Annotated in this window: 54 protein-coding genes, 1 pseudogene and 1 riboswitch (2 of these 56 running past the window's edge); of the genes and pseudogenes, 40 read left to right on the forward strand and 15 right to left on the reverse strand. The window is 71.4% G+C overall.

Annotation, left to right across the window (positions count from 1 at the left end):
- The 6 genes from OG580_RS26030 to ftsH all read left to right on the forward strand — a co-directional run.
- A protein-coding gene (locus OG580_RS26030) for a hypothetical protein (RefSeq protein ID WP_267048131.1) crosses the window boundary here: on the forward strand, positions 1–1,137 show its 3' portion. It extends 339 nt beyond the left edge of the window; only the last 1,137 of its 1,476 coding nucleotides appear in the window; the start codon falls outside the window, past its left edge; its stop codon occupies positions 1,135–1,137.
- A 434-nt stretch (positions 1,138–1,571) separates the two neighbouring features.
- Positions 1,572–2,918 carry an ammonium transporter gene (locus OG580_RS26035; RefSeq protein ID WP_267046077.1) on the forward strand — a complete coding sequence of 449 codons (1,347 nt, stop codon included), beginning with the start codon at positions 1,572–1,574 and terminating at the stop codon, positions 2,916–2,918.
- Complete coding sequence (locus tag OG580_RS26040) at positions 2,915–3,253, forward strand: P-II family nitrogen regulator (RefSeq protein WP_004924863.1); 339 nt, start codon at positions 2,915–2,917, stop codon at positions 3,251–3,253. Before OG580_RS26035 ends, OG580_RS26040 begins: the two co-directional genes overlap by 4 nt.
- 20 nt (positions 3,254–3,273) lie before the next feature.
- Positions 3,274–5,793 carry a [protein-PII] uridylyltransferase gene (locus OG580_RS26045; RefSeq protein WP_267046078.1) on the forward strand — a complete coding sequence of 840 codons (2,520 nt, stop codon included), beginning with the start codon at positions 3,274–3,276 and terminating at the stop codon, positions 5,791–5,793.
- Between the two features lie 167 nt (positions 5,794–5,960).
- The gene (ffh, locus tag OG580_RS26050) at positions 5,961–7,514 is read left to right on the forward strand and encodes a signal recognition particle protein (RefSeq protein ID WP_267046079.1); all 1,554 of its coding nucleotides are present in this window, start codon (positions 5,961–5,963) and stop codon (positions 7,512–7,514) included.
- 143 nt (positions 7,515–7,657) lie between these two features.
- The gene (ftsH, locus tag OG580_RS26055) at positions 7,658–9,583 is read left to right on the forward strand and encodes an ATP-dependent zinc metalloprotease FtsH (protein ID WP_267046080.1); all 1,926 of its coding nucleotides are present in this window, start codon (positions 7,658–7,660) and stop codon (positions 9,581–9,583) included.
- Between the two features lie 55 nt (positions 9,584–9,638).
- On the opposite strand, the gene OG580_RS26060 is transcribed toward ftsH, so the two are convergent.
- The gene (locus OG580_RS26060; RefSeq protein ID WP_267046081.1) at positions 9,639–10,379 is read right to left on the reverse strand and encodes a methyltransferase domain-containing protein; all 741 of its coding nucleotides are present in this window, start codon (positions 10,377–10,379) and stop codon (positions 9,639–9,641) included.
- 401 nt (positions 10,380–10,780) lie between these two features.
- On the opposite strand from OG580_RS26060, the gene OG580_RS26065 reads away from it, so the two are divergent.
- The 17 genes and pseudogenes from OG580_RS26065 (at position 10,781) to OG580_RS26145 (ending at position 23,630) form a co-directional block, all read left to right on the forward strand.
- Positions 10,781–11,374 (forward strand): hypothetical protein, encoded by a 594-nt coding sequence (locus OG580_RS26065; RefSeq protein WP_267046082.1) that lies wholly within the window; start codon positions 10,781–10,783, stop codon positions 11,372–11,374.
- A 155-nt stretch (positions 11,375–11,529) separates the two neighbouring features.
- Positions 11,530–11,973 carry a 30S ribosomal protein S16 gene (gene rpsP, locus OG580_RS26070; RefSeq protein WP_267046083.1) on the forward strand — a complete coding sequence of 148 codons (444 nt, stop codon included), beginning with the start codon at positions 11,530–11,532 and terminating at the stop codon, positions 11,971–11,973.
- Between the two features lie 2 nt (positions 11,974–11,975).
- Positions 11,976–12,215, forward strand: coding sequence for an RNA-binding protein (locus OG580_RS26075; protein ID WP_030206382.1), 240 nt, complete (start codon positions 11,976–11,978; stop codon positions 12,213–12,215).
- 118 nt (positions 12,216–12,333) lie between these two features.
- On the forward strand, positions 12,334–12,927 hold the full coding sequence (rimM, locus tag OG580_RS26080) for a ribosome maturation factor RimM (RefSeq protein ID WP_267046084.1): 594 nt from the start codon (positions 12,334–12,336) through the stop codon (positions 12,925–12,927).
- Positions 12,924–13,745 carry a tRNA (guanosine(37)-N1)-methyltransferase TrmD gene (gene trmD, locus OG580_RS26085; RefSeq protein ID WP_267046085.1) on the forward strand — a complete coding sequence of 274 codons (822 nt, stop codon included), beginning with the start codon at positions 12,924–12,926 and terminating at the stop codon, positions 13,743–13,745. The genes rimM and trmD overlap by 4 nt, the downstream gene beginning before the upstream one ends.
- A gap of 127 nt (positions 13,746–13,872) precedes the next feature.
- Positions 13,873–14,223: a 50S ribosomal protein L19 gene (rplS, locus tag OG580_RS26090; protein WP_015036473.1), complete on the forward strand. Its 351-nt coding sequence runs from the start codon at positions 13,873–13,875 to the stop codon at positions 14,221–14,223.
- A 68-nt stretch (positions 14,224–14,291) separates the two neighbouring features.
- The gene (gene lepB, locus OG580_RS26095; RefSeq protein WP_267046086.1) at positions 14,292–15,044 is read left to right on the forward strand and encodes a signal peptidase I; all 753 of its coding nucleotides are present in this window, start codon (positions 14,292–14,294) and stop codon (positions 15,042–15,044) included.
- Complete coding sequence (gene lepB, locus OG580_RS26100; protein ID WP_267046087.1) at positions 15,037–15,975, forward strand: signal peptidase I; 939 nt, start codon at positions 15,037–15,039, stop codon at positions 15,973–15,975. Before lepB (OG580_RS26095) ends, lepB (OG580_RS26100) begins: the two co-directional genes overlap by 8 nt.
- Positions 15,976–15,985: 10 nt before the next feature.
- A complete protein-coding gene (gene lepB / locus OG580_RS26105) occupies positions 15,986–16,888 on the forward strand; it encodes a signal peptidase I (RefSeq protein WP_267048132.1) in 903 nt (300 codons plus the stop codon).
- Between the two features lie 53 nt (positions 16,889–16,941).
- Positions 16,942–17,808 carry a signal peptidase I gene (gene lepB, locus OG580_RS26110; RefSeq protein ID WP_267046088.1) on the forward strand — a complete coding sequence of 289 codons (867 nt, stop codon included), beginning with the start codon at positions 16,942–16,944 and terminating at the stop codon, positions 17,806–17,808.
- Positions 17,805–18,302, forward strand: coding sequence for an NUDIX hydrolase (locus OG580_RS26115; protein ID WP_267046089.1), 498 nt, complete (start codon positions 17,805–17,807; stop codon positions 18,300–18,302). The genes lepB (OG580_RS26110) and OG580_RS26115 overlap by 4 nt, the downstream gene beginning before the upstream one ends.
- A gap of 55 nt (positions 18,303–18,357) precedes the next feature.
- Positions 18,358–18,666, forward strand: a complete 309-nt coding sequence (locus OG580_RS26120; protein WP_005311352.1) for a DUF2469 domain-containing protein — start codon at positions 18,358–18,360, stop codon at positions 18,664–18,666.
- 132 nt (positions 18,667–18,798) lie between these two features.
- Positions 18,799–19,163 (forward strand): annotated as a pseudogene (locus tag OG580_RS26125) (YraN family protein).
- Entirely contained in the window at positions 19,163–20,776 is a 1,614-nt protein-coding gene (locus tag OG580_RS26130) for a YifB family Mg chelatase-like AAA ATPase (RefSeq protein WP_267046090.1), read from the forward strand. Before OG580_RS26125 ends, OG580_RS26130 begins: the two are co-directional and overlap by 1 nt.
- Positions 20,773–21,933 (forward strand): DNA-processing protein DprA, encoded by a 1,161-nt coding sequence (gene dprA, locus OG580_RS26135; protein ID WP_267046091.1) that lies wholly within the window; start codon positions 20,773–20,775, stop codon positions 21,931–21,933. Before OG580_RS26130 ends, dprA begins: the two co-directional genes overlap by 4 nt.
- Positions 21,934–22,172: 239 nt before the next feature.
- Entirely contained in the window at positions 22,173–23,009 is an 837-nt protein-coding gene (gene whiG / locus OG580_RS26140) for an RNA polymerase sigma factor WhiG (protein ID WP_267046092.1), read from the forward strand.
- A gap of 54 nt (positions 23,010–23,063) precedes the next feature.
- Positions 23,064–23,630, forward strand: a complete 567-nt coding sequence (locus tag OG580_RS26145; protein WP_267048133.1) for a TetR/AcrR family transcriptional regulator — start codon at positions 23,064–23,066, stop codon at positions 23,628–23,630.
- Here OG580_RS26145 and OG580_RS26150 read toward each other — a convergent pair.
- A complete protein-coding gene (locus OG580_RS26150) occupies positions 23,611–24,162 on the reverse strand; it encodes a M23 family metallopeptidase (RefSeq protein WP_267046093.1) in 552 nt (183 codons plus the stop codon). The genes OG580_RS26145 and OG580_RS26150 overlap by 20 nt on opposite strands.
- Positions 24,163–24,417: 255 nt before the next feature.
- On the opposite strand from OG580_RS26150, the gene rpsB reads away from it, so the two are divergent.
- The 9 genes from rpsB (at position 24,418) to OG580_RS26195 (ending at position 34,310) form a co-directional block, all read left to right on the forward strand.
- The gene (gene rpsB / locus OG580_RS26155) at positions 24,418–25,341 is read left to right on the forward strand and encodes a 30S ribosomal protein S2 (RefSeq protein WP_267046094.1); all 924 of its coding nucleotides are present in this window, start codon (positions 24,418–24,420) and stop codon (positions 25,339–25,341) included.
- Positions 25,342–25,444: 103 nt separating this feature from the next.
- Positions 25,445–26,281, forward strand: a complete 837-nt coding sequence (gene tsf, locus OG580_RS26160; protein WP_267046095.1) for a translation elongation factor Ts — start codon at positions 25,445–25,447, stop codon at positions 26,279–26,281.
- 163 nt (positions 26,282–26,444) lie between these two features.
- Positions 26,445–27,209: a UMP kinase gene (gene pyrH, locus OG580_RS26165; RefSeq protein ID WP_024755673.1), complete on the forward strand. Its 765-nt coding sequence runs from the start codon at positions 26,445–26,447 to the stop codon at positions 27,207–27,209.
- A 98-nt stretch (positions 27,210–27,307) separates the two neighbouring features.
- The gene (frr, locus tag OG580_RS26170) at positions 27,308–27,865 is read left to right on the forward strand and encodes a ribosome recycling factor (protein ID WP_267046096.1); all 558 of its coding nucleotides are present in this window, start codon (positions 27,308–27,310) and stop codon (positions 27,863–27,865) included.
- The gene (locus OG580_RS26175; protein ID WP_267046097.1) at positions 27,865–28,968 is read left to right on the forward strand and encodes a phosphatidate cytidylyltransferase; all 1,104 of its coding nucleotides are present in this window, start codon (positions 27,865–27,867) and stop codon (positions 28,966–28,968) included. The genes frr and OG580_RS26175 overlap by 1 nt, the downstream gene beginning before the upstream one ends.
- Before the next feature lie 208 nt (positions 28,969–29,176).
- Positions 29,177–30,289, forward strand: coding sequence for a 23S rRNA (adenine(2503)-C(2))-methyltransferase RlmN (rlmN, locus tag OG580_RS26180; RefSeq protein WP_267046098.1), 1,113 nt, complete (start codon positions 29,177–29,179; stop codon positions 30,287–30,289).
- A gap of 29 nt (positions 30,290–30,318) precedes the next feature.
- A riboswitch (TPP riboswitch) is annotated at positions 30,319–30,428 on the forward strand.
- A gap of 77 nt (positions 30,429–30,505) precedes the next feature.
- Entirely contained in the window at positions 30,506–31,624 is a 1,119-nt protein-coding gene (locus tag OG580_RS26185) for a thiamine ABC transporter substrate binding subunit (RefSeq protein WP_267046099.1), read from the forward strand.
- A 47-nt stretch (positions 31,625–31,671) separates the two neighbouring features.
- Entirely contained in the window at positions 31,672–33,285 is a 1,614-nt protein-coding gene (locus OG580_RS26190) for an iron ABC transporter permease (RefSeq protein WP_267046100.1), read from the forward strand.
- Entirely contained in the window at positions 33,285–34,310 is a 1,026-nt protein-coding gene (locus OG580_RS26195) for an ABC transporter ATP-binding protein (RefSeq protein ID WP_267046101.1), read from the forward strand. Before OG580_RS26190 ends, OG580_RS26195 begins: the two co-directional genes overlap by 1 nt.
- Positions 34,311–34,387: 77 nt before the next feature.
- On the opposite strand, the gene OG580_RS26200 is transcribed toward OG580_RS26195, so the two are convergent.
- The 5 genes from OG580_RS26200 to OG580_RS26220 all read right to left on the reverse strand — a co-directional run bounded on the left by OG580_RS26200 (position 34,388) and on the right by OG580_RS26220 (position 39,607).
- Positions 34,388–35,527, reverse strand: a complete 1,140-nt coding sequence (locus OG580_RS26200; RefSeq protein WP_267046102.1) for an LOG family protein — start codon at positions 35,525–35,527, stop codon at positions 34,388–34,390.
- Between the two features lie 52 nt (positions 35,528–35,579).
- Positions 35,580–36,731 carry a hypothetical protein gene (locus OG580_RS26205; RefSeq protein WP_267046103.1) on the reverse strand — a complete coding sequence of 384 codons (1,152 nt, stop codon included), beginning with the start codon at positions 36,729–36,731 and terminating at the stop codon, positions 35,580–35,582.
- Positions 36,713–37,441, reverse strand: a complete 729-nt coding sequence (locus OG580_RS26210; protein WP_267046104.1) for an ABC transporter ATP-binding protein — start codon at positions 37,439–37,441, stop codon at positions 36,713–36,715. The genes OG580_RS26205 and OG580_RS26210 overlap by 19 nt, the downstream gene beginning before the upstream one ends.
- A 310-nt stretch (positions 37,442–37,751) precedes the next feature.
- A complete protein-coding gene (locus tag OG580_RS26215; protein ID WP_267046105.1) occupies positions 37,752–39,131 on the reverse strand; it encodes an aspartate aminotransferase family protein in 1,380 nt (459 codons plus the stop codon).
- Positions 39,116–39,607 (reverse strand): Lrp/AsnC family transcriptional regulator, encoded by a 492-nt coding sequence (locus OG580_RS26220; protein WP_267046106.1) that lies wholly within the window; start codon positions 39,605–39,607, stop codon positions 39,116–39,118. The genes OG580_RS26215 and OG580_RS26220 overlap by 16 nt, the downstream gene beginning before the upstream one ends.
- A 206-nt stretch (positions 39,608–39,813) precedes the next feature.
- Between OG580_RS26220 and OG580_RS26225 the strand changes: the two genes are divergently transcribed.
- The 3 genes from OG580_RS26225 (at position 39,814) to OG580_RS26235 (ending at position 43,220) form a co-directional block, all read left to right on the forward strand.
- Positions 39,814–41,250, forward strand: a complete 1,437-nt coding sequence (locus OG580_RS26225; RefSeq protein ID WP_267046107.1) for a gamma-aminobutyraldehyde dehydrogenase — start codon at positions 39,814–39,816, stop codon at positions 41,248–41,250.
- 145 nt (positions 41,251–41,395) lie between these two features.
- Entirely contained in the window at positions 41,396–42,559 is a 1,164-nt protein-coding gene (locus OG580_RS26230) for a PotD/PotF family extracellular solute-binding protein (protein WP_267046108.1), read from the forward strand.
- 121 nt (positions 42,560–42,680) lie between these two features.
- Complete coding sequence (locus tag OG580_RS26235; protein ID WP_267046109.1) at positions 42,681–43,220, forward strand: hypothetical protein; 540 nt, start codon at positions 42,681–42,683, stop codon at positions 43,218–43,220.
- Here OG580_RS26235 and OG580_RS26240 read toward each other — a convergent pair.
- Positions 43,165–43,878: an IclR family transcriptional regulator gene (locus OG580_RS26240; protein WP_267046110.1), complete on the reverse strand. Its 714-nt coding sequence runs from the start codon at positions 43,876–43,878 to the stop codon at positions 43,165–43,167. The genes OG580_RS26235 and OG580_RS26240 overlap by 56 nt on opposite strands.
- A gap of 73 nt (positions 43,879–43,951) precedes the next feature.
- Between OG580_RS26240 and OG580_RS26245 the strand changes: the two genes are divergently transcribed.
- Positions 43,952–44,602, forward strand: coding sequence for a nitroreductase family protein (locus OG580_RS26245; protein WP_267046111.1), 651 nt, complete (start codon positions 43,952–43,954; stop codon positions 44,600–44,602).
- Between the two features lie 18 nt (positions 44,603–44,620).
- Here the strand turns inward: OG580_RS26245 and OG580_RS26250 are convergent, their stop codons facing one another.
- The 6 genes from OG580_RS26250 to OG580_RS26275 all read right to left on the reverse strand — a co-directional run bounded on the left by OG580_RS26250 (position 44,621) and on the right by OG580_RS26275 (position 50,317).
- Positions 44,621–45,796, reverse strand: coding sequence for a serine hydrolase (locus OG580_RS26250; protein WP_267046112.1), 1,176 nt, complete (start codon positions 45,794–45,796; stop codon positions 44,621–44,623).
- A gap of 161 nt (positions 45,797–45,957) precedes the next feature.
- Positions 45,958–46,629, reverse strand: a complete 672-nt coding sequence (locus tag OG580_RS26255; RefSeq protein ID WP_267046113.1) for a response regulator transcription factor — start codon at positions 46,627–46,629, stop codon at positions 45,958–45,960.
- Positions 46,626–47,681: a sensor histidine kinase gene (locus OG580_RS26260; RefSeq protein ID WP_267048134.1), complete on the reverse strand. Its 1,056-nt coding sequence runs from the start codon at positions 47,679–47,681 to the stop codon at positions 46,626–46,628. Before OG580_RS26260 ends, OG580_RS26255 begins: the two co-directional genes overlap by 4 nt.
- A gap of 119 nt (positions 47,682–47,800) precedes the next feature.
- Complete coding sequence (locus OG580_RS26265) at positions 47,801–48,580, reverse strand: SAM-dependent methyltransferase (RefSeq protein WP_267046114.1); 780 nt, start codon at positions 48,578–48,580, stop codon at positions 47,801–47,803.
- On the reverse strand, positions 48,577–49,266 hold the full coding sequence (locus OG580_RS26270; RefSeq protein WP_267046115.1) for a glycerophosphodiester phosphodiesterase: 690 nt from the start codon (positions 49,264–49,266) through the stop codon (positions 48,577–48,579). Before OG580_RS26270 ends, OG580_RS26265 begins: the two co-directional genes overlap by 4 nt.
- A 19-nt stretch (positions 49,267–49,285) precedes the next feature.
- Positions 49,286–50,317, reverse strand: a complete 1,032-nt coding sequence (locus OG580_RS26275) for an adenosine deaminase (protein WP_267046116.1) — start codon at positions 50,315–50,317, stop codon at positions 49,286–49,288.
- A gap of 75 nt (positions 50,318–50,392) precedes the next feature.
- Here OG580_RS26275 and OG580_RS26280 point away from each other — a divergent pair, with 75 nt between their 5' ends.
- Positions 50,393–51,079, forward strand: a complete 687-nt coding sequence (locus OG580_RS26280; RefSeq protein WP_267046117.1) for a DUF4190 domain-containing protein — start codon at positions 50,393–50,395, stop codon at positions 51,077–51,079.
- A gap of 52 nt (positions 51,080–51,131) precedes the next feature.
- Here the strand turns inward: OG580_RS26280 and OG580_RS26285 are convergent, their stop codons facing one another.
- Positions 51,132–51,680, reverse strand: a complete 549-nt coding sequence (locus OG580_RS26285) for an NADAR family protein (protein WP_267046118.1) — start codon at positions 51,678–51,680, stop codon at positions 51,132–51,134.
- A gap of 175 nt (positions 51,681–51,855) precedes the next feature.
- On the opposite strand from OG580_RS26285, the gene OG580_RS26290 reads away from it, so the two are divergent.
- The 3 genes from OG580_RS26290 to OG580_RS26300 all read left to right on the forward strand — a co-directional run.
- Positions 51,856–53,370, forward strand: coding sequence for a gamma-aminobutyraldehyde dehydrogenase (locus OG580_RS26290; protein ID WP_267046119.1), 1,515 nt, complete (start codon positions 51,856–51,858; stop codon positions 53,368–53,370).
- A 75-nt stretch (positions 53,371–53,445) separates the two neighbouring features.
- Positions 53,446–54,693, forward strand: a complete 1,248-nt coding sequence (locus OG580_RS26295; RefSeq protein ID WP_267046120.1) for a PotD/PotF family extracellular solute-binding protein — start codon at positions 53,446–53,448, stop codon at positions 54,691–54,693.
- Between the two features lie 44 nt (positions 54,694–54,737).
- On the forward strand, positions 54,738–55,659 hold the 5' portion of the coding sequence (locus OG580_RS26300) for an ABC transporter ATP-binding protein (protein ID WP_267046121.1). The gene runs 236 nt beyond the window's last position; the window shows 922 of its 1,158 coding nt (coding positions 1–922); it begins with the start codon at positions 54,738–54,740; its stop codon lies off the right edge, out of view.

The following is a 55,659-nucleotide window of genomic DNA, read 5'->3' on the forward strand; positions in this document are numbered from 1 at the left end:
GTCGCGCTGCTCAGCGAGTTCTCCCGCAGCGACCTCATGCTCGCCCGGCGCGGCTTCCTCGGCTCCTCGCTCTCCCTCGCCGCGGGACCCGCCCTCATCGAGCCGATGCAGCGCTGGCTGGTGCCCACCCCCGTCACCGACATCGAGCGCCCCGAGTCCCTCGCCGACAGCCGCCGTCCCAACCGGCTCTCCGAGATCGAGCTCGACCTCCTCGAATCCACCACCGCCATGTTCCGCAAGTGGGACGCCCAGTGCGGCGGGGGGCTGCGCCGCAAGGCCGTCGTCGGCCAGCTCCACGAGGTCACCGACCTCCTCCAGGAGCCCCAGCCGACCGCCACCGCCAAGCGCCTCTTCACCTGCGCCGCCGAACTCGCCGAACTCGCCGGGTGGATGAGCTACGACGTGGGCCTCCAGCCCACCGCCCAGAAGTACTTCGTGCTCGCCCTGCACGCGGCCAAGGAGGCCGGGGACAAGCCCCTCGGCTCGTACATCCTCTCCTCCATGAGCCGCCAGATGATCCACCTCGGCAGACCCGACGACGCCCTGGAACTCATCCACCTCGCCCAGTACGGCAGTCGCGACTGCGCCACCCCCCGCACCCAGGCCATGCTGTATGCGATGGAGGCCCGCGCCTACGCCAACATGGGCCAGCCCTCCAAGTGCAAGCGGGCCGTGCGGATGGCCGAGGACACCTTCGCCGACGTCGGCCTCGACGGCGAGCCCGAGCCCGACTGGATCGGCTTCTTCTCCGAGGCCGAACTCAACGGCGAGAACTCCCACTCCTACCGCGACCTCGCCTACGTCGCCGGGCGCTCCCCGACCTACGCCTCCCTCGCCGAACCCGTCATGGAGCGGGCCGTCGAGCTCTTCGAGAAGGACCCCGACCACCAGCGGTCGTACGCCCTCAACCTGATCGGCATGGCCACCGTGCACCTCCTCAAGCGCGAGCCCGAGCAGTCCGTCGTCCTCGCCGAGAAGGCCCTCGGCGTCGCCCGGAGCATCCGCTCCGAGCGGGTCAACACCCGGCTCCGCAAGACCGTCGACCACGCCGCCCGCGGCTTCGGCGACGTCGCCGAGGTCGTCCAGCTCACCGACCGGCTGACCCAGCTCCTGCCCGAGGCCGCCGAAGCGGTCTGACCCCTCCCACGGCCCCTCCCGCGGCTCCGCCCGCCCCTGTGGGCCCCTCCCGACCCCGGCCGCGCCGGACGTCCCGTACTGCCCGACTCGGCTCCCCCGCCGCAAGGTCACACGGACGCCCGGCGCGGCCGGTTCCCCTTTGCGCCTAAACCGGCGCCGCTCTCGCGGATGTGGCTGATCGCCGTCGTGGCTCGTCAATCGATGGTTGCGGTCTTCGAGGGGCGATCTCGGGAGAGGGGTCCGTTACATGCCCGTGACCCAGGCGTTCACGGCCGCGTAACACGCCCCACCCCTTCGTCACCGGTGCGAAACATCGTGCGGCATCGGCGGAAACCGTGCTGCGCGAATCTCTGGCCCATAACCGGCCACCCTCACGGCCGCCGCTCTCTCCGGCCCCGCCCCGCACAGGCCGCCCCGACGACGAGGAGACGCCGATGGCACCAGCCATCACGACCCTGGCAGCAGACGCCCCCGAGCTGTCCGCCGCCAACACCGGGTTCATGCTCATCTGCTCCGCCCTGGTCATGCTGATGACCCCGGCACTCGCCTTCTTCTACGGAGGCATGGTCCGCGTCAAGTCCACCCTCAACATGCTGATGATGAGCTTCATCAGCCTCGGGATCGTCACGATCCTCTGGGTGCTCTTCGGCTTCAGCCTCGCCTTCGGAACCGACTCCGGTTCGATCATCGGCTGGTCCTCCGAGTACGTCGGCCTCAGCGGCATCGGCATCACCGAGCTCTGGGACGGCTACACCATCCCGGTGTACGTCTTCGCCGTCTTCCAGCTGATGTTCGCGATCATCACCCCCGCGCTGATCAGCGGCGCCCTCGCCGACCGCGTCAAGTTCACCGCCTGGGCGCTCTTCATCACCCTCTGGGTCACGATCGTCTACTTCCCCGTCGCCCACTGGGTCTGGGGCTCCGGCGGCTGGCTCTTCGAGATGGGTGTCATCGACTTCGCCGGCGGCACCGCCGTCCACATCAACGCCGGCGCCGCGGCCCTCGGCGTGATCCTCGTCATCGGCAAGCGCGTCGGCTTCAAGAAGGACCCGATGCGCCCGCACAGCCTCCCGCTGGTCATGCTGGGTGCCGGTCTCCTCTGGTTCGGCTGGTTCGGCTTCAACGCCGGTTCCTGGCTCGGCAACGACGACGGCGTCGGCGCCGTGATGTTCGTCAACACCCAGGTCGCCACCGCCGCCGCCATGCTCGCCTGGCTCGCGTACGAGAAGATCCGCCACGGCTCCTTCACCACCCTCGGCGCCGCCTCCGGCGCCGTCGCCGGCCTCGTCGCCATCACCCCGTCCGGCGGTGCCGTCAGCCCGCTCGGCGCGATCGCCGTCGGCGCCGTCGCCGGCCTGCTCTGCGCGATGGCCGTCGGCCTCAAGTACCGCTTCGGCTACGACGACTCCCTCGACGTCGTCGGCGTCCACCTCGTCGGCGGTGTCGCCGGTTCCCTGCTCGTCGGATTCTTCGCCACCGGTGGCGTCCAGTCCGACGCCAAGGGCCTCTTCTACGGCGGCGGCCTCGACCAGCTCGGCAAGCAGGCCATCGGCGTCTTCGCCGTCCTCGCCTACTCTCTGATCGCCTCCGCGATCCTCGCCCTGATCATCGACAAGACGATGGGGATGCGGGTCAGCGAGGACGACGAGGTCTCCGGCATCGACCAGGTCGAGCACGCCGAGACCGCGTACGACTTCAGCGGAGCCGGTGGCGGCGCGTCCTCGCGCTCCACCGCCGTCACCGCCCCGGCCGTCACGGAGAACAAGAAGGTGGACGCATGAAGCTCATCACCGCGGTCGTCAAGCCGCACCGGCTCGACGAGATCAAGGAGGCCCTCCAGGCCTTCGGTGTCCACGGCCTCACCGTCACCGAGGCCAGCGGATACGGACGCCAGCGCGGCCACACCGAGGTCTACCGGGGAGCCGAGTACACCGTCGACCTCGTCCCCAAGATCCGCATCGAGGTCCTCGTCGAGGACGATGACGCCGAACAGCTCATCGACGTCGTCGTGAAGGCCGCCCGAACCGGCAAGATCGGAGACGGCAAGGTGTGGAGCGTGCCGGTCGAGACCGCCGTACGGGTCCGCACCGGCGAACGCGGTCCGGACGCACTGTAAGCACACGAAGGAGCCGCCGGGTGACGAGCCTCGAAGCGCGTACGCAGAACGAAGATTCGGGACCCGGCGGTTATGCGGCGGCCCGGCTGCTCCTCCTCCACGAGAAGGAGCGGTCCGGGCCGCCGCGCCGTGCCGCCCTCGCCCGGCTCACCGACGACTGGCTCGCCGCGCTCTTCGCGGCCGCCACCCCGCCCCGCGGGACCGCCCTCGTCGCCGTCGGCGGCTACGGGCGCGCGGAACTCTCCCCCCGCAGCGACCTCGACCTCCTCCTGCTCCACGACGGTACGGCCGACAAGGCCGCCGTCGCCGCCCTCGCCGACCGGATCTGGTACCCCGTCTGGGACCTGGGCATGGCCCTCGACCACTCGGTCCGCACCCCCGCCGAGGCCCGCACCACCGCCGGCGAGGACCTCAAGGTCCAGCTCGGCCTCCTCGACGCCCGGCACGTCGCCGGAGACGCCGGCCTCGTCGCCGCCCTGCGCACCACCGTCCTCGCCGACTGGCGCAACCAGGCACCCCAGCGCCTCCCCGAACTCGACGAACTCTGCCGCGAGCGCGCCGAACGCATGGGGGAGCTCCAGTTCCTCCTCGAACCCGATCTCAAGGAGGCCAGAGGCGGACTCCGCGACGCCCAGGTCCTCCGCGCGGTCGCCGCCTCCTGGCTCGCCGACGCCCCCCGCGAAGGCCTCGACGCCGCCCGCCGCCGCCTCCTCGATGCCCGTGACGCCCTGCACCTCGCCACCGGCCGGGCCACCGACCGGCTCGCCCTCCAGGAGCAGGACGCGGTCGCCCGCGAGCTCGGCCTCCTCGACGCCGACACCCTGCTCCGCGAGGTGTACGAGGCCGCCCGGGTCATCTCGTACGCCACCGACGTCACCTGGCGCGAGGTCAACCGCGTCCTCAAGGCCCGCTCGGCCCGACCCCGGCTGCGCTCCCTCCTCGGCGGCCGGAACGGCGGCGCCAAGGCGGCCGGCCGAGCGCTCGGCGGCCGGACCGGCGGCGCCCGGGTGGGCGGCGTGAAACCGCCCGTCGAACGCACCCCGCTCGCCGAAGGCGTCGTCGAGATGGACGGCGAGGTCGTCCTCGCCCTCGCCGCCAAACCCGAACGCGACCCCGTCCTCCCCCTGCGGGCCGCCGCGGCCGCCGCCCAGTCCGGCCTGCCGATCTCCCTGCACGCCGTACGCCGCCTCGCGGCCGCCGCCAAACCCCTGCCCGTACCGTGGCCCGCCGAGGCCCGCGAGGAACTCGTCACGCTCCTCGGCGCGGGGGAGGCGACCGTGCCCGTCTGGGAGGCGCTGGAGGCCGAAGGGCTCGTCACCCGGCTGCTCCCCGACTGGGAGCGGGTCCGCTGCCGCCCCCAGCGCAACCCCGTCCACACCTGGACCGTCGACCGGCACCTCGTCGAGACCGCCGTACGCGCCTCCTCCCTCACCCGCCGCGTCGGCCGCCCCGACCTCCTCCTGGTCGCCGCCCTCCTCCACGACATCGGCAAGGGCTGGCCCGGCGACCACTCCGTCGCCGGCGAGACCATCGCCCGCGACCTCGCCACCCGCATCGGCTTCGACCGCACCGACGTCGGCGTCATCGCCACCGCCGTCCGCCACCACCTGCTCCTCGTCGAGACCGCCACCCGGCGCGACCTCGACGACCCCGCCACCGTCCAGTCCGTCGCCGCCGCCGTCGGCACCCTCGGCACCCTGGAACTGCTGCACGCCCTCACCGAGGCCGACGCGCTCGCCACCGGCCCCGCCGCCTGGTCCTCCTGGCGCGCCTCGCTCGTCGCCGACCTGGTCAAACGAGTCGCGGGCGTCCTCGCGGGCGAACCCCTGCCCGACCCCGAGGCCGCCGCGCCCAGCGCCGAACAGGAACGCCTCGCCATCGAGGCCCTGCGCACCGGCGAACCCGTCCTCGCCCTCCGCACCCGGACCGAGCAGCCGCCCGCCCCCGACGCCGACACTCCCGAACCCGTCGGCGTCGAACTCCTCATCGCCCTGCCCGACCAGCCCGGCGTCCTCCCCGCCGTCGCCGGCGTCCTCGCCCTCCACCGGCTCACCGTCCGCGCCGCCGACCTCCGCGCCGTGGACCTCCCCACCGGGATCGGCGCCGGCTCCGGCGCGGTCCTCGTACTCGACTGGCGAGTCGCCGCCGAGTACGGCTCCCTGCCCGAGGCCGCCCGGCTCCGCGCCGACCTCGTCCGCGCACTCGACGGCTCCCTCGACATCCCCGCCCGCCTCGCCGAACGCGAAGCGGCCTACCCGCGCCGACGCGGCCTCACCGCCCCACCGCCCCGCGTCACCGTCGCCGCCGCCGACTCCCGCCTCGCCACCGTCATCGAGGTCCGCGCCCAGGACGCCCCCGGCCTCCTCCACCGCATCGGCCGCGCACTGGAGGGCGCCGAGGTCCGCGTCCGCAGCGCCCACGTCTCCACCCTGGGCGCGAACGCCGTCGACACCCTGTACGTGACCCGCCCGGACGGCTCCCTCCTCCCGGACGAGGAGGCGGTGGACCTGGCCAGGGCGCTGGAGTCGGCCCTGCGGTGACCCGCTGACCCGACGTACCCCCGAACCCGCCCCCGACCCGCCCTCCGGCCCTTTCTGCGACCCGCCCCCGCCCACCGGATCCGGTGGGCGGGGGCACATCCTTCGAGCGGCCCGATACCCTGGAGGGCAATCCGACCGCCCCCGACACCTGAGGACCCGCGACCGCCGTGTTCGATACCCTCTCCGACCGCCTTGCAGCGACCTTCAAGAACCTCCGCGGCAAGGGCCGTCTGTCCGAGGCGGACATCGACGCCACCGCGCGCGAGATCCGTATCGCGCTGCTCGAAGCGGATGTCGCCCTGCCGGTCGTCCGGTCCTTCATCAAGCAGGTCAAGGAGCGCGCCCTCGGGATCGAGGTCTCCCAGGCCCTGAACCCGGCCCAGCAGGTCATCAAGATCGTCAACGAGGAGCTCGTCGCCATCCTCGGCGGCGAGACCCGGCGTCTGCGGTTCGCGAAGACCGCGCCGACCGTGATCATGCTCGCCGGTCTCCAGGGTGCCGGTAAGACCACCCTCGCCGGAAAGCTCGGCGTCTGGCTCAAGGGCCAGGGCCACTCCCCGCTGCTCGTCGCCTGCGACCTCCAGCGCCCCAACGCCGTCAACCAGCTCTCCGTCGTCGCCGACCGCGCGGGCGTGGCCTTCTACGGCCCGCAGCCGGGCAACGGCGTCGGTGACCCGGTCCAGGTCGCGAAGGACTCGATCGAGTACGCGCGGACCAAGATGTTCGACGTCGTCATCGTCGACACCGCCGGCCGCCTCGGCATCGACCAGGAGCTGATGCAGCAGGCCGCGGACATCCGCGACGCGGTCTCGCCCGACGAGGTCCTCTTCGTCGTCGACGCGATGATCGGTCAGGACGCGGTCAACACCGCCGAGGCCTTCCGCGACGGCGTCGGCTTCGACGGCGTCGTGCTCTCCAAGCTCGACGGCGACGCCCGCGGTGGTGCCGCGCTCTCCATCGCGCACGTCACCGGCAAGCAGATCATGTTCGCCTCCAACGGCGAGAAGCTCGACGACTTCGACGCGTTCCACCCGGACCGCATGGCGTCGCGCATCCTCGGCATGGGCGACATGCTCTCCCTCATCGAGAAGGCCCAGCAGACCTTCGACGAGGAAGAGGCCGCCAAGATGGCCTCGAAGCTCGCGTCGAAGAAGGGCCAGGACTTCACGCTCGACGACTTCCTCGCCCAGATGGAGCAGGTCCGCAAGATGGGCTCCATCTCGAAGCTGCTCGGGATGCTGCCCGGCATGGGCCAGATGAAGGAGCAGATCGCCAACATCGACGAGCGGGACGTCGACCGCACGGCCGCCATCATCAAGTCGATGACCCCGGCCGAGCGCCACGACCCGACCATCATCAACGGCTCCCGCCGCGCCCGTATCGCCAAGGGTTCGGGCGTCGAGGTCAGCGCCGTGAAGGGCCTGGTCGAGCGGTTCTTCGAGGCCCGCAAGATGATGTCCCGCATGGCGCAGGGCGGCGGCATGCCGGGGATGCCCGGCATGCCCGGCATGGGTGGCGGCCCCGGCCGGCAGAAGAAGCAGATCAAGCAGGCCAAGGGCAAGCGCAAGAGCGGCAACCCGATGAAGCGGAAGGCCGAGGAGCAGGCCGAGGCCGAGCGCCGCGAGCAGGCGCAGCAGGGCGGCGCCTTCGGCCTCCCGGCGGCGGGCCAGAGCCCGCAGGACTTCGAGCTCCCGGACGAGTTCAAGAAGTTCATGGGCTGATCAGGCCGTGAGAGCGAGGGGCCCGGGGCGGTGTGAAACCGCCCCGGGCCCCTTTTCACTCCTCCGGACCGCCCGCGATGCCGGGTTCCTCCCGTCCTTCGATACTGGGGCCACTGCCGCCCCGAGGAGAGCCGGAGAGCCACGTGGCCAACCCCGTACCCCCGCGCGACCGGACCGACCAGCCCTGGCGCTCGGAAGGGGCCCCGCCGCCCCCGCCGCAGAAGAGGAAGATGCCGGGCGGCTGGGGTGGCCTCATCCTCACCGCGCTCGCCGTGTACCTGATCGCCAACATCGTCCTGTCGCTCTTCAACGAGGGCGACGGACCGACCGTCTCGTACACCGAGTTCAGCAAGCAGGTCGCCGCCGGGAACGTCACCAAGATCTACTCGAAGGGCGACGCGATCCAGGGCCAGCTGAAGGACAAGCAGCCCGAACCCGACGGCAAGGGCGACTACACCAAGTTCACGACCCAGCGGCCCGCCTTCGCCGACGACGACCTCTGGGCTCAGCTGACCAAGCAGAACGTCACCGTCACCGCCGAGCCGGTCGTCCAGGAACGCAGCTTCCTCTCCAACCTCCTCATCTCGCTCGCGCCGATGCTGCTGCTCGTCGTGTTGTGGGTGGTCATCGCCCGCCGGATGAGCTCGGGCATGGGTGGCGCGGGCGGCGGCATGCTCGGCCGGAAGGCCCCGCCCAAGCCCGTCGAGGTGGAGGGCGGCAGGCGCACCACGTTCGCGGACGTCGCCGGCATCGACGAGGTCGAGGGCGAACTCAACGACGTCGTCGACTTCCTGAAGAACCCCGACGCCTACCGCGAGATGGGCGCCAAGATGCCCCGCGGCGTCCTCCTCGCCGGCCCTCCCGGCACCGGCAAGACCCTGCTCGCCCGCGCCGTCGCCGGCGAGGCCGGGGTGCCCTTCTTCTCCGCCTCCGCCTCCGAGTTCATCGAGATGATCGTGGGCGTGGGCGCCTCCCGGGTGCGGGAGCTCTTCGCCGAGGCCCGCAAGGTCGCCCCGGCGATCATCTTCATCGACGAGATCGACACCATCGGCCGCGCCAGGGGCGGCGGCTCGGGCATGGGCGGTCACGACGAGCGCGAGCAGACCCTCAACCAGATCCTCACCGAGATGGACGGCTTCACCGGCTCCGAGGGCGTCATCGTCCTCGCCGCCACCAACCGCGCCGACGTCCTCGACCCCGCCCTCACCCGGCCGGGCCGCTTCGACCGGATCGTCCACGTCAACCCGCCCGACCGGGGCGGACGCGAGGCCATCCTGAAGATCCACACCCGGGCGATCCCGCTCGCCAAGGACGTCGACCTGTCGCACGTGGCCCGTACGACCCCGGGCATGACCGGCGCCGAACTCGCCAACCTCGCCAACGAGGCCGCCCTCCTCGCGGTCAAGCGCGAGCAGACGGCCGTCACCCAGTCCGACCTCTCCGACGCCCTGGAGAAGGTCCAGCTGGGCGCCGAACGGCCCCTGGTGATGCCGGAGGAGGAGCGGCGCCGCACCGCGTACCACGAGAGCGGGCACGCCCTGCTCGGCATGCTCCAGCCCGGCGCCGACCCGGTCCGCAAGATCACCATCGTGCCGCGCGGCCGGGCGCTCGGCGTCACCCTGTCGACCCCCGACGTCGACAAGTACGCCTACACGGAGGAGTACCTGCGCGGCCGGATCATCGGCGCGCTCGGCGGCATGGCGGCCGAGCAGGTCGTCTTCGGCGTGGTCACCACCGGCGCCGAGAGCGACCTGGAGCAGGTCACCGGCATCGCCCGGGGCATGGCCGGCCGCTGGGGCATGAGCGAGCTCGTCGGCCGCCTCACCGCCATCCCGAGCGACGCCCAGCAGGCGTACGGCCTCTCGGCCGCCCCCGCGACGCTCGACACGGTCGACGCCGAGATGCGCCGGATCGTCGACGAGTGCTACGAGAGGGCGGTGCGTCAACTCCGTGACCACCGCGGTCAGCTGGACGCCCTGGCCGCCGCCCTCCTGGCGAACGAGACGCTGGAGGAGGCCGCGGCCTACAGCGCGGCCGGCATCGTCCGCCCCGGCCAGGAGGACTTCTGACCGGAGCGCCGGCGGCGGGGTTCTCGCAACCGCACGGCACCCCGCCACCGGGTGCCTACGGCACCAGGGCGAGCACGTACCGGAAGACGTTCGGCATCCACACCGTCCCGTCCGCCCGTACGTACGGGGCGAGCGCCTCCTCGATCTCCTTCTCCACCTGAGAGGGGTCGGTCGCCCGGACGGCCTCGTCGAACGCGCCCGTCGACAGCAGGCCGCGCACGGCGCTCGCCCCGTCCGCGTACCCGAAGGGGCACGCCACCCGCCCCGAACCGTCCGGCCGCAGCCCCGCCGCGGTCACCAGACCGTCCAGGTCGGTCCGCGACGACGGACCCCGGTCCGCGAGCCGGTCGGCGACCCGCAGCACCGGTTGCGTGGCGCACCGCTCCGGAGGCCCCCACCCCGCGAGGACGACCACCGCACCCGACTGCGCCGTACGGGTGAGCGCCGTGAGCTCCGGGAGGAGTCCGTCCGTCGCGTGGAAGGCGGTGATCACGTCGTACGGGCCGCCCTCCGGAACCCGGTCCGCGATCACCCGGTCCGTGATCACGACGTCCTCCGGGAGTCGCTCCCTGGCCAGCTCCACGCGCGCGTGGTCCCGGTCCACGCCGGCCACCCGCGCGCCCCGCGCCGCCGCCATCAGCAGCGCCAGGCCGGAGCCCGAGCCGAGGCCGAGCAGCCGGGACCGCGCTCCCACACCGACGCGGTCGTACACCGCCTCGTACAGCGGGACGAGCATGCGTTCCTGGATCTCGGCCCAGTCACGCGCGGGGTGGTGCGGGACGAGCGTAGGTGTCATGGAAAGAGCCCCAATCCGTGCCTGGACGACAGCCCCCCGTAGTCAGGGAACTGCGCAACCCCGGCCGCGTCCAGTGCTCGCACCGCACCGATTCGCGCGGGGGGAGGGGCGGTGCGCGCCTGCGTACGCCGACCCGGTAATCTCCCTGCAACACTCACCGGTCCCGTCCCGGTGCCGCCCCGGAAGGTTTCGGGAGCCCCTCACGGGGGCGTGCGCACCACGGGTACACGCCGGGGCGTATGCGCTACTACGCACCAGCTTGACGTCTCCTGCGCGGCTTCTCCGCAGATCGGCGCACTGGCCCTCGTCAGGACGCATCAACGGCAACTGACGGGTACGTGCAAAATATTTGGGTTGCCCCGGAATGGAACCCGGGGGCACATCGGCTCGTTGTACACGACGTGAGCACGACACCACCTGTTCTCGCCGCAGAGCTGGCACAGGCGTGGGCCGACATTCAGCGGCACCACCCCGAGCTGCCCGATCTTGCCGCGCCCGAGTCCCTGATCGGAGAGTCCTCGTCCGCCTGCGGCGCCGAGCTCTCCTTCGAGCGACTGCTCCATGAGGCAGTCCACGGCATCGCCGCCGCCCGGGGGGTCCGCGACACCTCCCGCGCCGGCCGCTATCACAACCGCAGATTCCTCGCGATCGCCGAGGAGATGGGGCTCGACCACCCCGAGGAACCACACGCCAGCAGCGGTTTCTCCCTGGTCACGCTCAACCCGGAGGCGCGGCGGCGGTACCGCCCCACCATCGAGCGGCTCCAGCGGGCCCTCAAGGCGCACATGGTCGCCACCGCGGCCGACACGAAGCGCTCCTTCCGGGGACCGGCCGCCCGGCACGGCTCCTCCGGCGGCGGTGTCCGCGTCAAGGCCGTCTGCGACTGTGGGCGGAACGTCCGCGTGGTGCCGTCCGTACTGGCCCAGGCCCCGATCGTCTGCGGCGGCTGCGGCAAGCCCTTCCGCATCCCGGAGACGGTGGGCGCCGCCGGCTGACCCGGCGGCGTGTGGCACAATGGACAGCTGTACTCGACAGTCGCATAGGACCCCTCTCTCCTCCGGCTGACGCGTCCATCGGGCATCCGAGTACCGCAACCCCACGTGGCATCTCAAAGTGCCCAACCACGTCAAGACCAGGAGACACCACTCCAGTGGCAGTCAAGATCAAGCTCAAGCGCCTCGGCAAGATTCGCCAGCCGCACTACCGCATCGTCGTCGCCGACTCCCGCACCCGTCGGGACGGTCGCGCGATCGAGGAGATCGGCCTCTACCACCCGACGTACAACCCGTCGCGTATCGAGGTCGACTCCGAGCGTGCGCAGTACTGGCTGTCCGTCGGCGCCCAGCCGACCGAGCCCGTCCTCGCCATCCTGAAGCTCACGGGCGACTGGCAGAAGGCCAAGGGCCTCCCGGCCCCCGAGAAGGCGCTGCTCGTCCCCGCCACCAAGGAGGCGAAGCGCGCCTCGTTCGACGAGTTCGCGAAGACCCTCGAGGCCGGCGACGACAAGGGTGAGGCCATCACCCCGAAGGCCAAGAAGGCCGACAAGAAGGCTGACGAGGCCGAGGCCGCGTCGACCGAGTCGACCGAGGCCTGAGCATGCTCGAGGAGGCTCTCGAGCACCTCGTGAAGGGCATCGTCGACAACCCCGACGATGTGCAGGTCGCCTCGCGCAACCTGCGCCGTGGCCGCGTGCTGGAGGTCCGGGTTCACCCCGAAGACCTCGGCAAGGTGATCGGCCGTAACGGCCGCACCGCGCGTGCGCTGCGTACCGTTGTGGGCGCCATCGGCGGCCGTGGGATCCGAGTCGACCTCGTCGACGTGGACCAGGTCCGCTGAACAAGTCGGCCACATCGGTTGAATGATGTGCCGGCACGGGCCGGGGAGGGCTTACGAGCCCACCCCGGCCCGTTGTCGTTTATGTCGTACGAGCTGTGTGACAGGAGAGTGTGGAGCAGTGCAGTTGGTAGTCGCGCGGATCGGCCGCGCCCACGGCATCAAGGGCGAGGTCACCGTCGAGGTGCGCACGGACGAGCCCGAACTGCGGCTCGGCCCCGGAGCCGTACTGCTGACCGACCCGGCCGCCGCCGGGCCGCTGACCATCGAGACCGGCCGTGTTCACAGCGGCCGTCTGTTGCTGCGCTTCGAGGGCGTCCGTGACCGCACCGGCGCCGAGGCCCTGCGCAACATCCTCCTCATCGCCGAGATCGATCCCGAGGAACTGCCGGAGGAGGAGGACGAGTACTACGACCACCAGCTCATGGACCTCGACGTCGTCCTCGCCGACGGCACGGAGATCGGCCGGATCACCGAGATCTCCCATCTGCCGTCCCAGGACCTCTTCATCGTCGAGCGGCCCGACGGCACCGAGCTGATGATCCCCTTCGTCTCGGCGATCGTCACCGAGATCGACCTGGAGGAGCAGCGGGCCGTCATCGACCCGCCGCCCGGTCTGATCGACGACCGCGCCGAGATCGCCTCCTCCCGCGAGGAGTCCGAGGAAGGGTCCGGCGAGGAGTCCGGCGAGGAGTCCGGGAAGGAAGAGGCATGAGGCTCGACGTCGTCACGATCTTCCCCGAGTACCTCGAACCGCTGAACGTCTCGCTCGTGGGCAAGGCGCGCGTGCGAGGGCAGCTCGACGTCCACGTCCACCACCTGCGCGACTGGACCTACGACCGGCACAACACGGTCGACGACACCCCGTACGGCGGCGGCCCCGGCATGGTCATGAAGACCGAGCCCTGGGGCGACGCGCTCGACCAGACGCTCACCGACGGCTACGAGGCCGGCGCCCACGGCCCGGTCCTCGTCGTCCCGACCCCCAGCGGCCGGCCCTTCACCCAGGAACTGGCCGTCGAGCTCTCCGAGCGGCCCTGGCTGATCTTCACGCCGGCCCGTTACGAGGGCATCGACCGCCGCGTCATCGACGAGTACGCGACCCGGATGCCCGTCTACGAGGTCTCCATCGGCGACTACGTGCTCGCCGGCGGAGAGGCCGCCGTCCTCGTCGTCACCGAGGCCGTCGCCCGTCTCCTGCCCGGTGTCCTCGGCAACGCCGAGTCCCACCGCGACGACTCCTTCGCCCCCGGCGCCATGGCCAACCTCCTGGAGGGGCCCGTCTACACGAAGCCCCCCGAGTGGCGCGGCCGGGGCATCCCCGACGTCCTGCTCAGCGGGCACCACGGCAAGATCGCCCGCTGGCGACGGGACGAGGCGTTCCGGCGCACCGCCGTCAACCGGCCCGATCTCATCGAGCGCTGCGATCCGTCCGCCTTCGACAAGAAGGACCGCGAGATCCTCTCCATGATGGGGTGGGCGCCCGAGCCCGGCGGCCGATTTTGGCGCAGGCTCCCCGACGTGGAAGAATAGGCCGCTGTCGTACGTCCGGCGCGCGCCCCTGCCACAGGGGGACCGACGCCCGCCAGAGACGCACGACATCCCGATCATCCGAACGTACCGCTGATGACCTGTGGCGTCAGCGAGGAAAGAGACCTCCATGGCCTCCCTGCTCGACCAGGTCAACGCGGGTTCGCTCCGCTCCGACCTCCCCGCCTTCCGCCCCGGCGACACGGTGAACGTCCACGTGCGCGTCATCGAAGGCAACCGCTCCCGTATCCAGCAGTTCAAGGGCGTCGTCATCCGCCGCCAGGGCTCGGGCGTCAGCGAGACCTTCACGGTCCGCAAGGTCTCGTTCTCCGTCGGCGTCGAGCGCACCTTCCCGGTGAACAGCCCGATCTTCGAGAAGATCGAGCTCGTCACCCGCGGTGACGTCCGTCGCGCCAAGCTCTACTACCTCCGTGAGCTGCGCGGCAAGGCTGCCAAGATCAAGGAGAAGCGCGACCGCTGAGCCCCGGCTCACCGCTCACGCGACGCTTGAGGTCCACTCACAGACGGGCCGGATAGGCTCTGTCCCCGATGGACACCGAAGCACAGCACACGGAGCGCGACCCCTCCACCGATACGGAGGACGGGTCGCGCTCCGCGCGCGTTTCCTGGCGGCGTACGGGATTCGTGGGCGCCGCCTGCGTTCTCTTCCTGCTGCTCCTGAGCCACTTCGTGGTGCAGCCGTTCCTGATCCCGAGCAGCTCGATGGAGCCGACGCTCCAGGTCGGTGACCGGATCCTCGTCAACAAGCTGGCGTACCGTTTCGGCGGTGAGCCGCGCCGGGGCGACGTCGTCGTCTTCGACGGCACCGGCTCCTTCGTACGCGAGGACCTCGGCGGCAATCCGATCGGCGGGATCCTCCACGACGCGGCGGCCGCCCTCGGCTTCGCCGAACCCGACGAGACCGACTTCGTGAAGCGGGTCGTCGGCGTCGGCGGCGACCGGGTCGTCTGCTGCGACAAGGACGGACGGCTCACCGTCAACGGCGTCCCCGTCCAGGAGCGGTACGTGATGTTCGGCGACCAGCCGTCCAGCGTCCCCTTCGACATCGTCGTCCCCCCGGACCGGCTCTGGGTGATGGGCGACCACCGGAGTCAGTCCAGCGACTCCCGGGACCACCTCGGCAGCCCCGGCGGTGGCATGGTCCCCGTCGACAAGGTCGTCGGGCGCGCCGACTGGATCGCCTGGCCCTTCGGCCGCTGGTCCACCGTGTCAGGGACGGACGCCTTCGACGCCGTACCGGTCCCGCCGACGGGCGGGCACCCCACGGGCCCCCGTGGGTAGCCGCGGCCGTCCGGCCGGCGGATCCGCCCAGGGGCCCGGCGCCGCGCCCCTGCCGGGACGGGCCGAGCGGCGCAGGCTCGCCCGTAAGGTCAAACGACGCCGACAGCGCTCCGCGGTCCGGGAGATCCCGGTCCTGATCACCGTCGCCGTGCTCATCGCGCTCGTCCTCAAGACCTTTCTCGTCCAGGCGTTCGTCATTCCCTCCGGTTCCATGGAGCAGACGATCCGCATCGACGACCGGGTCCTCGTCGACAAGCTCACCCCCTGGTTCGGCTCCCGGCCGCAGCGCGGTGACGTCGTCGTCTTCAAGGACCCCGGCAACTGGCTCCAGGCCGAGGCCGCGCCGGCCTCCGATGACCCGATCGGCGTCAAGCAGGTCAAGCAGGCGCTGACCTTCATCGGGCTGCTGCCCTCGGCCGACGACCGCGACCTCATCAAGCGGGTCGTCGCCGTCGGTGGCGACACCGTCCGCTGCTGCGGGAAGGACGGACGGCTCACCGTCAACGGCGTACCCCTGGACGAGCCGTACCTGCATCCGGGGAACGAGCCGTCCGAGATCCCCTTCGAGGTGAAGGTCCCGGAGGGCCGGATCTTCGTCCTCGGCGACCACCGCTCCCACTCGGCCGACTCCCGCTTCCACCTCGACGAGAAGGACCACGGCACCGTCTCCGAGGAGCAGGTCGTCGGGCGTGCCGTCGTGATCGCCTGGCCCGTCGGACACTGGCGGCGCCTGGAGGAGCGGCAGACCTTCGCCGCCGTACCGGACGGGCGTGCGAGTTCCGGGACCGCGCTCGGTCTGTCGCATAGTGTGTCCCATCGGGATCTCAACGGATTCCCCGGGCTCCCGACCCCTGCGGAACTTCTGCTCGTTATGGGAGTGGTGGGCCTGTCCCTGTTCCGGGGCCGGCGATCGCACGGAGTGAGGAGTTGATGTGGGGGATTTGGCCGTCGGCGCACGATCCGGACACGATGAGCCCGAGAAGAGGGCCGACGAGGCCATCGGTGACGATGTGACGGGTGACCACGTGACGGATGACGAGCTGGCGCACGACGAGGATGAAGGCGGGGCGGGCAGGAGCCCGAAGAAGCCGCGTTCCTTCTGGAAGGAACTGCCTCTCCTCATCGGCATCGCCCTGGTGCTCGCGCTGCTGATCAAGACCTTCCTCGTGCAGGCGTTCTCGATTCCCTCGGAATCGATGATGAACACCCTGCAGCGCGGTGACCGGGTCCTCGTCGACAAGCTCACCCCGTGGTTCGGCTCAGAGCCGGAGCGCGGCGAGGTCGTCGTCTTCCACGACCCGGGCGGCTGGCTGGAAGGCCAGGAGACGCCCGAGCCGAACGTCGTCCAGAAGTTCCTCAGCTTCATCGGCCTCATGCCGTCCGCCGAGGAGAAGGACCTGATCAAGCGGGTCATCGCGGTGGGTGGCGACACCGTCTCCTGCAAGGAGGGCGGCAAGGTCGTCCTCAACGGCAAGGCCCTGGACGAGACCGCGTACCTGTACCCCGGTTCCGTGCCCTGCCAGGACTCCTTCGGTCCGATCAAGGTCCCCCAGGACCGCATCTGGGTCATGGGCGACAACCGTCAGAACTCGCTGGACTCCCGCTTCCACCAGCAGCTGCCCGGTGGTGGCACCGTCGCCAACGACCAGGTCGTGGGCCGTGCCGTCGTGATCGCCTGGCCCGTCACCCGCTGGGCCACCCTCCCCGTGCCGGACGTCTTCGACCAGCCCGGCCTCGACCAGGCCGTGGCCGCCGCCCCGCTGGGCGCGGCGGGACTGGCCGGAGCGCTCCCGCTGGTGCTGTGGCGCCGGAAGAAGCGCACGGCGGGGCATACCGCCGAGTAGCAACCCGCGGGTAGATTGCCGTCCCGGACCGTCGACAGACCTCTGGGGTGCGCATGAGCGGAAACGAAAGAGCAGTGGGCGGCCACGGTCGCCTCGGCAGCGTGCTGTCGGGGTTGACCGTGGCCGTCGGCTGTGTGCTCTTCCTCGGCGGGTTCGTCTGGGGCGCCCTGGTCTACCAGCCGTACACCGTCCCCAGTGACTCCATGACCCCCACCCTCGCCGTCGGCTCCCGGGTCCTCGCCGAACGCATCGACGGCGCCGAGGTGCGGCGCGGCGACATCGTCGTCTTCAGCGATCCCCTGTGGGGCTCCTCGCCGATGGTCAAGCGGGTCGTCGGCGTCGGCGGCGACACCGTCGCCTGCTGCGACGCGGACGGCCGGCTCACCGTCAACGGCAAGGCCGTCGACGAGCCCTACCTGCGCCCCGGACCCGACGGCCGCGTCGTCGCCTCCGGCCAGGAGTTCTCCGTGACCGTCCCCGAGGGGAACCTCTTCCTCCTCGGCGACGACCGCCACACCTCGCTCGACTCCCGCACGCACATGGAGGAGGCCGGGCAGGGTTCCGTGCCCCGCTCCACGGTCGTCGGCAGGGTCGACGCCATCGCCTGGCCCGCCAAGGGCCTCCTGGAGCCCCCGGCGGGCTTCGCCGCCCTTCCCGGCGGGGTCTCGGAGCCGGGGCCGTTCACGGCCCTCTTCACGGCGATCGTGGCCGGGTGTGTACTGGTCCTGGCAGGGGCCGCGTACGGGCCGGTGGCGCGCCTTCTGACGCGGCGTCCGGGCGGGACGGGGTCGGGGACGCGGTCCGGTGCAGGGACGCGGTCCGGTTCGGGGACGCGGTCCGGTTCGGGGACGCGGTCCGGTTCGGGGACGCGGTCCGGTTCGGGATCCGGGTCCGGGGCACGGGAGAAGGCGGACACATGACGGATTCCGGCGCGCGGCAGGTGGCCAGGGTCGTCCTCCTCGACCCCGACGACCGCATCCTGCTGCTGCACGGATACGAACCCGAGGACCCCGCCGACACCTGGTGGTTCACCCCCGGCGGAGGCCTGGAGGGCGACGAGACCCGGGCGGAGGCGGCGCTGCGCGAACTGGCCGAGGAGACCGGCATCACCGACGCCGAACTCGGACCGGTGCTGTGGCAGCGGTACTGCTCCTTCCCCTTCGACGGCCGCCGCTGGGACCAGGACGAGTGGTACTACCTCGCCCGTGTACGCCGCACCGGGACGGAGCCCCGCCCCCAGGCCCTCACGGAGCTGGAGACCCGCAGCCTCGCGGGCCTCAGATGGTGGACCTCCGCCGAACTGTCGGCGGCCCGTGAGACGGTGTACCCGACCAGACTCGCCGAGCTGCTGCGCACGCTGCTCGACGAGGGACCTCCGAGTGCGCCGGTGGTCCTCGCCCCGGAAATCGTCTAGGGGTGCGGGTAGCTGGCGCACAATGGGTGGACGCACGGCTGAAGGGGAACATGCCATGAGCGCCGAGGACCTCGAGAAGTACGAGACCGAGATGGAGCTGAAGCTCTACCGGGAGTACCGCGACGTCGTCGGGCTGTTCAAATACGTGATCGAGACCGAGCGGCGCTTCTACCTCACCAATGACTACGAGATGCAGGTGCACTCGGTGCAGGGCGAGGTCTTCTTCGAGGTCAGCATGGCCGATGCCTGGGTGTGGGACATGTACAGGCCTGCCAGGTTCGTCAAGCAGGTCCGCGTGCTCACTTTCAAGGACGTGAACATCGAGGAGCTCAACAAGAGCGACCTCGAACTCCCCGGCAGCTGAGACCGGAGCCGCCCCGCCAGGCGGCCGCCTCACCCTCACGAGTGAGCGAGTTCTCCACAACCCCCCGGCCGTCCACAGCGCCGCACGCGAACCGCCCCACCCCGTCACAGTCGGTGACGGAGGTGGTGCGCAATGAACAGCACCCAGGCTCTCGGACGGTACGGAGAAGAGCTGGCGACCCGCCGGCTCACCGCGACCGGCATGCACATCCTCGCCCGCAACTGGCGCTGCGGCCGATCCGGGGAGATCGACATCGTCGCCCGGGACGGCGCACCCTCGTCATCTGCGAGGTCAAGACCCGACGCCACGGCGCCTACGAGCACCCGATGGCCGCCGTCACCCCGACCAAGGCCGAGCGGCTCCGCCGCCTCGCCGCCTGCTGGCTCGACCGCAGCGGCACCCCAGCCCCCGCCGGCGGCGTCCGCATCGACCTCGTCGGCATCGTCCTGCCCCGCCGCGGCGCCCCCGTCCTCACCCACGCCCAGGGGGTGGCCTGATGGGATTCGCCCGCACCTGCTCCGTCGCCCTCGTCGGCGTCGAAGGCGTCGTCGTCGAGGTCCAGGCCGACCTCGAACCAGGCGTCGCCGCCTTCACCCTCGTCGGCCTCCCCGACAAGAGCCTCAGCGAGAGCCGAGACCGCGTCCGCGCCGCCGTCGTCAACTCCGGCGCGGAATGGCCCCAGAAGAAACTCACCGTCGGCCTCAGCCCGGCATCCGTCCCCAAGAGCGGCAGCAGCTTCGACCTGGCCGTCGCCGCCGCCGTCCTCGGCGCCGCCGAGCGCCTCGACCCCCGGGCCATCGCCGACCTCGTCCTCATCGGTGAACTCGGGCTCGACGGACGCGTCCGCCCCGTCCGCGGAGTCCTGCCCGCCGTCCTCGCCGCCGCCGATGCCGGATACCGCCAGGTCGTCGTCCCCGAACAGACCGCGGGCGAGGCCGCGCTCGTGCCCGGTGTCTCCGTCCTCGGCGTCCGCACCCTCCGTCAACTGATCGCCGTCCTCACCGACGAACCCGTCCCCGACGAGGAACCCACCGAGGAAGGACGACCCGACGCCATGCTCGCCGGCCTCCTCGTCCCCGGCGCGGGCCTCGGCACCGGACTCGCCGCCGACCCCGCCGAAGGGCCCGACCTCGCCGACGTCGCCGGTCAGCACAGGGCCCGCCGCGCCCTGGAGATCGCCGCCGCGGGCAGCCACCACCTCCTGCTTTCCGGCCCTCCAGGCGCCGGAAAGACCATGCTGGCCGAACGACTCCAGGGCATCCTCCCGCCCCTCACCCGGCAGGAATCCCTCGAAGTCACCGCCGTCCACTCCGTCGCCGGCATCCTCCCGCCCGGTGAACCCCTCGTCCGGCGCGCTCCTTACTGCGCGCCGCACCACTCCGCCACCATGCAGTCCCTCGTCGGTGGCGGGAACGGCCTCCCCAGGCCCGGCGCCGTCTCCCTCGCGCACCGGGGAATCCTCTTCCTGGACGAAGCCCCCGAGTTCTCCGGCAAGGTCCTCGACGCGCTCCGCCAGCCCCTCGAATCCGGACACGTCGTCATCGCCCGCGCCGCGGGCGTCGTCCGCCTCCCCGCCCGCTTCCTCCTCGCCCTCGCCGCCAACCCCTGCCCCTGCGGACGGCACACCCTTCAAGGCGCCGGCTGCGAATGCCCCGCCTCTCTCGTCCGCCGCTACCAGGCCCGTCTCTCCGGGCCCCTGCTCGACCGCGTCGACCTGCGGGTCGAGGTCGAACCCGTCACCCGCGCCGACCTCCTCGGGCGGGGCGGCCGGGGTGAGACCACCGCGACCGTCGCCGACCGCGTGCACGAAGCCAGGGCCCGCGCCGCCGCACGCCTCGCCGATACGCCCTGGCACGTCAACAGCGAGATCCCCGGACACGAACTCCGTACCCGCTACCTCGCCGCACCCGGCGCCCTCGCCACCGCCGAACGCGATATCGAACGGGGGCTCCTCACCGCCCGCGGCCTCGACCGCGTCCTTCGCGTCGCCTGGACCGTCGCCGACCTCGCCGGACACGACAGGCCCGACAGCCAGGACATCGCCCTGGCACTCGAAATGCGCACCGGCATCGCGCGCGGCGTCCCCGTCGGAGCGGGGGAGCGCGCATGACCGGCTCCGAGCCGGACGAGCGCCTCGTCCGCGCCACCCTCACCCGGGCCGTCGAACCCGGCGACGAACACGCGGGGCGCTGGCTCCGCCGCTACGGCGCCACCGGTTTCCTCGACCGCCTCCTGCACTCCGGCGGCGACGACCCCTTCCCCGGCACGGGAGCGAAACGCGTCGACAGCTGGCGACGACGCGCCACCACCGCCGAACCGGCCCGCGACCTCGACACCGTCCACCGGCTCGGCGGCCGCTTCCTCGTCCCCGGCGACATCGAATGGCCGCGTCAACTCGACGACCTCGGCGACGCCCGCCCTCTCGGCCTCTGGATCCGGGGCCCGGCCGACCTGCGTACCTGGGCCCTGAGCTCCGTCGCCCTCGTCGGAGCCCGCGCCTGCACCCCGTACGGCGCCCACACCGCCGCCGACCTCGCCACCGGCCTCGCCCGGCAGGGCTGGGTCGTCGTCTCCGGCGCCGCCTACGGCATCGACGGCGCCGCCCACCGGGGCGCCCTCGCCGCCGGCGGGGCCACCGTCGCGGTCCTCGCCTGCGGCGTCGACACCCCGTACCCCCGCGGCCACGGTCAGCTCATCGACCGCATCGCGGAACAAGGGCTCGTCGTCGGGGAGCTCCCGCCGGAGAGTCACCCCACCCGGAGCCGCTTCATCCTCCGCAACCGCCTGATCGCCGCCCTCACCCGGGGCACCGTCGTCGTCGAGGCCCAGCACCGCAGCGGCTCCCTCGTCACCGCCCGGGCCGCCGCCCGCCTCGGCCGCCACACCATGGGCGTCCCCGGCCCCGTCACGAGCGCGCTCTCCGCCGGCGTCCACGAACTCCTCCGCGGCGACGCCGTCCTCGTCACCGACGCCCAGGAGATCGTCGAACTCGTCGGCGCCATGGGTGAACTCGCCCCCGCCCGACGCGGCCCCGTCCTGCCCCGCGACCTGCTCGCCCCCGCCACCGCGCACATCCTCGAAGCCGTCCCCGCCCGTGGCCCCACCCCCACCACGGTCATCGCCCGCCGTGCCGGAACCCACCCCGACGACACCCTCGCCAAGCTGTACGAACTGCACTCTCTCGGCTTCGTCGAACGGTACGGAGAGGGCTGGCAGTTGACGAACACGGGCACACAGCGATCGAACGCGCGGCGAGGCGATACTTGACCTGGCGCATACGGGTGACAGGGTGAAGCCGATGAGCACTCGAGTTCATTCGGCCGAATCCGAGGGGTCGACGCGCGCCGCGGCCCGGGTTCGAAGATGTGGCCGACGGAGGCCACCCGGACCGGCGCGATCCGCAGATGTTCGCGCACCGCGACAGCGCACTCACGCTACGCTCACCAGGATTCCCGACAGGACACCCTCACCGACACACCCGACAGCAGAACGGCTCAAGGCAACGCATGCCCCAGCACACCTCCGGGTCTGACCGCGCTGCGGTGCCCCCAGCAGCCCGGGGCGCCGTGCGACCGCCCGCACCGACCTCGCTCGACGAGCTGTGGCGGTCGTACAAGGACACGGGCGACGAGCGGCTGCGGGAACAGCTGATCCTGCACTACTCGCCGCTGGTCAAGTACGTCGCCGGACGCGTCAGTGTGGGGCTGCCGTCCAACGTGGAACAGGCCGATTTCGTCTCCTCCGGAGTCTTCGGCCTCATCGACGCCATCGAGAAGTTCGACGTCGAGCGCGCCATCAAGTTCGAGACGTACGCCATCACCCGCATCCGCGGCGCCATGATCGACGAACTCCGCGCCCTGGACTGGATCCCGCGCTCCGTCCGCCAGAAGGCGCGCAACGTCGAACGCGCCTACGCGACCCTCGAAGCGCAGCTCCGCCGGACCCCCTCCGAGAGCGAGGTCGCCGCGGAGATGGACGTCACGCTGGAGGAACTGCACGCGGTTTTCAGCCAGTTGTCCCTGGCGAACGTCGTCGCTCTGGAGGAGCTGCTGCACGTCGGCGGCGAGGGCGGCGACCGGCTCTCCCTGATGGACACCCTGGAGGACACGGCGGCGGACAACCCCGTCGAGGTCGCGGAGGACCATGAGCTGCGCCGGCTGCTCGCCCGTGCGATCAACACGCTCCCCGAGCGGGAGAAGACCGTCGTCACGCTCTACTACTACGAGGGCCTCACCCTGGCCGAGATCGGTAACGTCCTCGGTGTCACGGAGAGCCGCGTCAGCCAGATCCACACCAAGTCCGTGCTCCAGCTCCGAGCCAAGCTGGCCGACGTCGGACGCTGACGTACCCGGGGCCGGTCGTACAGTGGAGCCGTGCCCAGGATTCGAGCGGCCTCCGTGGCCGAGCACCGGACGATGCAGCGAGGCGCCCTGCTGGACGCCGCGCGTTCCCTGCTGTCCGAGGGCGGTACGGAGGCGTTGACCTTCCCCGCGCTCGCCGAGCGGACGGGCCTGGCCCGGTCCTCGGTCTACGAGTACTTCCGATCGCGCGCGGCCGTCGTCGAGGAGCTGTGCGCCGTCGACTTCCCCGTCTGGGCCGCCGAGGTCGAGAACGCCATGGCCGGTGCCGATACGCCCGAGGGCAAGGTCGAGGCGTACGTCCGCGCCCAGCTGACCCTCGTCGGGGACCGGCGCCACCGAGCCGTCGTCGCGATCTCCGCGAGCGAGCTGGACGACGGCGCCCGCGAGAAGATCCGCGCGGCCCACGGCGGCCTCGTCGCCATGATCGTCGAAGCCCTCGCCGCGCTGGGTCAGTCCGAACCCCGCCTGGGCGCCATGCTTCTCCAGGGAGTCGTGGACGCGGCCGTCCGCCGCATCGAGCTCGGCGCGGCGGAGGACCCCGACGCCATCGCGGAAGCCGCGGTGACCATGGCCCTCCACGGCGTCACCGCTCCCCGAAGCTGACCCCCGAAGTCCTCCCCGCCGCCGCGCCCGGACCCCGAGTGCCGAGCCCCCCGGCCGAGATGTCTCCCTCACCCCGCACGCCTCGGTCGGCCGGGGGGAGGAGACGTGAGGGGGGTCTTCTCGTGAGGAGGAGGGGGTTCAGGTAGGTGGTGCCGCGGAGGAGGCCCCAGTGGAGGCAGTTCTCCGGGCAGTGGCTGTTCGGTGCGACTCGGGCCAGGAGGGTGCCCGGCCGGACCCGGGTGCCCGCTCGTACCAGCGGGGTCACCGGGGAGAAGGTCGTGCGGAGCGGGGGAGTGCCCGTGGCCGGGAGGGTGAGGGTGAGGACCCCGCGGCCGCCGACCGGGCCCGCGAAGGTGACCGTTCCGGCGGTGGGGGCGAGGACCGGGGTGTTCGGTGGGGCCGCCAGGTCGACGCCCCGGTGCCCGGGGGCGTACGGGCCGGCCGGGGGTTGCCAGCCGCGGAGGATCTCGGGCGGCGGCGGGGCCACCGGCCAGAGCAGGCCGAGGGCCAGGAGCAGGGTCATGAGGCGCATGGGGAAAGGCTCCCCGGGGCGGGCGTTTCGCGGGGGTCGGTAACGGTATCTGTGGACTACTCGCCGGTTGTGGACAGCGCCGTCACCCGCCGCTCCAGGGTTCCCGTACACTTCCTATGGCGACTCGGGTCACCGGGTCGACTTCGCACGCCCCGCCATCGCCCTCACAGGTCGTGGCAGCGCCTTTCGGTCCCTCGTGGGCATGGCGCGTCGGGGCGTCAGGAACACAACCGAGAAACCCAAGGAGATACGGCCATGGCCGTCGTCACGATGCGGGAGCTGCTGGAAAGCGGCGTCCACTTCGGTCACCAGACCCGTCGTTGGAACCCGAAGATGAAGCGCTTCATCTTCACGGAGCGCAACGGCATCTACATCATCGACCTGCTCCAGTCGCTGTCGTACATCGACCGCGCCTTCGAGTTCGTCAAGGAGACCGTCGCGCACGGCGGCTCCATCATGTTCGTCGGTACGAAGAAGCAGGCCCAGGAGGCCATCGCCGAGCAGGCGACGCGTGTCGGCATGCCGTACGTCAACCAGCGTTGGCTCGGTGGCATGCTCACCAACTTCTCCACCGTCTACAAGCGTCTGCAGCGCCTCAAGGAGCTCGAGCAGATCGACTTCGAGGACGTCGCCGCCTCGGGTCTCACCAAGAAGGAGCTCCTGGTCCTCTCTCGCGAGAAGGCCAAGCTGGAGAAGACCCTCGGTGGTATCCGCGAGATGTCCAAGGTTCCCAGCGCCGTCTGGATCGTGGACACGAAGAAGGAGCACATCGCCGTCGGCGAGGCTCGCAAGCTCAAGATCCCGGTCGTCGCGATCCTCGACACCAACTGCGACCCCGACGAGGTCGACTACAAGATCCCGGGCAACGACGACGCGATCCGCTCCGTCACCCTGCTCACCCGCGTGATCGCCGACGCCGTCGCCGAGGGCCTCATCGCCCGTTCCGGTGCCGCGACCGGTGACTCGAAGCCGGGCGAGAAGGCCGCCGGCGAGCCCCTCGCCGAGTGGGAGCGCGACCTGCTCGAGGGTGAGAAGAAGGCCGACGACGCCGAGGTCCAGACCTCCGCCGAGACCGAGAAGGTCGCGGACGCCGAGGCTGCCGACGCCGCCGAGGTCGTGGCCGAGGCCGCTGCCGAGGTCGTCGCCGAGGCTCCGGCCGCGGACGCCGAGCAGGCCTGACCCTTCAGGACCTTCGGGTGACGACGGCGGGGGAGCGCGTTGACCCCCGCCGTCCACCCGTGGACCCGCCCGATCTTTCAGACTTCGAGAGAGAAACAGACTCATGGCGAACTACACCGCCGCTGACGTCAAGAAGCTCCGCGAGCTCACCGGCGCCGGCATGATGGACTGCAAGAAGGCCCTGGACGAGGCCGACGGCGATGTCGACAAGGCCGTAGAGGCCCTGCGCATCAAGGGCCAGAAGGGTGTCGCCAAGCGTGAGGGCCGCTCCGCCGAGAACGGCGCCGTGGTCTCCCTCATCGCCGACGACAACACCTCCGGTGTCCTCGTCGAGCTGAAGTGCGAGACGGACTTCGTCGCCAAGGGTGACAAGTTCCAGGCCGTCGCCGACCAGCTTGCCGCTCACGTCGCCGCCACCTCCCCGGCCGACCTGGAGGCGCTGCTCGCCTCCGAGATCGAGGCCGGCAAGACCGTGCAGGCGTTCGTCGACGAGGCCAACGCCAACCTCGGCGAGAAGATCGTCCTGGACCGCTTCGCGCAGTACGCCGACGGCTTCGTCTTCTCGTACATGCACCGCACGATGCCGGACCTCCCGCCGCAGATCGGTGTCCTCGTCGAGTTCGACAAGGCCGACGCCGCCGTCGCCAAGGGCATCGCCCAGCACATCGCCGCCTTCGCGCCGAAGTACCTCACCCGTGAGGACGTTCCGGCCGAGGTCGTCGAGACCGAGCGTCGCGTCGCCGAGGAGACCACCCGCGCCGAGGGCAAGCCCGAGGCCGCGCTCCCGAAGATCGTCGAGGGTCGCGTGAACGGCTTCTTCAAGGACGCGACGCTGCTCGGTCAGCCGTACGCCCTTGACAACAAGAAGTCCGTCCAGCAGATCCTGGACGAGGCCGGTGTCACCCTGAAGCGCTTCACCCGCATCAAGGTCGGCATCTGAGTCCGTCCGCGAACGCGACGGACACCGGACCCCGGTAGGGTCTGAGGCAGTCGTCCGCCCCCGCGCAGGACGACCGCAGATCTGACGAGGAGGCCATTGCCGTACGGGATACCGCGAGGACCCAAGGCAATGGCCTCCTTCGTATGTGCACGAGGAGATCTCCATGAACCAGGGCGCCGTACAGGGCGACGACAACAACGGCAAAAAGGCCGGCCGCTACATGCTGAAGCTGTCCGGAGAAGCCTTCTCCGGCGGTACGGGCCTGGGCGTCGACCCCAACGTCGTGCACGCCATCGCGCGTGAGATCGCGGCGGTCGTACGCGACGGCGCGGAGATCGCGGTGGTGATCGGCGGCGGCAACTTCTTCCGTGGCGCCGAGCTCCAGCAGCGCGGCATGGACCGGGCCCGCTCGGACTACATGGGCATGCTCGGCACCGTGATGAACTGCCTCGCTCTCCAGGACTTCCTGGAGAAGGAGGGCATCGACTCCCGCGTCCAGACCGCCATCACCATGGGCCAGGTCGCCGAGCCGTACATTCCGCTGCGCGCCGTCCGCCACCTGGAGAAGGGCCGTGTGGTCATCTTCGGTGCGGGCATGGGCATGCCGTACTTCTCCACCGACACCACCGCTGCCCAGCGGGCCCTGGAGATCGACGCCGAGGCCCTGCTCATGGGCAAGAACGGCGTGGACGGGGTCTACGACTCCGACCCGAAGGCCAACCCCAACGCGGTCAAGTTCGACGCGCTGGAATACGGCGAGGTGCTCTCCCGCGACCTCAAGGTCGCCGACGCCACCGCCATCACCCTGTGCCGGGACAACAAGCTCCCGATCCTCGTCTTCGAACTGCTCACCGAGGGCAATATCGCTCGCGCGGTGAAGGGTGAGAAGATCGGCACGCTCGTGAGCGACCAGGGCACCCGGGCCTGACACCCGAACCGGGAACCGCCCCGCAAGGGGATGGGACAGAGCCCTGCCGGTCGTACCCACCGTGCAGGACACAACGCGACGACACGCAGGAGCATGTGGTGATCGAAGAGACCCTCCTCGAGGCCGAGGAGAAGATGGAGAAGGCCGTCGTGGTCGCCAAGGAGGACTTCGCCGCGATCCGCACCGGCCGTGCGCACCCGGCGATGTTCAACAAGATCGTGGCCGACTACTACGGCGCCATCACCCCCATCAACCAGCTCGCGTCGTTCTCCGTTCCGGAGCCGCGCATGGCTGTGGTGACCCCGTTCGACAAGAGCGCCCTGCGCAACATCGAGCAGGCGATCCGGGACTCGGACCTCGGTGTCAACCCGAGCAACGACGGCAACATCATCCGGGTGGTGTTCCCCGAGCTGACCGAGGAGCGCCGCCGGGAGTACATCAAGGTGGCCAAGAGCAAGGCCGAGGACTCGAAGATCTCGATCCGCTCGGTGCGCCGCAAGGCCAAGGAGTCCATCGACAAGCTCGTCAAGGACGGCGAGGTCGGCGAGGACGACGGCCGTCGCGCCGAGAAGGAGCTCGACGACACCACCGCGAAGTACGTCGCGCAGGTGGACGAGCTGCTGAAGCACAAGGAAGCCGAGCTGCTCGAGGTCTGATGAACGACTCTTCCTGGGGGGCCCCGGCCGGTATCGGCCGTGGGGGACCCGACCAGGGGCCTGCCCCGGCGGGTCCCGCAGACGATCGGCATCAGGCGGCGCAGACTCGGCCCATGCCCATCGTGCCCGACGTTCCCGCCGGCGGATTCCAGGACGGTCACGGCCGGGGGGCCGCTCACCAGAGCGGTCCCCTGTTCCGTGACGAGACGCCGCACGAGCACCCGCAGGAGCCCATGTCCAGCCCCACTCCGCCTCCGCCGCCCGCGCCGACGGCGCCACGGCAGAAGAAGAGCGCGGGGCGTGACCTGGGCGCGGCCATAGGAGTCGGGGTCGGTCTCGGCGCCGTCATCGCCGCCTCGCTGTTCATCTGGAAGCCGGCGTTCATCGGTGTGATAGCGGTCGCCGTGGTCGTCGGTCTGTGGGAGCTCACCTCGCGCCTCCAGGAGCGCAAGGCGATCAAGGCTCCGCTGGTCCCGCTCGCGGTCGGCGGTGCGGCGATGGTCGTCGCCGGCTACGTGCGGGGTCCCGAGGGCGCCTGGGTCGCGATGGCCCTGACGGCGCTCGCGGTGCTGGTCTGGCGGATGACGGAGCCGCCCGAGGGCTATCTGAAGGACGTCACGGCGGGCGTGTTCGCCGCGTTCTACGTGCCGTTCCTGGCGACCTTCGTGGCGATGCTGCTCACCGCGGACGACGGTCCGCAGCGGGTGCTGACCTTCCTGATCCTCACGGTGGTCAGCGACACCGGGGCGTACGCGGTCGGCTGGCGCTTCGGCAAGCACAAGCTGGCGCCGAGGATCAGCCCCGGCAAGACCCGCGAGGGTCTGCTCGGCGCGGTGGCCTTCGCCATGGCGGCGGGCGCGCTGTGCATGGAGTTCATGATCGACGACGGGACCTGGTGGCAGGGTCTGCTCCTCGGTCTCGCGGTGGCGGCGAGCGCGACGCTCGGCGACCTCGGCGAGTCGATGATCAAGCGCGATCTCGGCATCAAGGACATGGGCACCCTGCTTCCCGGCCACGGCGGCATCATGGACCGGCTGGACTCGTTGCTGCCGACGGCGCCGGTGGTGTGGTTGCTGCTGGCGCTGTTCGTCGGGACGGGTTGACCGGGCGGTCGGTTTAGTCCGTCGGAGAGGGTTGACGGACAGCGGGTACTCTGGAAGGGCTCGTGGCGCGTGCGCCGCGGGCCCTTCCGTCGTCCTCGCCGCCGCGAGGGCGCTCCAGTGAGGTCTCCTGGCTTCGGCATCGTCATGCCGCGCTGCCCGCCGACGCGGGGCTGTCCGGACCTCGTGCCGTCTGAGGAGACACCCGATCGTGGCCCGTCCAGTGCCCGGAGAACTCACTTTCGTCGCCCCCCGCGGAGCCAAGAAGCCGCCGCGGCACCTCGCCGACCTCTCGCCCGCCGAGCGCAAGGAGGCCGTCGCCGCGATCGGTGAGAAGCCGTTCCGCGCCAAGCAGCTGTCGACGCACTACTTCGCGCGGTACGCGCACGACCCCGCCGAGTGGACCGACATCCCGGCCGCCTCGCGGGAGAAGCTCGCCGGGGAGCTGCTGCCCGACCTGATGTCGGTGGTGCGGCACATCTCGTGCGACGACGACACCACCCGTAAGACCCTGTGGCGGCTGCACGACGGCACGCTCGTGGAGTCGGTGCTCATGCGCTACCCGGACCGGGTGACCATGTGCATCTCCTCGCAGGCCGGCTGCGGGATGAACTGCCCGTTCTGCGCGACCGGGCAGGCCGGGCTCGACCGGAACCTGTCGACCGCCGAGATCGTGCACCAGATCGTGGACGGGATGCGGGCCCTGCGCGACGGGGAGGTGCCCGGGGGACCGGCGCGGCTCTCCAACATCGTGTTCATGGGCATGGGCGAGCCGCTCGCCAACTACAAGCGGGTCGTCGGCGCGATCCGGCGCCTCACCGACCCCGAGCCGGACGGTCTGGGGCTCTCGCAGCGCGGCATCACGGTGTCCACGGTCGGTCTCGTGCCGGCGATGCTGCGCTTCGCCGACGAGGGCTTCAAGTGCCGTCTCGCGGTCTCGCTGCACGCCCCCGACGACGAGCTGCGCGACACCCTGGTGCCGGTGAACACCCGCTGGAAGGTGCGCGAGGTCCTCGACGCCGCCTGGGAGTACGCGGAGAAGTCCGGGCGCCGGGTCTCGATCGAGTACGCGCTCATCCGTGACATCAACGACCAGGCCTGGCGCGGTGACCTTCTCGGCCGGCTGCTCAAGGGCAAGCGGGTGCACGTCAACCTGATCCCGCTGAACCCGACCCCCGGGTCGAAGTGGACGGCGTCCCGTCCGGAGGACGAGAAGGCCTTCGTCGAGGCCATCGCCCGCCACGGGGTTCCGGTGACCGTGCGGGACACCCGAGGCCAGGAGATCGACGGTGCCTGTGGACAGCTGGCGGCCTCCGAACGCTGACCTTGTAGTCTGAGCTCGAACACATCTTCATATTCCGACAGGGGAGCGCCACAGCGCTGAGAGTGCGGTGACCGTAGACCGCAGACCCTCTGAACCTTGCCCAGGTCATTCTGGGTAGGAAGTTCGGTCGTTAACTCAAGCTGTTGCGCCCTGCCCGCGTCCGGTTCCGCCGGACGTGGGCAGGGCCGCGTCTCTTCCTGGACACACCCAGGAGGAATGTCAGTGAGCACCACCATTTCGGCGAGCACGAAGAGAATGGCCGCCGCCGCGCTCGTCGCGGCGCTGGGCGTCACCACCCTCGCCGCCTGCGGCACGGAGGACGTCCGCGACGCCGCGGGGAAGACCGGTGCGCCCGCGCCGAAGACCGTGACCCTCGTGAGTCACGACTCGTTCAACGCCTCCAAGGAGGTGCTGGCGGCCTTCACGAAGGAGACCGGTTTCACGGTCAAGGTCCTCAAGGCCGGCGACGCCGGCGAGGCCGTCAACAAGGAGATCCTGACCAAGGGCTCCCCTCAGGGCGACGTCTTCTTCGGTGTCGACAACACCCTGCTCTCCCGCGCCCTCGACAACGGGATCTTCGTTCCGTACGAGGCGAAGGGCCTGGACCGGGTCCCGGCCACGTACCGGCTCGACGCGGAGAACCGGGTCACGCCCGTCGACTCCGGCGACATCTGCGTCAACTACGACAAGAAGTACTTCGCCGACAAGAAGCTGGCGCCGCCGCAGACCTTCGACGACCTGGCGAAGCCGGCGTACAAGGACCTGCTCGTCGTGGAGAACCCGGAGCGGTCCTCCCCGGGCCTCGGCTTCCTCCTCGGTACGGCCGCGAAGTACGGCGACGAGGGCTGGCAGGACTACTGGAAGAAGCTCAAGGCCAACGGTGTGAAGACCGTCGACAGCTGGGAGCTCGCCTACAACCAGGAGTTCTCCGGATCGGCCGGTGGCAAGCAGGCCAAGGGCGACCGCCCGCTGGTCGTCTCGTACGCCTCCAGCCCGCCCGTCGAGGTGCTGTACGGCGAGCCGCAGCCGAAGGTGGCGCCGACCGGGGTGTCCACCGGCACCTGCTTCCGGCAGATCGAGTTCGCGGGCCTGCTGAACGGGGCGAAGAACCCCGAGGGCGGCAAGGCGCTGATCGACTTCCTGATCTCCAAGACGTTCCAGGACGACATGCCGCTGCAGATGTTCGTCAACCCGGTCGCGAAGGACGCGGCGCTGCCGGAGATCTTCACGAAGCACGGGGTCGTGATCGACGCGCCGGAGACCATGGCGCCCGCGAAGATCGCCGAGAAGCGTGACCCGTGGATCCAGCAGTGGTCGTCGCTCGTCCTGAAGTAGTGCGGGGCCGGGGCGATCTCCAGGGGAGCGCGACGCGGCTGGGGCTGATGGCCCTGCCCGTCGCGTTCTTCGGGGTGTTCTTCGCCTGGCCCGTCGTGTCGATCGTCGACCGGGGGCTGCGGCCCGACGGCGTCTGGCGGTTCGGCCGGATCGGCGAGACGCTGAGCCGGCCGGACATCCTCGACGTGCTCGGCTTCACCGCGTGGCAGGCGGCCGCCTCCACCGGTCTCACCCTGCTCGTGGCGCTGCCCGGCGCGTACGTCTTCGCGCGCTTCGACTTCCCCGGGAAGAACGTGCTGCGGGCCGTGGTCACGGTGCCGTTCGTGCTGCCGACCGTCCTCGTCGGCACGGCCTTCCTGGCGCTCGTCGGCCGGGGCGGTCTGACGGACGAGCTGTGGGGGCTGCGGCTCGACACGAGCGTGTGGGCGATCCTCCTCGCGCACGTCTTCTTCAACTACGCGGTCGTGGTCCGGACCGTCGGCGGCCTCTGGTCGCAGCTCGACCCGCGCCAGGAGGAGGCCGCCCGGGTCCTCGGCGCCTCGCGCTGGACGGCCTGGCGGACGGTGACCCTGCCGGCGCTGGTGCCGGCGGTGTCGGCGGCCGCCCTCATGGTCTTCCTCTTCACCTTCACCTCCTTCGGTGTCGTCCAGATCCTCGGTGGGGACCGGTACTCCACCCTGGAGGCCGAGATCTACCGGCAGACGGCCCGGCTGCTCGACCTGCCGACGGCCGCCGTCCTCACCCTCGTCCAGTTCGCCGCGGTCGGGGCGATCCTGGCCGTGCACGCCCGGACGGTACGGCGGCGGGAGACCGCGCTGCGGCTCGTACCGCCGGAGACGACCGCGCGTCGGCCGAGGGGAATCGGGCAGTGGACGCTGCTCGCCGGGGTGCTCCTCTCCGTGGCGCTGCTGATCCTGCTGCCGCTCGGGGTGCTCGTGGAGCGGTCGTTCGCCGGGTCGGGCGGCTACGGCCTCGGCTACTACCGGGCCCTCGGATCGCTCGACGAGTCCGGGACCTTCCTCGTGCCGCCGCTGGAGGCGATCGGGAACTCGCTGCGGTACGCGGTGGCCGCCACCGCCATCGCGGTGCTGATCGGCGGGCTCGCGGCGGCGGCGCTCACGAGGCGGGCCGGGCGGCTCGTGCGGGGCTTCGACGCGCTGCTCATGCTGCCGCTCGGGGTGTCGGCGGTCACCGTCGGCTTCGGGTTCCTCATCACGCTCGACGAGCCGCCGTTCGACCTGCGGGCCAGCTGGATCCTCGTACCGCTCGCACAGGCCCTGGTCGGCGTCCCCTTCGTCGTACGGACGATGCTGCCGGTGCTGCGGGCGGTGGACCAGCGGCTGCGGGAGGCCGCGGCCGTGCTCGGCGCGTCGCCGTGGCGGGCCTGGCGCGAGGTGGACCTGCCGCTGGTGCGGCGGGCGCTCCTCATCGCCGCCGGGTTCGCCTTCGCCGTGTCGCTCGGGGAGTTCGGCGCGACCGTCTTCATCGCCCGGCCCGACAGTCCGACGCTGCCGGTGGCGGTGGCGCGGCTGCTCGGGCGGCCGGGCGAGCTCAACTACGGGCAGGCGATGGCCCTCTCGACGATTCTGATGGTGGTGTGCGCGGTCTCCCTGCTCCTGCTGGAACGGCTGCGCACCGAACGGACCTCCGGGGAGTTCTGATGCTGAGGCTGGACGGGGCGACCGTACGGTTCGGGGAGCGGGCCGCGCTCGACGCCGTCGACCTGGAGGTCGCCGAGCACGAGATCGTGAGCGTGCTCGGTCCCAGCGGCAGCGGCAAGTCCACGCTGCTGCGGGTCGTCGCGGGGCTGCAGGCGCTCGACGGCGGCCGGGTGCTGCTCGGCGGCGCCGACCAGGCCGGGGTACCGGTGCACCGGCGGGGCGTCGGGCTGATGTTCCAGGACCACCAGCTGTTCCCGCAGCGGGACGTCGGCGGCAACATCGCCTTCGGGCCGCGGATGCGGGGGGCCGGGAAGGCCGAGCAGGCGGAGCGCGTACGGGAGCTGCTCGAACTCGTCGGGCTGCCGGGGGCCGAGCGGCGGTCCGTCGCCGAGCTCTCCGGCGGCGAGCAGCAGCGGGTGGCGCTGGCGAGGGCGCTGGCGCCGCGGCCCCGGCTGCTGATGCTGGACGAGCCCCTCGGGCAGCTCGACCGGGGGCTGCGGGAGCGGCTCGTGGTCGAGCTGCGGGAGCTCTTCGGGCGGCTCGGGACGACGGTCCTCGCCGTCACCCACGACCAGGGCGAGGCCTTCGCGCTGGCCGACCGGGTCGTGGTGATGCGGGACGGGCGGATCGCCCAGTCGGGTGCGCCCGCCGAGGTGTGGTCGCGGCCGTCCTCGGAGTTCGTGGCCCGGTTCCTCGGCTTCGACAACGTGGTGGCGGCGCGGGTCGCCGGAACGGTCGCGGAGACCGCGTGGGGGAAGGTCCCGGTGCCGGAGGGCTCGCCGCAGGGGGAGCGCCGGCTCCTCGTCCGGCCGGGCGGCGTGCGCGTCGTCCCCACGGGGGAGCCGGAGCGGGCCTGGACGGTCGAGTCGCGGACCTTCCGCGGCGACCGGGTCGTGGTACGGCTCCGCCCGGCGGACGGCCCGCCGCTGGAGGCGGAGCTCGCGCTGCGGGAGGCGCCGGAGGTGGGGGCCGGGGTGGACGTGGTGTTCGTGGCGGAGGACGTCGTGGTGTTGGGCGGGGTCTGACGGCGCGGACGGCCGTTCGCTGGTCTGCGGTCTGCGGTCTGCGGTCTGCGGTCTGCGGTCCGTCGTGGGAGGCGGGACTATGCCTTCGCGAGTCGTTCCAGTGCCGCCGGGGCCTCGTCGATCGAGTCGACCAGCGCGATGCGCGTCGCCATCGGGCGGCCGGCGGCGAGGGTTTCCAGGAGGGGCCAGGCCGGGAGGCGTTCCGTCCAGTGCGCCCGGTCGACCAGGACCATCGGGGTGGGGGCGCCCAGGGAGCCGTAGTAGTTCGGGGTGGCGTTGGTGAAGATCTCCTGGACCGTGCCCGCCGCGCCCGGCAGGAAGACGACACCGGCCGTGGAGCGGGCCAGCAGGCCGTCCTCGCGGAGGGCGTTGGCGAAGTACTTGGCGATGTGACCGGCGAAGGCGTTCGGCGGCTCGTGGCCGTAGAACCAGGTGGGGATGCCGACCGAGTCCCCGCCGTGCGGCCACCGGGCCCGTACGGCGAAGGCCGCCCGGGCCCACTCCGTCACGGAGGGGGTGAAGGACGGGGCCGCGGAGAGGACGGCGAGGGCCGCCGGCAGGGTCTCGTCGGGGAACGGGGCCAGGTAGGCGCCGAGGTTCGCCGCCTCCATCGCGCCCGGTCCGCCGCCGGTCGCGACGGTGAGGCCGGAGCGGGCCAGCGATCTGCCGAGCCGGGCGGCTCCCGCGTACGCCTCCGTGCCCCGGCCCATCGCGTGCCCGCCCATCACGCCGACCACCCGGGCCCCGTCGAGGAGCTCGTCGAGGGCGTCGGAGACGGCGTCGTCGTGGAGTGAGCGGAGCATCGAGGAGAAGATGTCGCCGTCGGCCCTGGTCCGCCCGAACCATGCGTACGCGAGGGCGTCGGGCGTCGACGCGTAGCCGGCGCCGATGATGCCGTCGTAGAGCTCCTCCGCGGTGTAGAGCCCCGACCGGTACGGGCCGAACGGAAGGTCGGGCACCGCCGGGAAGACGAGCGCCCCGTCGGCGCGGACCTTCGCCGCGGCCTCCGGCTCCATCGCGCAGCCGAGGAAGACGGCGCCGTCGGCGGACGCGGAGAGCAGGGCGAAGGTCCGGTCGGTCAGGTCGACGGACTGCACCCGGAGCCCGGCGAGCCCGCCGGGCCGGGCGAGTGCCGCGTCGAACTCGTCGAGCGTGTGGATCTCGCGGCCGTGCCCGCGCGGGCCGGGCGGCCGGTGTGCAGGAGGAGGCGTCGCCATGGGCCCACGATAGGGGCCCATGGCCTGTCCGGCCCGTCCGTCGGGCGGCCCGTCAGCCCGTCAGGGGGAGGGCCGCCAGCTCCGCGACGAACCAGGTCAGCGGTAGGAAGACGGCGACCAGCGCGCCCGCCCGCAGGAGGGCCGCCGTGCGCAGGACCGTGGGCGGGGCGCCCAGGCGGAGGAGGGCCTCGGTGGTGTGGGCGCGGCACTGCTTGGACTCCAGCGCCGCCGTGAGGAGCGTGGCCGTGGTGCAGGCCATGACGAGGGCCGCGCCCAGGCCGGTCAGCGGCCCGAAGGCGCCCGTACCCGTGCCCGAGTCGTACAGCGCGGCCGCCGCGAGCGTCCCCGAGAGCACCGCGCTGACCACCCCGAGCGGACGGCCGATACGGCGGGACTCGTCCATGAGGACACGCCCGGCGAGCAGCCGGGTGGCACCGGGCCGGACCGCCTGCAGCAGACGGCCGCAGCCGTACGTCAGGCCCGGGCCCGCCAGCGCGAGCCCGAAGGCGGTGAGCACCCAGCCGGCCAGGACGCCCGCCGGGCTGCCGTCGAAGCGGCCCGGCAGCGCGAGGCCGTCGCCGCCGCCGCTGCGGCCCGCGTACGTCTCGATGGCCAGGCCGACCGCGACGAGGGCGACGCCCCACGGCAGCCCGGACGGCACCGGCTTCTCGACGCCCTCCGGCTCGGTGGGCGCGGTGCGCGGGCGCAGCGCCAGACCCGCCGCCGCGGCGGCGACGACCGGCAGGACCGCGAGCAGGGTGAGGGCGGCCGCGACGGGCATCGGCCGGTCGGCGGCGAGGAGTTCGGCGGCCGCCCCGTCGAAGGGCAGGCCGGTGATGTCGCCGCGCAGGTGCAGGTAGACGAGGAGCGCGACCATGGAGCCGAGCGTGCAGGCGACGGCCGTCGAGGCGGCCGCGACGGCGGTGAGCCGGACGGGTCCGAGCCCGATCGCCGAGAGCCCGGGGCGCGGCCGGGTGCTGGGGTCGGTGCGGGCCACGGCGACGGCGAACTGGACGGTGGCGGCGAGCGGCAGGGCGCACCACAGCAGGCGCAGGACGGAGGTCGAGGACTGGGCCGGGTGCCCGACGGCGTATCCGAGGGTGCACAGGAGCAGGAAGCCCACCCCCGCGGCCGCGGCGGCGACGAGGAGCCGCCGGGTCAGGACGAGGGGGTGGCCCCCGCGGGCTAGACGGAGAGCGAGCACGCGGCGACGCCCTCCGCCCCTGACGCCGGGGGTACGGTGCCGACCCGGCGTCCGTCGAGCAGGGCGACCGTGCGGTCGGCGAGCGCCGCCACCTCGCCGTCGTGGGTGGCGAGGACCACGGTGATGCCGTGCGAGCGGGCCGCGGCCGTCAGGGTGCGCAGGACCTGCGCCCCGTCGGCGCGGTGCAGCGCGGCGGTGGGTTCGTCGGCGAAGAGCACCGAGGGGGTGGTGACGAGGGCGCGGGCGATCGCGATCCGCTGGCGCTGCGAGTGGGTGAGGGCGTGGGGCCGCTGGCGGGCGCAGGCGCCGATGTCGAGGCGCTCAAGCCACTCGGTCGCGGTGGTCTTCGCGGCCCGGTGGGAGGCGCCGCGGAGGAGCAGGGGGAGGGCGGCGTTCTCCCAGCCGGTGAGTTCGGGGACGAGGCCCGGCTCGGGGCCGATCCAGCCGAAGCGGTCGCGGCGGAGCCGTTCGCGCTGGGCCTGGCTCAGGGTGTGCACGGGGCTGCTGTTGAACCAGACCTCGCCCTGCTGGGCGACGAGCTGCCCGGAGAGGCATTGCATGAGAACGGTCTTGCCGCTGCCGCGCGGGCCGACGAGGGCGAGGATCTCGCCTTCGCGGACGCCGAGGGAGACGCCGCTGAGGGCGTCCGAACCGCCCAGGGCGCAGTGCAGGGAACGCGCCCAGAGCACGTCGTTGTCCGGTGGGGCCATCGCGTACACCTCGATGTCGGATCCGATCTGTGTTCCCCCGTCCGGGGGAACGAAGAGACGGGCCTTTCGGTCACTGGCGCCGTGCGGAATCAGGGAGCGGCCAGGGGAGCGCCCCCGGAAGGCGACCAGGGATGCACCGTAAGGATTCAGATCGGTTTGTAGGGACAGCACGCGGCCCGGGCATGCCACCATCCACTCGGATGGCGGCATGCCCGGGCCGTTGTCACGCCGTGAGGGCGGCGTGAGGTCCTTCGGGGGGTGTCCGGCGGATCAGGGCCGGACACCCGTCAGCCCCGGAGGGCGGGAAGGGTCAGAGCTTGGTCCACGCCTCGGTGAGCACCGAGCGCAGGATGCCTTCGATCTCGTCGAAGGTGCCCTGGTCGGCGATGAGCGGCGGGGCCAGCTGGATGACCGGGTCGCCACGGTCGTCGGCGCGGCAGTACAGGCCGTTCTCGAAGAGCGCCTTGGAGAGGAAGCCGTAGAGCACGCGCTCCGTCTCCTCGTCCGTGAAGGACTCCTTGGTGGCCTTGTCCTTCACGAGCTCGATGCCGTAGAAGAAGCCGTTGCCGCGGACGTCGCCGACGATCGGCAGGTCGTGCAGCTTCTTCAGGGTGTTGAAGAAGTTGCCCTCCTGGTCCAGCACGTGCTGGTTCAGGCCTTCCTTGTCGAAGATGTCGAGGTTGGCGATCGCGACCGCCGACGACACCGGGTGGCCACCGAAGGTGTAGCCGTGCAGGAAGGTGTTGTCGCCCTTGTAGAACGGCTCCGCGATGCGGTCCGAGACGATGCAGGCGCCGATCGGGGAGTAGCCCGAGGTCATGCCCTTGGCGCAGGTGATCATGTCCGGCACGTAGCCGAACTTGTCACAGGCGAACATCGTGCCGAGGCGGCCGAAGGCGCAGATCGTCTCGTCGGAGACGAGCAGCACGTCGTACTGGTCGCAGATCTCGCGGACGCGCTGGAAGTACCCGGGCGGCGGCGGGAAGCAGCCGCCGGCGTTCTGCACCGGCTCCAGGAAGACGGCCGCGACGGTGTCGGCGCCCTCGAAGAGGATCTCCTGCTCGATCTGGTCGGCGGCCCAGCGGCCGAAGGCCTCGGGGTCGTCGCCGTGGATCGGGGCGCGGTAGATGTTGGTGTTCGGCACCTTGTGCGCGCCGGGGACCAGCGGCTCGAAGGGGGCCTTGAGGGCCGGCAGACCCGTGATGGACAGGGCGCCCTGGGGGGTGCCGTGGTAGGCGACCGCACGCGAGATGACCTTGTACTTGGTGTGCTTGCCCTGCAGCTTGAAGTACTGCTTGGCGAGCTTCCACGCGGTCTCGACGGCCTCGCCGCCACCGGTGGTGAAGAACACCTTGTTCAGGTCGCCGGGGGCGTAGTCGGCCAGACGCTCCGCGAGCTCGACGGCCTTGGGGTGGGCGTACGACCACACGGGGAAGAACGCGAGTTCCTTGGCCTGCTTGTACGCGACCTCGGCCAGCTCCTCGCGGCCGTGTCCGGCGTTGACCACGAAGAGACCCGCGAGACCGTCGAGGTAGCGCTTGCCCTTGTCGTCGAAGATGTAGGTGCCCTCACCACGCACGATGGTGGGAACGGGCGAGTTCTCGTACGACGACATGCGGGTGAAGTGCATCCACAGGTGGTCGTAGGCGGTCTTGCTGAGGTCCTGGCTCACGGCTATCGGGTTCCCCACATATAGGTCTGCTTCTTGAGCTTGAGGTAGACGAAGCTCTCGGTGGAGCGCACGCCGGGGAGAGTGCGGATGCGCTTGTTGATCACATCCAGCAGATGGTCGTCGTCCTCACAGACGACTTCCACCATGAGGTCGAACGAGCCCGCGGTCATCACCACGTACTCGCACTCGGCCATGGCCGTCAGTGCCTCCGCAACCGGATCGAGGTCACCCTCGACGTGGATGCCGACCATCGCCTGCCGCCGGAATCCCACGGTGAGAGGGTCGGTGACGGCGACGATCTGCATGACGCCCTGGTCGAGCAGCTTCTGGACGCGTTGGCGTACGGCGGCTTCGGAAAGACCGACGGCCTTTCCTATCGCCGCGTAGGGACGGCGCCCGTCCTGCTGGAGCTGTTCGATGATTGCCAGGGAGACGGCATCGATCGTCGGGGACGAACCGGTTCCGGTTCTGGAGTCTGTGCTTCGACTGGCCACACCTCACTGTGCACCGAGACTCGTCGGTCTTGCAAGCCCGGAGCGATGTAATTCGTTGCGAGAGGGTCTAGATCTCACTGAATCCGAAGATACGGGGGGCCGGGCCTGTTGAAAGCGTCTGCCGAGCGACTAGGCTGAGGTGTCTCGCCTATCGGGACACCGCACAAGGATGTGCGACGACAGAACGTGACAGGAGGGGTGGCCAAGTGACCACCGAGCTGCGCCGGCTGCGTAACTACATCAACGGGGAGTTCCGCGACGCGGCCGACGGCCGCACCATCGAGGTCGTCAACCCGGCCACCGAAGAGGTGTACGCGACCTCGCCGCTCTCCGGCCAGGCCGACGTCGACGCCGCCATGGAGGCCGCCGCGGCCGCCTTCCCCGCCTGGCGTGACAGCACCCCGGCCGAGCGCCAGAAGGTGCTCCTCAAGATCGCCGACGCCTTCGAGGAGCGCGCCGAGGACCTCATCGCCGCCGAGGTGCTGAACACCGGCAAGCCGACCGCCCTCGTCGCGAGCGAGGAGGTACCGCCGATGGTGGACCAGATCCGCTTCTTCGCCGGTGCCGCCCGCATGCTCGAGGGCCGCTCGGCCGGCGAGTACATGGAGGGCATGACCTCCATCGTCCGCCGCGAGCCCGTGGGTGTCTGTGCCCAGGTCGCGCCGTGGAACTACCCGATGATGATGGCCGTGTGGAAGTTCGCCCCGGCGCTCGCCGCGGGCAACACCGTCGTCCTCAAGCCCTCGGACACGACCCCCGCGTCGACCGTCCTGATGGCCGAGATCATCGGGCAGATCGTCCCCAAGGGCGTCTTCAACGTCATCTGCGGTGACCGCGAGACCGGCAAGGCGATGGTCGAGCACCCGACCCCGGCGATGGCCTCCATCACCGGCTCGGTCCGTGCCGGCATGCAGGTCGCCGAGTCGGCGGCCAAGGACGTCAAGCGCGTCCACCTGGAGCTGGGCGGCAAGGCCCCGGTCGTCGTCTTCGAGGACACCGACATCGACAAGGCCGTCGAGGACATCTCGGTCGCGGGCTACTTCAACGCCGGCCAGGACTGCACGGCCGCCACCCGCGTCCTCGTCCACGAGTCCATCCACGACGAGTTCGTCGCCGCCCTCGCCAAGGCCGCCGCCGCGACGAAGACCGGCCAGCCGGACGACGAGGACGTGCTCTACGGCCCGCTGAACAACGCCAACCAGCTTCGGCAGGTCTCCGGCTTCATCGAGCGCCTCCCGGCGCACGCCAAGGTCGAGTCCGGCGGTCACCGCGTCGGCGACAAGGGCTACTTCTACGCCCCGACCGTCGTCTCCGGCCTCAAGCAGGACGACGAGATCATCCAGAACGAGGTCTTCGGCCCGGTCATCACCGTCCAGTCCTTCACGGACGAGGCCCAGGCCCTGGAGTACGCGAACGGCATCGAGTACGCCCTCGCCTCCTCCGTCTGGACCAAGGACCACGCGCGCGCGATGCGCATGTCCAAGGCCCTCGACTTCGGCTGCGTGTGGATCAACACCCACATCCCGCTCGTCGCCGAGATGCCCCACGGCGGCTACAAGAAGTCCGGCTACGGCAAGGACCTCTCCGCGTACGGCTTCGAGGACTACACGCGCATCAAGCACGTGATGACCTCCCTGGCCTGATCACCACCCGGCGCGTGAACCGCGGCCCCGGCATCCTGGTCGACAGGATGTCGGGGCCGCGCGCCGTCGCTCGACGTACCGTCCATTGCCGCAGGTGGCGACGGGTGTGGATGCTGGGTCGGTGAGAGCGATAGCCAGGAACAGCATGTCCCGCCGGTCCCTGCTTCGAGGGATCGGCGGTGTCGGGGCGGCCACGGTGCTCGCCGGGTGCGGTGTCCCCGCGGCCTATGTCGACGAGCGGGACCGGGCGGGCCGGGACCTCTCCGCACGCGACCGGACCCTCGACTTCGCCAACTGGCCGCTCTACATCGACACCGATGACGACGACACGTCGAAGCGCCCGACGCTGAACGCCTTCCGCGAGCGCACCGGGATCTCCGTCCGCTACACGGAGGAGATCAACGACAACGACGAGTTCTTCGGGAAGATCGGCCCGTCCCTGATGAACCACCAGGAGACCGGCCGGGACCTGATCGTCGTCAGCGACTGGATGGCCGCCCGCTTCGTCCGCCTCGGCTGGGTCCAGGAGATGGACCGCGCCGCCCAGCCGCACGTCGCGGAGCACCTGAACCCGCAGCTGAGGTCGCCCGCCTTCGACGCCGGCCGGCTGCGCAGCGTGCCCTGGCAGTCCGGGATCACCGGTATCGCGTACAACCGGAAGAAGCTCGGCCGGGAACTCCGCTCCACGAAGGAGCTGTGGGACGACGACCTGCGCGGCAAGGTCACCCTGCTCTCCGGCCTCGACGAGTCCATGTCCCTGCTCCTGCAGGGCAACGGCGTCGACGTGACCCGGTGGACGGGCGACGACTTCCACGCCCTGTGCGAGCAGGTCGAGGGACTCGTCCGGAAGAAGCACATCCGCCGCTTCACCGGCAACGACTACATCAAGGACCTCTCCACCGGCGACGTGCTCGCCTGCCAGGCGTACTCCGGCGACGTCATCCAGCTCCAGGCCGACAACCCGGACATCGAGTTCGTCGTGCCCGAGGAGGGCGGTGAGCTGTGGGCCGAGTCCCTGCTCATCCCCAACCGTGCCCAGCACAAGACCAACGCCGAGAAGCTGATCGACTACTACTACGAGCCCGAGGTCGCCGCCGAGCTGGCCGCCTGGGTCAACTACGTCTGCCCGGTGCCGGCCGCGCAGGCCGTCCTCGCCGACTCCGGCGACGAGGAGCTGGTCGCCCTCGCCGAGGACCCGCTGATCTTCCCGGACGCCGACATGCGGAGCCGCCTCGCCATCGCCCGGGACGTCCGCGCCGACGAGCGCCAGGAGTTCGCGAAGCGGTGGAACGCGATCGTGGGGCTGTGAGGTCGGGTCGTGAGGTCGGGTCGTGAGCCCGGGGCTGTGAGTCCAGGTTCGTGAGTGGGGGTCCGCGCGTGAGGCGGGCCCCCGTTTTTGAACGCGTTCATGAGGGGCGTACGCTGCCGCCATGAGCGACTCGAACGGGCCGAGAGCCCTTCTCACGCGCATCCGCGGCTGGCTGGTCGTCTTCGTCGTCTGCCTGGTCCTGAGCGGCGCCACCGCCTTCCCGCTCGTCACCGAACTCCGGCTGCTCGACGAGGCCTTGGCCTCGTGGGCGGCGCCCGTCGCCGAGCTGTTCCCCGGACTCGCCGAGTGGATCGCCCGGGTGCGGGACGGGGTCCAGGCCGCCGACGAGCAGGCGCCGTACCTCCTCTACGGAACGGACTGGCTCGCCTTCGCCCACCTCGTCATCGCGGTCGCCTTCTACGGCGTGTACCGCGACCCCGTCCGCAACATCTGGGTCGTCGAGTTCGGGATGATCGCCTGCGCGGGCATCGTCCCGCTCGCCCTGATCTGCGGGCCGATCCGGGACATCCCCTTCTGGTGGTCGGTCATCGACATGTCCTTCGGCGTCGTCGGGATCCTGCCGCTGCTCGTCGTACGCCGGATGATCAAGCGCCTGGAGGCCGCGACGACGGCTCCGGCGCCGGAGGCCGTACCCGCGTAGCGGCCTCCCGGACCGCCGCCGTCACCCGGTCCAGGGGTACGCCGGTGGGGACGGTCACCCCCAGGGCGGCGACCGTCCCGGACGGGCCCCGCACCGGAGCGGCCACCGTGATCTCGCCCAGGCGGTGCTCCTCGGCGCAGACCGCGAGGCCCTCCGCGCGGATCCGGGCCAGCTGGGCGGCCAGGAGCGCGGGGGAGACCACCGTGTGGCGGGTGTGACGAGCGGGTCGGGGGAGGCCCGTCGGGGGAGCGGTGAGCAGGACCTTGCCGTACGCCGTCGCGTGACCCGGCAGCCGCTCCCCGCTCACCAGGCACAGCACACCGTCGGTTCCGGGGCCGGAGAGCACCGCCACGTCCGCGTGACCGCCCGTCCTGGCGCCCAGGGCCCGCAGCGCCGGCAGCGCCGCGTCGAGGAGACCGCGCGGGCAGGGCGCCGCGGCGCCGAGCGCCCGCAGCCGCAGACCCAGTCGGTACGTACCGTCCGCGCCCCGCTCCAGACCGCCCCAGGCCACCAGCTCCCGCACCATGCGCAGGGCCGTCGGCGCCGGGAGCCCCGTCCGCGCCGCGATGTCGGTGAGCCGCAGCGCCGCCGGACCGCCCCGCGTCACGTCGAAGGCGTCCAGTACCGAGAAGAGCCGTCCCGCCACGCTCTCGCCCATGTCGCCGACCGCGCCTTTCACTCAGTGGAAGCCCGGACTTCCCGCCCCGCCGGGCCCGTACGAGGCTCAACGCATGAACCTCGGTCTCGCTTCCGACACCCTGCTCTCCACCACCCGCGCCGTCCGCCACCGCCTCGACCTCACCCGGCCCGTGCCGCGCGAGCTCCTGGAGGAGTGCGTGGACCTCGCCGTCCAGGCGCCCACCGGACGCAACCGGCAGCGCTGGCACTTCGTGATCGTCACCGATCCGGCCCGCCGCGCCGTCCTCGCCGACCTGTGGCGGGCCTCCCTGACCGCGCCGGGCGCCCACCAGCCACTGCCGGACCGGGACGTGCGCAGGGCCGAGGTCGCGCCCGGCGTCATGGACCGCGTGTACGCGGGCGTCGGGCACCTGCACCGGCACCTGCACGAGGTGCCCGCGTACGTCATCCCCTGCGTCGAGGGCCGTACCGAGGGCGCCGCCGTCACTCACCAGGCCGGCACCTGGGGGTCGATCCTGCCCGCCGCCTGGAGCTTCATGCTCGCCGCCCGCGAGCGCGGGCTCGGCACGGTGTGGACGACGGGGAACCTGCCGATGGAGCGGGAGTTCGCGCGATTCCTCGGCATCCCCTACGAGCACGTCATGCAGGCGGCCTTCATCCCCGTCGCGTACACGATCGGCACCGACTTCCGGCCCGCCCGGCGCATCCCGCGTGAGCAGGTGCTCCACTGGGACGCGTGGTGAGCCGCCGCGGGCGGTTGATCAGTCGGGGAGGCCGTACGCCGACACCATCACGGTCAGCGCCGTCCGGTTCATGTCCTGGCCCTTGGCGTCGGTGGAGTTGACGCTGTAGACGAGGGTGCGGGCGCCGTCGCGGGTCGAGGCGATGGCCGTGTTGTAGCCCCAGCGGCCGCCCGTCTTGCCCCACACCTCGCGTCCGCCGAGCCGCTTCATCGACAGGCCCGCGGCGTACGCGGCCGGGTCGCCCGTCTTCACGTCCGGGACCTTCGGCAGCGTGAACATCTCCTCCAGGAGCGGCCCGCGCACCACCCGGCCCGCGAACAGCGCCCGGGTGAACCGCTCCAGGTCGGCGGTGGTCGAGACGAGGTCGCCCGCCGCCCAGCCGTCCGTCGTCCCCCACACGGAGACGTCGCGCAGCCCGGTCGTGCCGTCATCGAGCGACATCCGCTGGTAGCCGTGGTTGTACGGGCCGTCGATCCCCGGGTCCGTGCCCGGGAAGTAGCTGTCCCGGAGGCCGAGCGGGCGCAGGATCCGGCGCTCCACCTGCCGCTCGTACGTGTCGCCCGTGACCCGCTCCACGATCAGGCCGGCGATCGTGTAGCCGATGTTGAGGTAGTGCTGCCCGGTGCCCGGCCGGAACTCGCGCGGCTTCGCCGTCGCCGAGCGGACCATGTCCTCGGGGTCGTGGACCTGGAAGCGGTTCGCGTACCACTCCTCGACGGTCGCGCCCGGGAAGTCGGGGGCGGGGATGCCGTGGGTGTGGTTCAGCAGCTGGCGGACGGTCACCGTGGCGTACCGGCCGGGGATCAGCTCCGGGAGGTACGAGCGGGCCGACCGGTCCAGGTCGATCCGGCCCTCCGCGGCGAGCTGGAGGACGGTCGCCGCCGTGAACACCTTCGTCACCGACCCGGCCCGGAAGCGGCCGGCCGGGTCGGCCGGGGCGCCGCTCTCCAGGTCGTGCACGCCGGAACTCCCCTGCCAGGAGCCCTCGGTGCCGCCGACCCGGACCAGCGCCGCCGTCGCGTCGGCGCGGGGGAGTCCGGCGATCGCCGCCGACATCGCCGCGTCCAGGGAGGAGGCCGAGGCCTCCTGCGCGGCGGCCGTGGGGGTCGCGGCGCCGGCCGGGACGACCGCAGGCCCTGCGGCGACCCCCAGGACCAGGGCGGCGGCGAGCAGCGTGCGGGTGGACTTCCTCATGGTCAACTCCGGTGGTGTGAGCCGTTGTTCTCGATGGCTCCATCCTGCTGACCAGGGGTGATCCACGGATCGCCCGCGCCGGTGGTCTTGACGGGGGCGATTCCTCGCCGACGCGGGGGAGGGAAGCGCCCTCGCCTCCCCCGCGCGGGGGAGGCGACGGGTCAGGACGGCGACGAGCCCGCCGCCACCAGCCCGGTCTCGTACGCGCAGATCACCGCCTGGATCCGGTCGCGCAGCCCCAACTTGGCCAGCACGTTGCCCACATGGGTCTTCACCGTGTGGTCGCTGACCACCAGCTCCGCCGCGATCTCCGCGTTGGACAGGCCGCGCGCGAGCAGCAGGAGCGTCTCCCGCTCCCGGCCGGTCAGCACGTCGAGCCGCGGGTCCGGGCCGGGGGCCGTCCGGCGCGGACCGCCCGAGGTGTACTGCTCCACGAGCCGCCGGGCCACGGAGGGCGCGAGCAGCGAGTCGCCCGCCGCCACGACCCGTACCGCGTGCACCAGGTCGTCCCTGCGCACGTCCTTGAGGAGGAAACCGCTCGCCCCCGCGTGCAGCGCCTCGTACACGTACGCGTCGGTGTCGAAGGTCGTCAGGATCACCGTCCGGCAGCGGGACTCCGCGCTGATCGTCCGGCAGGCCTCGATGCCGTCCGTCCGGGGCATCCGGATGTCGAGCAGCGCCACGTCGGGCGCGTGGAGCCGGACCGCCTCGACCGCCTCCACGCCGTCACCGGCCTCCGCGACCACCTCGATGTCCGGCTGCGCGTCCAGGATCATCGCGAAGCCGCTGCGGACCAGCTCCTGGTCGTCGGCGACCACCACGCGGATCGTCATGCCCCCACCTCCGCCGCGGAGGGTACGGGGAGCAGTACCCGCACCTCGAAGCCCCGGCCACCGGGGCCGGGGCCCATCGCCGCCGTACCGCCGTGCGCCGCCGCCCGTTCCCGGATGCCGACCAGTCCGTGGCCACCGGAGCCCGCCCGCGGGCCCCGCCCGTCGTCCGTCACGGTCACGCGCAACGCGCCTTCCTCATGGGCCAGTCGGATGTCGACCGTATGGGCCTGGGCGTGCTTCACCACGTTCGTCAGGGCCTCCTGGACGATCCGGTAGGCGCTCGCGCCGGTCGCGGCGGGCAGGGAACGCACCCCGCCCTCCGTCGCGTAGGTGACCGCGAGACCGCCGGCCCGGACCCGCTCCACCAGCTCGGGAACGCCCGCGAGATCGGGCTGCGGCTCCCGGGGGGCCGGTTCGCCGCTCGCCGGCCCCTCGCGCAGCACCCCGAGCATCTGCCGCAGTTGGGCCATCGCGTCGCGGCCCGTCGCCGAGATCGCCTCGAAGGCGGCCTCGGCGCGCTCCGGGGCCGCCCGTACCGCCACCGGTCCCGCCTCCGCCTGCACGACCATCAGGCTTACGGCGTGCGACAGGATGTCGTGCATCTCCCGTGCGATCCGGGCCCGTTCGCGGGTGGCGGCCCGCTCGGCCTCGATCCGGTGCTCCCGCTGCCGGGCCTCCTGGAGTCGACCGAAGACGTACGCGGCACCGAAGACGAAGAGGGAGAAGGTCAGTTCACGCGCCGACTGCGTGTTGAGCCAGACCGAGGCCGGCACCGCGACCACCAGCAGCGCCGCCGTCACGAGTCGCTTCCACGGCGGGGAGAGCACGGCGATCGTGTAGACGCTGACGAGCCCGGTGTACGGCAGCGGCTGCCCCGGTCCCTCCAGGGCCAGCTTGTACAGCGTGCTCGCCGCCAGGATCGCGAGCAGGACGGCGAGCGGCGCGCGCCGCCGCCAGACCAGCGGCAGCACGGTGAGCGTCGTCAGCCCGTACGCCGGCCAGGTCGCCGGCTCCAGCTCGGCCGGGCGCGGCACCACGAAGGGCATCGTCATCGCCGCCTGCACGAGGAGCGCGATCCCGATGTCCACCGCCGACGGGTTCGCCGCGGCCCAGCTCAGCGCCCGCTCGCGCCCGTTCCTCACGACTCCGGGCACGTCCCCCCGTATGTCCATTACGGCTTGCGGCCCACCGCGCCGAACTGCGCCACCTCGGCCGCCCCTTCGGCACGCCACCGCGCGCAGGAGACGATGCCGGGCTCCAGCAGGTCGAGCCCCTCCAGGAAGGAGGTGAACTCGGCCCGGTCGCGGGCGGTGATCGGCGGGGTCGCGTTCTCGTTCCAGAACGCCATGGCGGCCTTGTTGCCCTCGCCGCCGAGCTCCGGCTCCAGCGTCGGGTGGGTCAGGACGAGGTAGCTGCCGGAGGGGACGGCGTCCATCAGGGTCCGGACGATCTTCCGGGCCTCGTCCGTGTCCAGGACGAAGTTGAGGATGCCGAGCATCAGCACCGCGACCGGGCGCGAGAAGTCGAGCGTCGTGCCGGCGGCGGCGAGGATCTTCTCGGGGTCCCGCGCGTCCGCGTCCACGTACTCGGTGACGCCGTCCGGCGCGCTCGTCAGGAGTGCGCGGGCGTGGGTGAGGACGATCGGGTCGTTGTCGACGTAGACGATCCGGGCGTCGGCGGCGGCCCGCTGGGCCACCTCGTGGGTGTTGTCGGCGGTCGGCAGGCCCGTACCGATGTCCAGGAACTGGCGCACGCCCGCGTCGGCGGCCAGATGGGTCACCGCCCGGCCGAGGAACGCCCGGTCGGCGCGCGCGACCTCGCCGATGCTCGGGTAGAAGGCGGTGACCTGGTCGCCGACCGCGCGGTCCACCGGGTAGTTGTCCTTGCCGCGCAGCCAGTAGTTCCACACCCGGGCGTTGTGGGCGATGTCGGTGCGGATCCGGTCGGTCATGCGCGAGCCTTTCGCAGGGCGGCGGCGAGTGTGTCGACCCGGTTCGTGGTGATCGAGTCGACTCCGTTGGCGATCAGCCTACGCATGGTGCGGGCGGTGTCGGCCGTCCAGGCCGAGACGAGCAGTCCGTCCCGGTGGACGCGCTCGGTCAGCTCGGGACTCACCAGGCCGAAGCGGTAGTTGAGCCACTTCGGCCTGACCGCGTCGAGGAGCACCCGCCGGGGCGGGGCGAGCGTGGTCCAGGTCAGGGCGATCTCGGCGGACGGGTCGGCGGCCCGTACCTGGAGCATCGCCACGGACCCGGCGCAGTAGTACACCCGCTCCCCGGCCCCGCACTCGCGGACCGTGCCGACGATCGTGCGGACCGAGTCCTCGTTCCCGCCGGGCAGGTCCAGCATCAGCCGGTGCGCGCCGGCGGTGAGCAGCGCCTCGCGGAGGGTCGGGACGCCGTCGTACGTCAGCTCGCGCAGCTGCTCGTACGAGAGCCGGGACAGGGGCCGGTCATGGCCCCACAGCCGCTTGAGGGTGTCGTCGTGGAGGAGGACGGGCACCCCGTCCCTCGTGAGCCGGACGTCGATCTCGACCGCGTCCGCCCCCCGCTCGATCGCCGAGGCGATCGAGGGGAGCGTGTTCTCACGGACGCGGTACGGGTCGCCGCGATGACCTACGACAGTGACAGGGCGCATGGCCCCATTCTCACCGTCGTCAGCGCGCCAGCCAGCCGTCCGTGTACGTGTCGATCTCGGCGGCGATCCGGGCCTTGCCGGCCGCGTCGAGGAAGGACGCCTCCACCGCGTTCTTGGCGAGGGCGGCGACACCGCGCTCGTCGAGGCCGAGGAGCCGGGCGGCCACCGCGTACTCGGTGTTGAGATCCGTGCCGAACATCGGCGGGTCGTCGCTGTTGACGGTGACGAGGACCCCGGCGTCCACCATCTGCCGGATCGGGTGCTCGTCCAGGGTGGCGACGGCCCGCGTGGCGATGTTGGAGGTCGGGCAGACCTCCAGGGCGATGCGGTGCTCGGCCAGGTGGGCGAGGAGCGCCGGGTCCCGGACCGAGCTGGTGCCGTGGCCGATGCGCTCGGCGCCCAGCTCGTTGATCGCGTCCCAGACGGTCTCCGGGCCGGTCGTCTCGCCCGCGTGCGGGACGGAGTGCAGACCGGCGGCGCGCGCCAGGTCGAAGTACGGCTTGAACTGCGGACGCGGGACCCCCACCTCGGGGCCGCCGAGACCGAAGGAGACCAGGCCCTCGGGGCGGATCCCGTCGGTCGTGGCGAGCCGCGCGGTCTCCTCGGCGGAGACGAGGCCGGCCTCGCCGGGGATGTCGAAGCACCAGCGCAGGATCGTGCCGAACTCGGACTCCGCCGCCTTGCGGGCGTCCTCGATCGCCGCCATGAAGGCGCGCTCGTCGATGCCCCGGCGGGTGGAGGAGTACGGCGTGATGGTCAGCTCGGCGTACCGGATGTTCTGCCGGGCCATGTCCCTGGCGATCTCGAAGGTCAGCAGCCGGACGTCCTCCGGGGTGCGGACCAGGTCGACGACCGACAGGTAGACGTCGATGAAGTGCGCGAAGTCCGTGAACGTGAAGTAGTCGCTGAGGGCCTCCGGGTCCGTGGGGACCTTGGAGTCCGGGTGCCGGGCGGCGAGCTCGGCGACGATCCGCGGCGAGGCGGAGCCGACGTGGTGGACGTGCAGCTCGGCCTTGGGGAGGCCGGCGATGAAGGGATGGAGGTCGGTCATCGGATCATCGTAGGCCGGACGGTTCCCCCTCAGGGGTGAGGTCGTAGCATGGCGTGACCACGATGGGGGAGGCCCATGTCTGACAACCGAGACCAGCCGCAGGGCGGGTACGACCCGGCGGACCCGTGGGCTCCGCCGAACCGCGACGGCGTGGAGCTGAGCAAGCCCGTGACGCCGCCGGTGCACGACCAGCAGACCGTCACGTCCATGCCGGCCGCGACCGGCCCCGGCGGCGAGGTTCCGCCGCCCCCGGTCGCCCCCGGCGGCCCGGCGGCCACGCCCGGCTACGGATACCCGACGGCCACGCCGCCCGCCGGCACCTACGGATACCCGACGGCCGCGCCCGGCGCGTACGGCTACCCGACGGCCCCGACCCCGCCGGTCACCGCGGGGTACGGCTATCCCGGACACGGCCAGCCCGGCTGGCAGCCGCCGCAGAACAACAACGGCATGGGTACGGCGTCGATGGTGCTGGGCATCCTCGCCGTCGCGCTCTCGTTCTGCTCCTACGGCATCCTCGGCCTGATCCTGGGCGGGGTCGCGCTGCCCCTCGGCATCGCGGGCCGCAAGAGGCACCTGCGGGGCGAGGCGAACAACCGGGGACAGGCCGTGGCCGGCATCACGCTCGGTTCCATCGGCATCGCCCTCGGGCTCGCGGGCATCGCCCTCATCATCTTCATCGCCACGAACGCGGACGAGTGGAGCGACAGCACGGACGACCCCTGGTCGCCGAGCCAGACCTTCGGCGTCGCCGCTCGCTGAGCGGCACGTCACGGGCCCCGCACCCCTCACAGGGGTGCGGGGCCCGCCGCGTTCACCCGCTCCGCAGCCGGTCCCGCGCCTCCATCAGGGCGAAGCCCAGCAGGTTCAGGCCGCGCCAGCGGGCCGGGTCGTGGGCGTGCGGGTCGTCGGCGGCGAGGCCGATGCCCCAGATGCGGTCCACCGGGCTGGCCTCCACCAGGACGCGGGTGCCCGTGCCGAGGAGGTACGCGCGCAGGGCCTCGTTCGAGGAGAACTTGTGGACGCCGCCCTCGACGACGATCCCGAAGCGCTCCCGCTCCCACACCGCCTCGTCGAAGTCGCGCACCAGCCGGCCCGCCTTCTTGGCCTCCGCCGGGGTACGGGCGGTCAGCGCGGCCCGCTCGGCCTCCACGTCCCCGAAGAGGCGGGCCTTGGCTGTCATCATCCAGTGCTCGGCCGTCGCGTATCGCACCCCGTCGACCACGAAGGGTGCGGGCCACCACTGGCTCAGGCAGCTCGCCGAGAGGCGCCCGTCGGGGTGCGGGCGATGGCCCCAGAACAGCAGCCACTTCACACGGTCACCCCCGTTGACCTGCTGTGTCAGCTCGTCGATCTTGTTCATACACGCGAGTCTGGCATCCGCCACGGACACTCCGTACGGAGATTTTCCGGCGCCCTCGACATATGGTCGACCGATTCCGTTGCGTAACCAAAAGGCAACAACGGAATCCCTTGTTGGGGAGGCATCCCCATGTCAGGATCGGCACTCAATTCGAGCTGGGACAACGGAGAGCGTCATGGGCAACCGCTTCCAGGTGACGGACCGCTTCGCGGACGGCGCACAGTACATCGGCGGACGGCTCCGGGCCGGAACCTCCGATCGAGAACACACGATCATCAACCCGGCGACCGGTGAGGGCATCTACACCTACCGGCTCGCCTCCGTCGCCGACGTGGACGAGGCCGTCGCCGCCGCCAAGGCCGCCTTCCCCGGCTGGTCGGGCGCCACCCCGGGAGAGCGTTCCGACGCCCTCCACCGCTTCGCCGGCGTCCTCGCCGACTGGGCCGAGGACATCGCGACGGTCGAGTCGCTCCAGGCGGGCAAGCCGCTCCGGCTCACCACCGAGTTCGACGTACCGGGCACGATCGACAACACCGCCTTCTTCGCGGGCGCCGCCCGCCACCTCCAGGGCCAGGCCGCCGCCGAGTACAGCGGCGACCACACCTCGTACATCCGGCGCGAGGCGCTCGGCGTCATCGGCTCCATCGCCCCCTGGAACTACCCGCTCCAGATGGCGGCCTGGAAGATCCTCCCGGCGATCGCCGCCGGCAACACGATCGTCCTGAAGCCCGCCGAGATCACCCCGCTGACCTCGCTGATGTTCGCGCAGGCGGCCACCGAGGCCGGCATCCCCGACGGCGTCATCAACATCGTCAGCGGCTCCGGCCGGGTCGTCGGCGAGCACCTCGTCGGTCACCCCGACGTCGTCATGACCTCCTTCACCGGCTCCACCCCGGTCGGCAAGCGCGTCGCCGAGGTCGCCACCTCCACCGTGAAGCGGCTCCACCTGGAGCTCGGCGGCAAGGCCCCCTTCGTCGTCTTCGACGACGCCGACCTGGAGGCCGCCGCCAACGGCGCCGTCGCCGCCTCCCTCATCAACACCGGCCAGGACTGCACCGCCGCCACGCGCGCGTACGTCCAGCGCCCGCTCTTCGACGCCTTCGTCGCCCGGGTCGCCGAGCTGATGGAGTCGGTCCGCGTCGGTGACCCCTTCGCGGCCACCACCGACCTCGGACCGCTGGTCAGCCACGCCCAGCGCGACAGCGTCGCCGGCTTCGTCGAGCGCGCCCGCGGCTACGCCACCGTCGTCGCCGGCGGCGAGATCCCGGGGGGTGACCTGAAGGACGGTGCGTACTATCGTCCGACTCTGATCACCGGCGCCGCGCAGGACAGCGAGGTCGTGCAGTCGGAGATCTTCGGACCGGTCCTGGTGGCCCTGCCCTTCGACAGCGACGACGAGGGCATCCGGCTCGCCAACGACACCCCGTACGGCCTCGCCGCCTCGGCCTGGAGCCGCGACGTCTTCCGGGCGAACCGCGCCACGCGGGAGCTCCGGGCGGGCTGCGTCTGGGTCAACGACCACATCCCGATCATCAGCGAGATGCCGCACGGCGGCACCAAGGCCTCGGGATACGGAAAGGACATGTCGGTGTACTCCTTCGAGGAGTACACGCAGGTCAAGCACGTGATGTTCGACAACACCGCGGTCGCCGCGAAGGACTGGCACCGCACGATCTTCGGGGACCGATAGTCACCATCTGCGGCTACCGCCGCGTGGCCACTCCCGCCTGACCAGCGGCGAAACCCTCCCGAAAGGGCACAGCGCATGGAGCAGTACGAGCCCGAAAGCCTCTCCGCCGCACAGCTCGCGGCGGTACAGCGCAGTCTGACGAGCGGCCGGGGCGCCCTCAGCCGCCGTTCGATGCTGCGCGCGGGTGGCGTCGGCGCGCTCACGATCGGCGGTCTCGCCGGCCTGAGCGCCTGCGGCATCCCGCCGGCCAAGCGGGAGGGACAGGGTCCCGCCTCCACCGACGTCTCGGCCAAGGAGAAGAGCCTCGCCTTCTCCAACTGGACCGAGTACATGGACATCAGCGAGGACGAGAAGTCCCGTCCGACGCTGACGGCGTTCACGAAGCGCACCGGGATCAAGGTCAAGTACACCGAGGACATCAACGACAACGTCGAGTTCTTCGGCAAGATCAAGCCGCAGCTCGCGGCCGGTCAGGACACCGGCCGCGACCTGATCTGCGTCACCGACTGGCTCGCCGCCCGGATGATCCGGCTCGGCTGGGTGCAGAAGCTCGACCCGGCGAACCTGCCCAACGCCTACGCGAACCTCTCCGCCCAGTTCCGGCGCCCCGACTGGGACCCGGGCCGGTCCTACTCGTACCCGTGGACGGGCATCTCCACGGTCATCGCGTACAACTCCAAGGCCACCGGCGGCAAGAAGGTCGAATCGGTCTCCCAGCTCCTGGACGATCCCTCCCTCAAGGGCCGGGTCGGCTTCCTCACCGAGATGCGCGACACCGTCGGCATGACGCTGCTCGACATGGGCAAGGACCCGGGCGACTTCACCGACGCCGAGTACGACCAGGCGATCGGCCGGCTCCAGAAGGCCGTCGACAAGAAGCAGATCCGTCGCTTCACCGGCAACGACTACACCTCCGACCTGGACAAGGGCGACCTGGCGGCCTGCCTCGCCTGGGCCGGTGACGTCATCCAGCTCCAGGCGGACAACCCGGACATCAAGTTCGCCATCCCGTCCGCCGGATACATCACCTCCAGCGACAACCTGCTCGTCCCCGCCCAGGCCCGGCACAAGACCAACGCCGAGAAGCTCATCGACTACTACTACGAGCTTCCCGTCGCCGCGCAGCTCGCCGCGTACATCAACTACGTCTGCCCCGTCGACGGGGTGAAGGACGAGCTCGCCAAGATCGACCCCGAGCTCGCGAACAACACGCTGATCCTCCCGGACAAGGCCATGGCCAAGAAGTCGCGCGCCTTCCGCTCGCTCACCAGCGCGGAGGAGACGGCGTACGAGGAGAAGTTCGCCAAGCTCATCGGCGCCTGAGCCCGACGTCGTCCACCTCTCTCACTCCCCTGGGACAGCAACCCATGACTGACAAGAACACCGGCGGCGACGTCCGTCTCACCGGGATCAGCAAGACGTACGGCTCCTTCACCGCCGTCCACCCGCTCGACCTGACCGTCCCGCAGGGCTCCTTCTTCGCCCTCCTCGGCGCCTCCGGCTGCGGCAAGACCACCACGCTGCGCATGATCGCCGGCCTGGAGGACCCGAGCACCGGCACCGTCTTCCTCGGCGACAAGGACGTCACGGACCTCCCGCCGTACAAGCGGCCGGTCAACACCGTCTTCCAGTCCTACGCGCTCTTCCCGCACATGGACATCACCGAGAACATCGCCTTCGGTCTGCGCCGCCGCGGCATCAAGTCCGTGAAGAAGCAGGTCGACGACATGCTGGAGCTCGTCCAGCTCGGCGACAAGGCCCACCACAAGCCGCACCAGCTCTCCGGCGGCCAGCAGCAGCGCGTCGCCGTGGCCCGCGCGCTCATCAACCACCCGCAGGTCCTCCTCCTCGACGAGCCGCTCGGCGCGCTCGACCTCAAGCTGCGCCGCCAGATGCAGCTGGAGCTCAAGCGGATCCAGACCGAGGTCGGCATCACCTTCGTGCACGTCACCCACGACCAGGAGGAGGCCATGACCATGGCCGACCAGGTCGCGGTGATGAACGGCGGCCGTGTCGAGCAGCTCGGCGCCCCCGCCGACCTGTACGAGAACCCGCAGACCACCTTCGTCGCCAACTTCCTCGGCACCTCCAACCTCATCGAGGCCGAGGTCCTGGAGACGGGCTCCACCAACGCAGACGTGCTGGTCACGGCCGGTGGCGGCAAGCTCCGGGTCCCCGGCGACCGCTGTACCTCCGCCGTCCGCCAGGGCGGCAAGGTGCTCGTCGGCGTCCGCCCCGAGAAGATCTCGCTCGCGCACGCCGACGACGCGGGCTCGATCGCCGACGGCC

The sequence above is a fragment of the Streptomyces sp. NBC_00094 genome, assembly GCF_026343125.1.
Classification (GTDB): domain Bacteria; phylum Actinomycetota; class Actinomycetes; order Streptomycetales; family Streptomycetaceae; genus Streptomyces.

What these genes read in the sequence shown, in the direction of transcription:
- lepB (WP_267046086.1), top strand. Translation starts at nt 14,292, where the DNA reads ATGGACACCGAAGCACAGCACACGGAGCGCGACCCCTCCACCGATACG.
- OG580_RS26200 (WP_267046102.1), bottom strand. Translation starts at nt 35,527, where the DNA reads ATGGCGACGCCTCCTCCTGCACACCGGCCGCCCGGCCCGCGCGGGCAC.
- OG580_RS26260 (WP_267048134.1), bottom strand. Translation starts at nt 47,681, where the DNA reads ATGACGATGCCCTTCGTGGTGCCGCGCCCGGCCGAGCTGGAGCCGGCG.
- OG580_RS26295 (WP_267046120.1), top strand. Translation starts at nt 53,446, where the DNA reads ATGGAGCAGTACGAGCCCGAAAGCCTCTCCGCCGCACAGCTCGCGGCG.
- whiG (WP_267046092.1), top strand. Translation starts at nt 22,173, where the DNA reads ATGCCCCAGCACACCTCCGGGTCTGACCGCGCTGCGGTGCCCCCAGCA.
- OG580_RS26075 (WP_030206382.1), top strand. Translation starts at nt 11,976, where the DNA reads ATGCTCGAGGAGGCTCTCGAGCACCTCGTGAAGGGCATCGTCGACAAC.
- OG580_RS26035 (WP_267046077.1), top strand. Translation starts at nt 1,572, where the DNA reads ATGGCACCAGCCATCACGACCCTGGCAGCAGACGCCCCCGAGCTGTCC.
- dprA (WP_267046091.1), top strand. Translation starts at nt 20,773, where the DNA reads ATGACCGGCTCCGAGCCGGACGAGCGCCTCGTCCGCGCCACCCTCACC.
- OG580_RS26175 (WP_267046097.1), top strand. Translation starts at nt 27,865, where the DNA reads ATGAACGACTCTTCCTGGGGGGCCCCGGCCGGTATCGGCCGTGGGGGA.
- lepB (WP_267046088.1), top strand. Translation starts at nt 16,942, where the DNA reads ATGAGCGGAAACGAAAGAGCAGTGGGCGGCCACGGTCGCCTCGGCAGC.
- OG580_RS26190 (WP_267046100.1), top strand. Translation starts at nt 31,672, where the DNA reads ATGGCCCTGCCCGTCGCGTTCTTCGGGGTGTTCTTCGCCTGGCCCGTC.
- rplS (WP_015036473.1), top strand. Translation starts at nt 13,873, where the DNA reads ATGGCCTCCCTGCTCGACCAGGTCAACGCGGGTTCGCTCCGCTCCGAC.
- OG580_RS26290 (WP_267046119.1), top strand. Translation starts at nt 51,856, where the DNA reads ATGGGCAACCGCTTCCAGGTGACGGACCGCTTCGCGGACGGCGCACAG.
- OG580_RS26185 (WP_267046099.1), top strand. Translation starts at nt 30,506, where the DNA reads ATGTCAGTGAGCACCACCATTTCGGCGAGCACGAAGAGAATGGCCGCC.
- OG580_RS26255 (WP_267046113.1), bottom strand. Translation starts at nt 46,629, where the DNA reads ATGACGATCCGCGTGGTGGTCGCCGACGACCAGGAGCTGGTCCGCAGC.
- rpsB (WP_267046094.1), top strand. Translation starts at nt 24,418, where the DNA reads ATGGCCGTCGTCACGATGCGGGAGCTGCTGGAAAGCGGCGTCCACTTC.
- OG580_RS26265 (WP_267046114.1), bottom strand. Translation starts at nt 48,580, where the DNA reads ATGACCGACCGGATCCGCACCGACATCGCCCACAACGCCCGGGTGTGG.
- OG580_RS26275 (WP_267046116.1), bottom strand. Translation starts at nt 50,317, where the DNA reads ATGACCGACCTCCATCCCTTCATCGCCGGCCTCCCCAAGGCCGAGCTG.
- OG580_RS26230 (WP_267046108.1), top strand. Translation starts at nt 41,396, where the DNA reads ATGTCCCGCCGGTCCCTGCTTCGAGGGATCGGCGGTGTCGGGGCGGCC.
- OG580_RS26270 (WP_267046115.1), bottom strand. Translation starts at nt 49,266, where the DNA reads ATGCGCCCTGTCACTGTCGTAGGTCATCGCGGCGACCCGTACCGCGTC.
- OG580_RS26150 (WP_267046093.1), bottom strand. Translation starts at nt 24,162, where the DNA reads ATGCGCCTCATGACCCTGCTCCTGGCCCTCGGCCTGCTCTGGCCGGTG.
- OG580_RS26060 (WP_267046081.1), bottom strand. Translation starts at nt 10,379, where the DNA reads ATGACACCTACGCTCGTCCCGCACCACCCCGCGCGTGACTGGGCCGAG.
- OG580_RS26210 (WP_267046104.1), bottom strand. Translation starts at nt 37,441, where the DNA reads ATGGCCCCACCGGACAACGACGTGCTCTGGGCGCGTTCCCTGCACTGC.
- OG580_RS26240 (WP_267046110.1), bottom strand. Translation starts at nt 43,878, where the DNA reads ATGGGCGAGAGCGTGGCGGGACGGCTCTTCTCGGTACTGGACGCCTTC.
- OG580_RS26235 (WP_267046109.1), top strand. Translation starts at nt 42,681, where the DNA reads ATGAGCGACTCGAACGGGCCGAGAGCCCTTCTCACGCGCATCCGCGGC.
- OG580_RS26195 (WP_267046101.1), top strand. Translation starts at nt 33,285, where the DNA reads ATGCTGAGGCTGGACGGGGCGACCGTACGGTTCGGGGAGCGGGCCGCG.
- OG580_RS26250 (WP_267046112.1), bottom strand. Translation starts at nt 45,796, where the DNA reads ATGAGGAAGTCCACCCGCACGCTGCTCGCCGCCGCCCTGGTCCTGGGG.
- trmD (WP_267046085.1), top strand. Translation starts at nt 12,924, where the DNA reads ATGAGGCTCGACGTCGTCACGATCTTCCCCGAGTACCTCGAACCGCTG.
- pyrH (WP_024755673.1), top strand. Translation starts at nt 26,445, where the DNA reads ATGAACCAGGGCGCCGTACAGGGCGACGACAACAACGGCAAAAAGGCC.
- OG580_RS26130 (WP_267046090.1), top strand. Translation starts at nt 19,163, where the DNA reads ATGGGATTCGCCCGCACCTGCTCCGTCGCCCTCGTCGGCGTCGAAGGC.
- tsf (WP_267046095.1), top strand. Translation starts at nt 25,445, where the DNA reads ATGGCGAACTACACCGCCGCTGACGTCAAGAAGCTCCGCGAGCTCACC.
- OG580_RS26245 (WP_267046111.1), top strand. Translation starts at nt 43,952, where the DNA reads ATGAACCTCGGTCTCGCTTCCGACACCCTGCTCTCCACCACCCGCGCC.
- OG580_RS26285 (WP_267046118.1), bottom strand. Translation starts at nt 51,680, where the DNA reads ATGAACAAGATCGACGAGCTGACACAGCAGGTCAACGGGGGTGACCGT.
- OG580_RS26280 (WP_267046117.1), top strand. Translation starts at nt 50,393, where the DNA reads ATGTCTGACAACCGAGACCAGCCGCAGGGCGGGTACGACCCGGCGGAC.
- OG580_RS26115 (WP_267046089.1), top strand. Translation starts at nt 17,805, where the DNA reads ATGACGGATTCCGGCGCGCGGCAGGTGGCCAGGGTCGTCCTCCTCGAC.
- OG580_RS26040 (WP_004924863.1), top strand. Translation starts at nt 2,915, where the DNA reads ATGAAGCTCATCACCGCGGTCGTCAAGCCGCACCGGCTCGACGAGATC.
- OG580_RS26120 (WP_005311352.1), top strand. Translation starts at nt 18,358, where the DNA reads ATGAGCGCCGAGGACCTCGAGAAGTACGAGACCGAGATGGAGCTGAAG.